This is a genomic window from Paenibacillus sp. B46(2026) (genome assembly GCF_056786355.1).
Map to the genome: position 1 here is coordinate 576,715 of NZ_CM165907.1, position 57,671 is coordinate 634,385.

At 47.5% G+C, this 57,671-nt stretch carries 51 protein-coding genes and 1 pseudogene (2 of these 52 only partly in view); 37 read left to right on the top strand and 15 right to left on the bottom strand.

The genetic code is table 11. The features are described from left to right. The 4 genes from AC1S8V_RS02735 to AC1S8V_RS02750 form a co-directional block, all read right to left on the bottom strand. On the bottom strand, window positions 1-360 hold the start of the coding sequence (locus tag AC1S8V_RS02735; protein ID WP_482072328.1) for a methyl-accepting chemotaxis protein. The gene continues 1,293 nt to the left of window position 1, outside the view; the window shows 360 of its 1,653 coding nt (coding positions 1-360); it begins with the start codon at window positions 358-360; its stop codon lies beyond the left edge, outside the window. 26 nt (window positions 361-386) lie between these two features. Continuing rightward, on the bottom strand, window positions 387-1,394 hold the full coding sequence (locus AC1S8V_RS02740) for a BMP family lipoprotein (protein WP_482072329.1): 1,008 nt from the start codon (window positions 1,392-1,394) through the stop codon (window positions 387-389). Between the two features lie 389 nt (window positions 1,395-1,783). Beyond that, window positions 1,784-3,394, bottom strand: coding sequence for a gamma-glutamyltransferase family protein (locus AC1S8V_RS02745; protein WP_482072330.1), 1,611 nt, complete (start codon window positions 3,392-3,394; stop codon window positions 1,784-1,786). 139 nt (window positions 3,395-3,533) lie between these two features. Then, entirely contained in the window at window positions 3,534-4,433 is a 900-nt protein-coding gene (locus AC1S8V_RS02750; RefSeq protein ID WP_482072331.1) for a glucose 1-dehydrogenase, read from the bottom strand. 155 nt (window positions 4,434-4,588) lie between these two features. Between AC1S8V_RS02750 and fosB the strand changes: the two genes are divergently transcribed. Together fosB and AC1S8V_RS02760 are read left to right on the top strand one after the other, a co-directional pair. Next, complete coding sequence (fosB, locus tag AC1S8V_RS02755; RefSeq protein ID WP_482072332.1) at window positions 4,589-5,008, top strand: metallothiol transferase FosB; 420 nt, start codon at window positions 4,589-4,591, stop codon at window positions 5,006-5,008. A 135-nt stretch (window positions 5,009-5,143) separates the two neighbouring features. Next, window positions 5,144-5,347 carry a hypothetical protein gene (locus AC1S8V_RS02760; RefSeq protein ID WP_482072333.1) on the top strand — a complete coding sequence of 68 codons (204 nt, stop codon included), beginning with the start codon at window positions 5,144-5,146 and terminating at the stop codon, window positions 5,345-5,347. Between the two features lie 125 nt (window positions 5,348-5,472). Here AC1S8V_RS02760 and AC1S8V_RS02765 read toward each other — a convergent pair whose 3' ends face one another. Next, on the bottom strand, window positions 5,473-6,723 hold the full coding sequence (locus AC1S8V_RS02765) for a helix-turn-helix domain-containing protein (protein WP_482072334.1): 1,251 nt from the start codon (window positions 6,721-6,723) through the stop codon (window positions 5,473-5,475). Window positions 6,724-6,907: 184 nt separating this feature from the next. Between AC1S8V_RS02765 and AC1S8V_RS02770 the strand changes: the two genes are divergently transcribed. From AC1S8V_RS02770 to AC1S8V_RS02850, 17 genes are all read left to right on the top strand, one after another. Continuing rightward, window positions 6,908-7,099, top strand: coding sequence for a hypothetical protein (locus AC1S8V_RS02770; protein WP_482072335.1), 192 nt, complete (start codon window positions 6,908-6,910; stop codon window positions 7,097-7,099). A 122-nt stretch (window positions 7,100-7,221) separates the two neighbouring features. Further along, window positions 7,222-8,232 carry a 3-oxoacyl-[acyl-carrier-protein] synthase III C-terminal domain-containing protein gene (locus AC1S8V_RS02775; protein WP_482072336.1) on the top strand — a complete coding sequence of 337 codons (1,011 nt, stop codon included), beginning with the start codon at window positions 7,222-7,224 and terminating at the stop codon, window positions 8,230-8,232. Next, complete coding sequence (locus AC1S8V_RS02780) at window positions 8,171-9,559, top strand: preATP grasp domain-containing protein (protein WP_482072337.1); 1,389 nt, start codon at window positions 8,171-8,173, stop codon at window positions 9,557-9,559. Before AC1S8V_RS02775 ends, AC1S8V_RS02780 begins: the two co-directional genes overlap by 62 nt. Further along, window positions 9,560-10,846, top strand: coding sequence for a diaminopimelate decarboxylase (lysA, locus tag AC1S8V_RS02785; RefSeq protein WP_482072338.1), 1,287 nt, complete (start codon window positions 9,560-9,562; stop codon window positions 10,844-10,846). An 18-nt stretch (window positions 10,847-10,864) separates the two neighbouring features. After that, window positions 10,865-11,125, top strand: coding sequence for an acyl carrier protein (locus AC1S8V_RS02790; protein ID WP_017690901.1), 261 nt, complete (start codon window positions 10,865-10,867; stop codon window positions 11,123-11,125). Beyond that, on the top strand, window positions 11,125-12,003 hold the full coding sequence (locus AC1S8V_RS02795) for a hypothetical protein (RefSeq protein ID WP_482072339.1): 879 nt from the start codon (window positions 11,125-11,127) through the stop codon (window positions 12,001-12,003). The genes AC1S8V_RS02790 and AC1S8V_RS02795 overlap by 1 nt, the downstream gene beginning before the upstream one ends. A 20-nt stretch (window positions 12,004-12,023) precedes the next feature. Continuing rightward, complete coding sequence (locus AC1S8V_RS02800) at window positions 12,024-12,980, top strand: 3-oxoacyl-[acyl-carrier-protein] synthase III C-terminal domain-containing protein (RefSeq protein WP_482072340.1); 957 nt, start codon at window positions 12,024-12,026, stop codon at window positions 12,978-12,980. Window positions 12,981-12,996: 16 nt separating this feature from the next. Next, on the top strand, window positions 12,997-13,719 hold the full coding sequence (locus tag AC1S8V_RS02805) for a hypothetical protein (protein ID WP_482072341.1): 723 nt from the start codon (window positions 12,997-12,999) through the stop codon (window positions 13,717-13,719). Then, window positions 13,719-14,876: an acyl-CoA dehydrogenase family protein gene (locus tag AC1S8V_RS02810; RefSeq protein ID WP_482072342.1), complete on the top strand. Its 1,158-nt coding sequence runs from the start codon at window positions 13,719-13,721 to the stop codon at window positions 14,874-14,876. Before AC1S8V_RS02805 ends, AC1S8V_RS02810 begins: the two co-directional genes overlap by 1 nt. Continuing rightward, window positions 14,869-15,837 (top strand): hypothetical protein, encoded by a 969-nt coding sequence (locus AC1S8V_RS02815; protein WP_482072343.1) that lies wholly within the window; start codon window positions 14,869-14,871, stop codon window positions 15,835-15,837. Before AC1S8V_RS02810 ends, AC1S8V_RS02815 begins: the two co-directional genes overlap by 8 nt. Before the next feature lie 18 nt (window positions 15,838-15,855). Next, the gene (locus AC1S8V_RS02820; protein WP_482072344.1) at window positions 15,856-17,241 is read left to right on the top strand and encodes an MATE family efflux transporter; all 1,386 of its coding nucleotides are present in this window, start codon (window positions 15,856-15,858) and stop codon (window positions 17,239-17,241) included. Between the two features lie 26 nt (window positions 17,242-17,267). Further along, a complete protein-coding gene (locus tag AC1S8V_RS02825) occupies window positions 17,268-18,449 on the top strand; it encodes an arginase family protein (RefSeq protein ID WP_482072345.1) in 1,182 nt (393 codons plus the stop codon). A gap of 3 nt (window positions 18,450-18,452) precedes the next feature. Beyond that, the gene (locus AC1S8V_RS02830) at window positions 18,453-19,430 is read left to right on the top strand and encodes a lysophospholipid acyltransferase family protein (protein ID WP_482072346.1); all 978 of its coding nucleotides are present in this window, start codon (window positions 18,453-18,455) and stop codon (window positions 19,428-19,430) included. A gap of 25 nt (window positions 19,431-19,455) precedes the next feature. Beyond that, the gene (locus AC1S8V_RS02835; protein ID WP_482072347.1) at window positions 19,456-20,763 is read left to right on the top strand and encodes a M16 family metallopeptidase; all 1,308 of its coding nucleotides are present in this window, start codon (window positions 19,456-19,458) and stop codon (window positions 20,761-20,763) included. After that, window positions 20,756-21,979 carry a M16 family metallopeptidase gene (locus tag AC1S8V_RS02840; protein ID WP_482072348.1) on the top strand — a complete coding sequence of 408 codons (1,224 nt, stop codon included), beginning with the start codon at window positions 20,756-20,758 and terminating at the stop codon, window positions 21,977-21,979. The genes AC1S8V_RS02835 and AC1S8V_RS02840 overlap by 8 nt, the downstream gene beginning before the upstream one ends. Window positions 21,980-22,013: 34 nt before the next feature. Continuing rightward, window positions 22,014-22,796, top strand: coding sequence for a 4'-phosphopantetheinyl transferase family protein (locus AC1S8V_RS02845; RefSeq protein ID WP_482072349.1), 783 nt, complete (start codon window positions 22,014-22,016; stop codon window positions 22,794-22,796). A 128-nt stretch (window positions 22,797-22,924) separates the two neighbouring features. Further along, a complete protein-coding gene (locus tag AC1S8V_RS02850) occupies window positions 22,925-24,736 on the top strand; it encodes a S9 family peptidase (protein WP_482072350.1) in 1,812 nt (603 codons plus the stop codon). A gap of 172 nt (window positions 24,737-24,908) precedes the next feature. On the opposite strand, the gene AC1S8V_RS02855 is transcribed toward AC1S8V_RS02850, so the two are convergent. From AC1S8V_RS02855 to AC1S8V_RS02875, 5 genes are all read right to left on the bottom strand, one after another. After that, window positions 24,909-25,943, bottom strand: a complete 1,035-nt coding sequence (locus AC1S8V_RS02855; protein WP_482072351.1) for a phosphotransferase family protein — start codon at window positions 25,941-25,943, stop codon at window positions 24,909-24,911. A 21-nt stretch (window positions 25,944-25,964) separates the two neighbouring features. Then, entirely contained in the window at window positions 25,965-26,264 is a 300-nt protein-coding gene (locus tag AC1S8V_RS02860) for an SMI1/KNR4 family protein (RefSeq protein ID WP_482072352.1), read from the bottom strand. 25 nt (window positions 26,265-26,289) lie between these two features. Continuing rightward, on the bottom strand, window positions 26,290-26,940 hold the full coding sequence (locus tag AC1S8V_RS02865) for an SMI1/KNR4 family protein (RefSeq protein ID WP_482072353.1): 651 nt from the start codon (window positions 26,938-26,940) through the stop codon (window positions 26,290-26,292). Window positions 26,941-27,122: 182 nt separating this feature from the next. Then, entirely contained in the window at window positions 27,123-28,154 is a 1,032-nt protein-coding gene (locus tag AC1S8V_RS02870; RefSeq protein ID WP_458125128.1) for a ribonucleotide-diphosphate reductase subunit beta, read from the bottom strand. A gap of 192 nt (window positions 28,155-28,346) precedes the next feature. Next, window positions 28,347-30,680, bottom strand: a complete 2,334-nt coding sequence (locus AC1S8V_RS02875) for a ribonucleoside-diphosphate reductase subunit alpha (RefSeq protein WP_482072354.1) — start codon at window positions 30,678-30,680, stop codon at window positions 28,347-28,349. Window positions 30,681-31,454: 774 nt separating this feature from the next. Between AC1S8V_RS02875 and AC1S8V_RS02880 the strand changes: the two genes are divergently transcribed. Further along, entirely contained in the window at window positions 31,455-31,781 is a 327-nt protein-coding gene (locus AC1S8V_RS02880) for an MTH1187 family thiamine-binding protein (protein ID WP_017690882.1), read from the top strand. A gap of 97 nt (window positions 31,782-31,878) precedes the next feature. Here the strand turns inward: AC1S8V_RS02880 and AC1S8V_RS02885 are convergent, their stop codons facing one another. Next, window positions 31,879-33,003 carry a hypothetical protein gene (locus AC1S8V_RS02885; protein WP_482072355.1) on the bottom strand — a complete coding sequence of 375 codons (1,125 nt, stop codon included), beginning with the start codon at window positions 33,001-33,003 and terminating at the stop codon, window positions 31,879-31,881. A 446-nt stretch (window positions 33,004-33,449) separates the two neighbouring features. Between AC1S8V_RS02885 and AC1S8V_RS02890 the strand changes: the two genes are divergently transcribed. The 4 genes from AC1S8V_RS02890 to AC1S8V_RS02905 all read left to right on the top strand — a co-directional run bounded on the left by AC1S8V_RS02890 (window position 33,450) and on the right by AC1S8V_RS02905 (window position 36,932). Next, a complete protein-coding gene (locus AC1S8V_RS02890; RefSeq protein ID WP_017690880.1) occupies window positions 33,450-33,554 on the top strand; it encodes a hypothetical protein in 105 nt (34 codons plus the stop codon). 43 nt (window positions 33,555-33,597) lie between these two features. Next, window positions 33,598-33,705 (top strand): sporulation protein YjcZ, encoded by a 108-nt coding sequence (locus AC1S8V_RS02895; protein ID WP_201028111.1) that lies wholly within the window; start codon window positions 33,598-33,600, stop codon window positions 33,703-33,705. Window positions 33,706-33,967: 262 nt separating this feature from the next. Further along, window positions 33,968-34,267, top strand: a complete 300-nt coding sequence (locus tag AC1S8V_RS02900; protein WP_482072356.1) for a hypothetical protein — start codon at window positions 33,968-33,970, stop codon at window positions 34,265-34,267. 1,153 nt (window positions 34,268-35,420) lie between these two features. Beyond that, complete coding sequence (locus AC1S8V_RS02905; RefSeq protein ID WP_482072357.1) at window positions 35,421-36,932, top strand: HD domain-containing phosphohydrolase; 1,512 nt, start codon at window positions 35,421-35,423, stop codon at window positions 36,930-36,932. 4 nt (window positions 36,933-36,936) lie between these two features. Here the strand turns inward: AC1S8V_RS02905 and AC1S8V_RS02910 are convergent, their stop codons facing one another. Continuing rightward, complete coding sequence (locus AC1S8V_RS02910; RefSeq protein ID WP_482072358.1) at window positions 36,937-37,590, bottom strand: phosphatase PAP2 family protein; 654 nt, start codon at window positions 37,588-37,590, stop codon at window positions 36,937-36,939. A 439-nt stretch (window positions 37,591-38,029) separates the two neighbouring features. Here AC1S8V_RS02910 and AC1S8V_RS02915 point away from each other — a divergent pair, with 439 nt between their 5' ends. The 4 genes and pseudogenes from AC1S8V_RS02915 to AC1S8V_RS02930 all read left to right on the top strand — a co-directional run bounded on the left by AC1S8V_RS02915 (window position 38,030) and on the right by AC1S8V_RS02930 (window position 42,058). Further along, window positions 38,030-39,445, top strand: coding sequence for a sensor histidine kinase (locus AC1S8V_RS02915; protein ID WP_482072359.1), 1,416 nt, complete (start codon window positions 38,030-38,032; stop codon window positions 39,443-39,445). Window positions 39,446-39,521: 76 nt separating this feature from the next. Continuing rightward, window positions 39,522-40,810 (top strand): annotated as a pseudogene (locus tag AC1S8V_RS02920) (MFS transporter). A gap of 45 nt (window positions 40,811-40,855) precedes the next feature. Then, window positions 40,856-41,536 (top strand): oxidoreductase, encoded by a 681-nt coding sequence (locus AC1S8V_RS02925; RefSeq protein ID WP_482072360.1) that lies wholly within the window; start codon window positions 40,856-40,858, stop codon window positions 41,534-41,536. Window positions 41,537-41,683: 147 nt separating this feature from the next. After that, complete coding sequence (locus tag AC1S8V_RS02930; RefSeq protein WP_017690870.1) at window positions 41,684-42,058, top strand: RidA family protein; 375 nt, start codon at window positions 41,684-41,686, stop codon at window positions 42,056-42,058. 105 nt (window positions 42,059-42,163) lie between these two features. Here AC1S8V_RS02930 and AC1S8V_RS02935 read toward each other — a convergent pair whose 3' ends face one another. Beyond that, window positions 42,164-42,922 carry a tryptophan-rich sensory protein gene (locus tag AC1S8V_RS02935; RefSeq protein WP_482072361.1) on the bottom strand — a complete coding sequence of 253 codons (759 nt, stop codon included), beginning with the start codon at window positions 42,920-42,922 and terminating at the stop codon, window positions 42,164-42,166. 188 nt (window positions 42,923-43,110) lie between these two features. Between AC1S8V_RS02935 and AC1S8V_RS02940 the strand changes: the two genes are divergently transcribed. After that, the gene (locus tag AC1S8V_RS02940) at window positions 43,111-44,076 is read left to right on the top strand and encodes an arsenic resistance protein (protein WP_482072362.1); all 966 of its coding nucleotides are present in this window, start codon (window positions 43,111-43,113) and stop codon (window positions 44,074-44,076) included. 89 nt (window positions 44,077-44,165) lie between these two features. Here AC1S8V_RS02940 and AC1S8V_RS02945 read toward each other — a convergent pair whose 3' ends face one another. Together AC1S8V_RS02945 and AC1S8V_RS02950 are read right to left on the bottom strand one after the other, a co-directional pair. Then, window positions 44,166-45,794, bottom strand: coding sequence for a response regulator (locus AC1S8V_RS02945; RefSeq protein WP_482072363.1), 1,629 nt, complete (start codon window positions 45,792-45,794; stop codon window positions 44,166-44,168). Between the two features lie 5 nt (window positions 45,795-45,799). Beyond that, window positions 45,800-47,629: a cache domain-containing sensor histidine kinase gene (locus AC1S8V_RS02950; RefSeq protein WP_482072364.1), complete on the bottom strand. Its 1,830-nt coding sequence runs from the start codon at window positions 47,627-47,629 to the stop codon at window positions 45,800-45,802. A gap of 143 nt (window positions 47,630-47,772) precedes the next feature. On the opposite strand from AC1S8V_RS02950, the gene AC1S8V_RS02955 reads away from it, so the two are divergent. From AC1S8V_RS02955 to AC1S8V_RS02990, 8 genes are all read left to right on the top strand, one after another. Next, on the top strand, window positions 47,773-48,654 hold the full coding sequence (locus AC1S8V_RS02955; protein ID WP_036607341.1) for a carbohydrate ABC transporter permease: 882 nt from the start codon (window positions 47,773-47,775) through the stop codon (window positions 48,652-48,654). Beyond that, window positions 48,654-49,490 (top strand): carbohydrate ABC transporter permease, encoded by an 837-nt coding sequence (locus AC1S8V_RS02960; protein WP_145325571.1) that lies wholly within the window; start codon window positions 48,654-48,656, stop codon window positions 49,488-49,490. Before AC1S8V_RS02955 ends, AC1S8V_RS02960 begins: the two co-directional genes overlap by 1 nt. Window positions 49,491-50,118: 628 nt before the next feature. Further along, on the top strand, window positions 50,119-51,417 hold the full coding sequence (locus AC1S8V_RS02965) for an ABC transporter substrate-binding protein (protein WP_482072365.1): 1,299 nt from the start codon (window positions 50,119-50,121) through the stop codon (window positions 51,415-51,417). A gap of 278 nt (window positions 51,418-51,695) precedes the next feature. Continuing rightward, window positions 51,696-51,821, top strand: a complete 126-nt coding sequence (locus tag AC1S8V_RS02970; protein WP_482072366.1) for a hypothetical protein — start codon at window positions 51,696-51,698, stop codon at window positions 51,819-51,821. A 418-nt stretch (window positions 51,822-52,239) separates the two neighbouring features. After that, window positions 52,240-53,712 (top strand): SUMF1/EgtB/PvdO family nonheme iron enzyme, encoded by a 1,473-nt coding sequence (locus AC1S8V_RS02975; RefSeq protein WP_482072367.1) that lies wholly within the window; start codon window positions 52,240-52,242, stop codon window positions 53,710-53,712. A 61-nt stretch (window positions 53,713-53,773) separates the two neighbouring features. Further along, window positions 53,774-55,027, top strand: coding sequence for an MFS transporter (locus tag AC1S8V_RS02980; protein WP_482072368.1), 1,254 nt, complete (start codon window positions 53,774-53,776; stop codon window positions 55,025-55,027). Between the two features lie 373 nt (window positions 55,028-55,400). Further along, complete coding sequence (locus AC1S8V_RS02985; protein WP_482074372.1) at window positions 55,401-55,967, top strand: TetR/AcrR family transcriptional regulator; 567 nt, start codon at window positions 55,401-55,403, stop codon at window positions 55,965-55,967. Window positions 55,968-56,060: 93 nt separating this feature from the next. Beyond that, on the top strand, window positions 56,061-57,671 hold the 5' portion of the coding sequence (locus tag AC1S8V_RS02990) for an alpha/beta fold hydrolase (protein ID WP_482072369.1). It continues 309 nt past the right edge of the window; only the first 1,611 of its 1,920 coding nucleotides appear in the window; its start codon is at window positions 56,061-56,063; the stop codon falls past the right edge of the window.

The following is a 57,671-nucleotide window of genomic DNA, read 5'->3' on the forward strand; positions in this document are numbered from 1 at the left end:
GGCTTCGGTGGCTCCCTGGTTCAGAGCTTGCAATTTCGTCTGGATGGACTGAATAAGTTGTAACTGCTGATCCGTTTCCAGCAAACCGTCCGTAAGCTCCTGAATCATCGTTTGACCTTCATCCAGCAAGCGGAGCACTGCGTCCTGGTTTCCTGCTGTCATGGAGAACGAATAGACATCCAGCGCCTGCTGGGTCTGAATCTGATTCGCATTTAGTTCACTTACCTTGAGCATGGCAGGTACCAGATTTTGATTTTTAGCATTCATGCCGAGCAATTCCATGATGATATAAGCTACCAGCGCAAGGCATAGAAGTAGTGAGATTAGAGCATTTAGTATCAGTTTTCCCTGTAGTTTCATGTGCGTACCTCCTCGTATCCGATGGGTTATTGATCAAGCTTAATTTTGATTTGACCGGAAGAGATCTGTGTTTTCAGATCTTCGAAGGTTTGCTGTTGTTCATCACTGAGCGTGATATTATGTAGATCAGTCAGACCCACGGCGTTCTCCGCCAGTCCTTCCACGATTTCCTTTTGAGGGAAGGTATGATTGTTTTGAATAAACGTGTTAACGGCATTATAGATGGATACATCCACATTTTTTAGCATGGACGTCAGAATGGATTTTTCCGCCAAAAAGAATTGATCGGTATCTACACCGATGGCGTATTTCCCTAATTTCTGAATCTCCGTCAGTGCGCCCACGCCTGTGAGACCGGCAGCTACGTAGATCACGTCAGCGCCCTTTTCCTGAATCATCTGTGCAGCGAGCTGTTCACCCAGATCGGCATTACCGAAGTCCCCTGCATAGACGACATCCACGGTTGCATTCGGCTTGACAGCGAGGACACCTTGCTCAAAACCCTGCTCGAAATTACGAAGGACTGGTATCTCCATGCCGCCAAGGAAACCGACATGATCCTCCGTTGAAGCCATAGCGGCAATAACGCCTGCCAGATAACTTCCTTCTTCCGCCCGGAAAGAAATGGAGGCGATGTTAGGCAGTTCCGACTGACTGTCAATCATGAGGAACTGCTGGTCAGGATATTTGGCTGCAACCTTCTCCATATCTGCTTGGACCGTATCACTCAGGCCGATAATCAGATCGAATTTGGATTCTGCAAACTCTTCAAATGCAGCTTCGGCAGTTAAATTCTCGCCCGGTTCACGATAGTCAAAGACAATGCTCTTCTCGTCTCTGGCCTGAACCAGTCCATCAAAAGCAGCATCATTAAAAGAACGGTCGCCCAGACCGACTTCCGTAAGCACGATTCCAACCTTTGTTCTTGTGTCTGTTGCCGTTGATGTATTATTGGCCGAACATGCCCCCAGCATCAGTACCGTCAGGATCATTATTATGGTGAGACCTGCGCGTCTGCTCTTGTTTGTTTTCATGTGTTGTACCTCATTTCTGTAGTCGCATTTTGCTGATTCGAATCATTCTTCAGGGGTGGGAAAATACACATAGATGGATGACATGTGTGGTGAGATTCCCCTTTATCTTTATCGGACACAGAGGTGCTGTGTTTTATGGTACATACTGAAAATTTACGAAAACCGTAATATATTTTATGAATTATACGAGGGTTTTACATTTATCTCGTAAAAGGGACGTTTAAATAACTAACTAAAGTCTGTTGTTTGCTGATGTTTAAAGTCGAAAAAACACAATAGAGATGATTCATCTCTACTGTGTCTCTGAATATACGAATACATATATGGATCCTATCAAGATACTCCTATCGCGATACAACTACCAATACCTACCAGAATGATACATGAGTTTACCAAGCCGCAATCGAGCCATCGGCTCGGGTTTCCGTGCCCCCGCATAATACGCCATTGTCCGGGTTGCGCCAGATGATCTGACCGCGTCCAAACTGGGATGGATCGAGCGCCACTTGAATATCATGTCCTTTGCGGGCGAGTGCCTGTGCAATGTGCTGCGGGAAACCAGGTTCCACGAGAATCGTTTTGCCCTTTGTCCACTGCCAGCGTGGAGAATCCAAGGCGGCCTGTGGGTTCAGCTGATAATCAATCGTATTCATGATCACCTGTACATGACCCTGTGGCTGCATGAAACCGCCCATGACACCGAATGGCCCGACCGCTTCACTGCCGCGAGTGAGGAACCCCGGAATGATGGTGTGATAGGTTCGTTTGCCCGGCTCCAGGGCGTTTGCATGACTCGGGTCTAGTGAAAAATTATGTCCACGATTTTGCAGGGCAATGCCAGTCCCTGGAACAACAAGTCCGGAGCCGAAGCCCATGTAATTGCTCTGGATAAAGGAAACCATGTTGCCTTCACCGTCCGCCGTAGCCAGATAGACCGTTCCACTAGCTCGTGGATCGCCTGCCTCAGGTGGACGTGCGGTATCACCAATGAGTTTGCGACGTTCTTCCGCGTATGCCTCGGACAGTAGTTCCTCCACCGTTACGCCCATTTTGCGTTCTTCGGTAATATATTTTTCCCCATCGGCAAATGCCAGCTTCATGGCTTCGAGCTGCTGATGATACGCCTGAACAGATTCTTTCTCGTCAAAATCATAACCCTTCAGCAGATTAAGCGCCGCGAGAGCAATCAGCCCTTGTCCATTCGGCGGAATCTCCCACACATCGTATCCACGATAGGAGACGGAGATAGGATCGACCCACTCCGGCTGAAAAGTCTTCAGATCTTCGCGAGTCAGATAACCACCGTGTTCTGCCATAAAAGAATGAATGCGCTCTGCCAGTTCCCCTTCGTAAAAGTCTCGCGCTTCGCTCTCGCCAATCTGGCGCAAAGTCGCCGCGTGATCCGGCGAGCGCCACACCTCTCCAGCTGTGGGAACACGCCCGCCTGGAGCAAATGTCTCAAACCACGCACGCCCTGCCTCCGCATCACCCTGGCGTGCATAGATCTCGGCTGCCCTTGCCCAGTGGCGGGCCAGCCCAGGCGCAAGCGGATAACCTTCCTCCGCATAGCGGATGGCCGGTTCCAGCGCTTCCGCCAGCGAGAGCCGCCCGAAACGGCGGCTCAGCTCAGCCCACCCCGCCGGTGCACCAGGCACCGTCACCGGAACAACCCCAAGCTTCGGCATCTCCGTATGGCCTGCCGCTTGAAGCGCCTCAATGGATATGCCCTGAGGCGCAGGGCCGCTGGCATTCAGGCCATGCAGTTTGCCCTCGGTCCAGACGAGGGCAAAAGCATCGCCCCCAATGCCATTGGACGTTGGCTCCAGCACGGTGAGTGCTGCCGCAGTTGCAATGGCGGCATCAATGGCGTTGCCGCCTTTTTTCAATACATCCAGACCGGCTTGTGCAGCCAGTGGCTGTGAAGTGGCGACCATGCCTTGTTTCGCATACACAGGCACGCGGTAAGAGGGATACGGTTGGTAGAGTGGATCGAAATTCATCAGGTTGTTCAGCTCCTTGTCACAAGATGTCAGGTTCCGGCTTGACCGGTTCAATTACTCTTAACCCTCTTCGCAACCGGACAACCGATATCCTGCCACACCTGCCAAATCAAACCTGACATCAGTTAACAATATAAGCCTAAGTCGTTACCATATCGCCGCCATTTACATGAATGCATTCACCTGTGACGTAGGAAGAATCGCGGGAGGCGAGATAGACGTAGGCTGCCGCCAGTTCGTAAGGCTGACCAGCCCGACCCATGGGCGTATCTGTTCCGAATACCTGTACATCCTCAGCGGAGAAACTGGAAGGAATGAGTGGTGTCCAGATGGGTCCCGGGGCGACGGAATTCACGCGGATTCCCTGTGCAGCGAGCGACTGGGCGAGTACACGAGTCAGCGACACGACAGCTCCTTTGGTGGAAGAGTAGTCGATCAGTTGGGTGTTTCCTTTATATGCTGTAATGGAAGCCGTATTGATGATGGAGGCACCTCTGCACAGATGGGGGAGAGCGGCCTGGATCAAAAAGAAATAGGCGAACACATTCGTTTGAAAGGTGTGATACAGCTGTTCTTCTGTAATATCAACGATACTTGGCTGCACATACTGTACGCCATGGTTATTGACCAGAATATCGATCTTCCCGTAGGTTTCCATGGTCGTGCGAATGACAGCCTCACAGTTTTTCTTTAAGCGGAGATCAATTTCGATTAACAGACAGCGCTGCCCCAATTCTTCGATCCGCTCGCGAGTCCTTTCGGCATCTGTCCGTTCATATAGATAAGCAATGACGATATCCGCACCTTCCTTGGCAAAAGCGATGGCGGCCGCTCGGCCGATGCCACTGTCACCCCCCGTAATAATGGCAACTTTGCCTTCGAGTTTGCAGCTACCGATATAGGCAGGATCTTCACTGATCGGTTCAGGCACCATCAGGGTTTCCAGACCGGGTTGCTGGTTCTGATGCTGGGGTGGGAATGCCAGCTTTTGCTCCTTGCACACCGTTTTTTCACCATAAAAAGGATAGACAGGATTCATGTGCTTTACATCCTCCTCGAACGTTCATTGATACGGATAAACTATGCATTCGCCCAAAAGAAGGTGCGGGAGGAAGCAGCAGAGCGGTTGTTTTTTGCACAGAATATACCATAATAAGGATAGATCCTTAAATCGATGGAGGTGTCAGGAGCCACATGAATATTCAGGGAATTAATCATTTGTGCTTTTCCGTATCGAACTTGGAGCGGGCCATTACCTTTTATGAGCAGGCTCTCGGTGCCCGAATTCAGGTGAAAGGACGCAAACTGGCTTATTTTGAGCTTGCCGGTCTGTGGATCGCCCTGAATCAGGAGGATGTTATTCGTAACTATACGGAACGGACTTATACCCATATTGCATTTACCGTTACAGAAGAGGAGTTCGACGCGTCTGTGCAGCAGCTACGAGCAGCGGGGGCGGACATTCTTCCCGGAAGGCCAAGAGATCCGCGGGATGCAGCATCTGTATATTTCACCGATCCGGATGGACATCTATTCGAACTGCACACAGGTACGATGAAGCAAAGGCTGGATTATTATCGCGAAGATAAAGCTCCTATGACCTTTTATCCTTGAGATAAATGTGCAAATGGAGGTAAATGGGAATTAACGTATTTAAAGTCATTGCAATTATCCGTAAAATACGTCTTAGGTTGCCAGGAATTGATAGTGGGGTCTGCTTCCCAATCACAAACATGAGGAGAGATGAGCATGGAGAGTAAAGGAACCAAATTCGGTACAACGGCAAGTAAACTCTGCATGGTTACCATCATGCTTCTGCCTTTTATTACAGGGCAGCTTCAAGTTTCGGGGGCAAATGCAGGATCGGCTAAAGCTATTGGCCAGCACGGACAAGGATATGCCATATCGGCGGAAACGCTGCTTGATCTGAATGATCCTGTACCCGTTCGATAAAAGAGCCGAAGACGATCCTGTGCATGTCATCGTGGATTCCCGCAATGGGGGTCCCTGTTACAGAGACCCTGATCTACACATGTCACCCCACTTTTTCCAGTTGTTAGGTGAAGAAGGCATTCGCTTTATTTGATAAATGACTTATAATCTTCGTAGTTCATTTTACGTTCCTGAAGGCTTAGCAGTAGGAGTTGATAGCTGATGTCAGCCTCGCGGTTTGCATAGATGCGTTTAAGCAGATCGTAACTCATCCTTAGAAAATAATAGCCTTCATTGCTGTTGTTTTTCTCATGAAATACAATACCAAGCAAGCGATACAGTTTGGCACGAAGCATCCCTTCATCTTGCTGATCAAGCAGTTGGAGGGCTTCTTTGATGATGGCCTCTGCCTGTTCTGGCTCGCGCTGCTCCAGATAAACTTTACTCATTTCCTCCAATATGGAAGCCTTCTTGTGGGGAAGATTGCGTTTGTCGTAAATACGGACGCATTCATCCAGCAAAGGGAGGGCTTCTTTTTTTTGCCCCATATGAAGCTGGATCACGGCGAGGTTGTGAAGCGCCAGAACGTAGGATTCGCTGCTCGCCTGCTTATATGCCTGTACGGATCTCTTGGTCCAGTCATAACTTAACAGCATGTGTCCGTCCTGTTCGGACATATAGTAGGCTTTGCCTAAACCCAGCGTAATCTCGCCATACAGTTCCGGTTGTCCCGCCATCTGGGCTTCCTTCTCTGCTTTGAGATAGTAATTCAGCCCCTCAGTCACATTTCCGAGCCGTAAATGGGTTGTGCCAAGAAAGGTCAGCGAACGGATGTGTTCTTCCTGTAGATGCTTGAGTCTGCTGCTGTAAATATACGCCTGTTCATAATGTTTCCGGGCAGCATGAAAAAGCTCTGCATGAAAAGCCGCTCTCCCCATTTCCAGATAATATTCAACAATACGTTCCCTGTCACCCGTTCGGATGACTGTAAATGCTGCGTTTTCCCCTTCATCCAGTGCTTGGCGATAATCCCCCAGTCTGTTGTAACTTCGCAAAATGAGCAAGTAGGCTTCTGACTGATCCGATGTATCCTCCGTCAGTGTCAGCACTTTATGGGATATGCGGATGCAGGCAGAATCATTCTGTTCGGCATAATAGGCTTTGGCCTTGTCCAGCACAGCCTCCCCAATATCCGTATCTGTCGATGCACTTCCTCCCAGAAAAAACTCCATGGGTGTATTAAGCCTTCTGGCAATGATTTTTAACATACGCTGAGAGGGAACGGCCCTGCCTTTTTCAATAAGGCTGATGTAAGAACGCGTCATATCCTCACCTGCCAGTTGCTTCTGAGACAGTCCAAGCTGCTCCCGGATTTGCCGGATTTTAGGTCCGAGCATGATCGTTCACCGTCCCTTGAATATAGTTTTATTGGAATGGATATGTGATTGGTATGCTGGGTTCATCGCGAGTGCAAAAGCAGGGGTAAGGAAAGTGAGAGGTTCATTTACCTCCATTTACAGTTTAAATCCAATTTGGGAGATTATAGAATCAGAGTATCTAAGATGAAAGGAGGAGATATGAATGGTCATTAAAGCGACTCCCATTACACTGGAGCAACTGAAACGCAAAGAACTTGAAGCAGCACAATTGGAAACGAGTGGACTGGGCGAGGCACGTGAAGTCAGTGCACGCGCGGCTTCCGCTCGCGCAGTTGAAGCCCGTGCTGTAGCGGCTCGTGCTGTTGAAGCTCGTGCAGCGGCAGCTCGTGCCTGATTTATCCTACTTACTTATCGTACTACGCTAGATTCATAGATGGGAGCTTCTGCGGAAGCTCTTTATCTCCCTATTTTCAGTGTGAGATTCGTACGTTAGTGATAACGAGGTGTCTGAAGCCGATGCATATCAAGCAAATATGGTCTTACATTCCGGAGAACATTGTGCCGATCAGGGAACTGAACGAGGTGCTGGGACTTAATAATGCTCAGACAAAGGTACTGGAAAAAATCCACGGTTTGAAACAGGTTCGGCAAGACAGGGATGGAGATCTGGCTTCGTTGCTTGGGCGCGTATTAACCCAGGTGGTAAATACGCCTGAGATCGCTCCCAACTCGATTAAGTATATCATTTATTGCCACACAATTCAGGAAAATTTCCCCTTTCCTATGAAAATTTTGCAAGCCCTGAAACGGGCTTACGGGTTGCAGCATGCCATCGCGTTTTCGCTTACGCAGCAGAATTGTGCATCGGGCTTGATCGCCCTGAATGTTGCCGAGACATTGCTGCCTTCATTGGAAGCGGATGATCATATTTTAATTTTGACAGGTGAAAAAACATTTAGTCCCGTTGTGCAATTGATCCCCAATACCACCGTAATGGGAGAGGCATCAGCCGCCGTGCTGTTGGGCAACAAAGGCAACGGAAGTCGTGTCGTTGGACTCACGAGTGTTACACTGGGCCAATTTTGTAATGTACTAACGGGCACCCCGCAGATTCTCAGGGAATTTCAGGAGATCTATACTCCACGGTTATGTGAAGCCATTGTTGCAGGCGTGGAGCAAGCGGGGCTAACGTTGCAGGATATTCGATACATCGTCCCACACAATGTGAATCTATCCTCGTGGAAGAAGGTGGCGATCCGTTTATCCTATCCCCTTGAACGCATATATACATCCAACGTGCAGGAGATCGGTCATTGCTTCTGTTCGGACCCGTATATTAATCTCCAAGCCATTCTGGAGCAGAATCTGTTGCAACCAGAGGAATATTATCTGCTTGTTACGGTCGGACTTGGGGTTACATTCAGCGTAGCAGTCATGCAATATGCAGGAATAGGAGGGGATTGCCGTGACCACCGTATTGACGGATTTTTCGAGCAAGCTCAAGTGGGCGTTAACGGGCCAGCATGATGTTACTTTTGTCTATCTGAACAATTTTGAAGTGGAGGAGTATTGGAGTGAATCGGGCATTCTCAAGCTGCCCTCATTAAGCATAGGCTCGGCTACGGATGTCGTTAATCGGATGGAGGAACTGGGTGTGTTCCTCGCCGGAGAGAACGATATCATCCTGCTCAAGGGTCCGCCGAATCAACAATTCATGGCAGATGCACAGGCTCTTGGGTTCGGTCGCTCCCGCTGCATAACGGTGGAGCACAATGATCCGGCGATGAATATAACCGCTAATCTTCTGAATTGTCCAAGAACTATGGACAAGCTGCGAGAGCTGTCACAAGCTGCTGGAACGAATGCTTATCTGGTTCCCTTTGGTACCTCGGATCAGGAAGAGGAATTCTCACGACGGACTGGAATTCCGCTGGCTGTTCCATCCTCAGATATCTTCCGCAAGGTGAATGACAAGGGGTATTCCCGCCGTCTCAACGCGGAGTTGGACATTCGCCAGATTCCCGGTGTTGAGTGCACGTCTTTAGATGAACTGGTGTCCGGTTTCGATCAGTTAAAGTCTGTGCTAGAGCAGGGTGGACGCCTTGTGCTGAAGGATTCCATGGGGGTATCGGGTAAAGGAATTACCGTCATTGCCGATGAAGCCAGGTTCCACAAATGCATGAGTATGCTGGAGAAACAGGCGAGCAAAAAAGGAATTCGTCTGATCAATTACGTGCTTGAGCAATGGATTGATAAAATCTGTGACCTGAATTACCAGATTCTCATTGATCGATCAGGCGGAGTAGAGTTTCTTGGCGTAAAGGAATCGTTGGTAGAACAAGGCGTGCATCAGGGGCATCTCATGCCTTCACGGCTCAACGATGTTCAACTTGAGGCCATTCGCGATGTGGCCATGCGGATTGGAGCAGCCCTTTACCGGGATGGATATTATGGAATTGCTGGCATGGACGCCATTCTGGACGAGGACGGTACCATCTGGCCCAATCTTGAGATTAATGCCAGGTTTAATATGTCTACCTACCAGACCAACATTCAACATCAATGGCTGCCTGAAGATCAATGTGGATTGGCAAAAAAATATACGCTCCGACTCAATCATCTGCTGGAATACGGGGTGCTTCGTTCCAGACTGGGTGAGTTGATCTTCGAACCGGAACGCGGCGAAGGATTATTAATCAATAATTTTGCCACAGTCAATGCGGCATTCAGAAGTAAGGGGACCTTGTTCTCCGGACGGCTGTATGGCGTGATTATTGCGTCCTCCCCTGAACGGCTGGGAGAGATCGACGAAGCGATAGAAGCCGTCCTATCTTCCATTAACGAGGTGATGTGAGTGTCTACGGAATATCAGATTCAGCAGTTGCCTGTTTCGGACATTGCCGAGAGATTCGGGACCCCACTGTATGTATATGACGGGGATGTGCTGCAACAGGTGTATCAGGAGCTCCGGGGATTGCTTACGCCTGATGTGGAGCTGTTCTATTCATTGAAGGCCAATCCGAATATTTCGATTGTACACATGCTGCGGGAGATGGGAGCGCAGGCAGAGGTGTGTTCCCTGGCAGAATTGCATACGGCTGTACAGGCTGGAGTAGCACCCGAAAGCATTATATTCCTGGGACCGGGAAAAAGCGATGACGAGATTACGGCATGCATACGTCTGGGCATATACGCGATTGTGTGTGAATCTTTTCAGGAGCTGGAGCGCATCGAGATCATCGCTGCGAGTGAGGGGCGAGTTGTGCCGGTGGCGCTGCGAGTGAATCCTTCTTTTTCTGTTAAAGGCTCCAGGCTGACTATGGGTGGCAAACCGCGTCAGTTTGGTATGGATGAGCAAAGTGTACTTCAGGGGAAAGAGCAGTTCGAGAGCTTTTCCCATGTGGAGATTATGGGACTTCACGTGTACATGGGAACCCGCATGTTGGATGTAGAGCCGATTGTTCAGAATACCCGTCATATTCTGGAACTGGCTGATCGAATCGAGAATGAACTGGGTATCAAGCTACGTATGGTCGATGTAGGTGGGGGATTGGGTGTGCCCTACCATGAAGGTGAGCAGTTCCTACCCATAGCCACACTGACAGAACAGTTGAATCCAATGTTCGAATCGTTTCGGCGTAGTCATGCCAATACCCGACTGTTCATGGAGCTTGGACGATATCTGGTAGGCACCTGCGGTATGCTGGTTAGTCGTGCTTTGTACGTCAAACAATCGTATGGAGAGCAATTCGTCGTAACCGATGGTGGAACGAATTGCCATATGGCGGCGGTTGGCACAGGCTCCTACGTGAAGCGCAACTTTCCGATTGCTTCCCTGACGCGTTATGGGGAGTCTCCTGTGGCTGAATACAATATCACGGGTCCCTTATGTACGCCCAACGATGTTGTTGGGAAGCGGGTATTGCTTCCTTCTGTTGAACGGGGAGATCTGATCGGTGTTTTTCATTCGGGAGCCTACGGACCAACGGCTTCTCCCACACACTTTTTGAGCCACGGAAGTCCTGCGGAGGTTCTGATTGTCGATGGGGAGGCTCACTTAATCCGTGAGCGGGATACTCCGCAGGATCTGCTGTCCAAGCAACGATTGATTCAAGTGTCCCACAAGGTAATAACCAATTGATGAGGAGAGATGATGATCATGACGACTGCAGTATTGCTTGAAGAGATCAAGGGTGCCCTTGCTGAAGTGTTGAATACCGAAGCCAGGCAGGATATCCAATTAAGCACATCTTTATTTGACGAACTCTATCTGGATTCGACTTCGGTTCTGGAGCTGCTGATGACGCTGGAAGACCGGATTGAAGGTCTGGAGATTGACCCGGATGATCTGGAGCCCGATGTATTCGATACGGTAGGTTCCTTAGCTGCTTATATTGAGAAGCAGCTCATTGCGGCCTGATGGCTTCGCCTGTTGCCATACGGCAGATGGGAGTCAGGTTATTCTCGGAGAAGAAGCCTCCGTTCGATCATCCGGAAATGCTGCGATTTCATCAGGACATGCTCGCAGGTACTCCGATCAAGTACGACGTTCAACTTTTGCAGGGACGTAACAACAATGCCTATCACGAGATGAGTGTGGAACTGCTGGAGGAAACGGGACTTGATCGGGTCATGCAGGATGTGGATGTGCTGTTGCTGGCTTACAATTTTCCGAATATCCGCCCGGATATATCGATTGTGAATTATTTGATGGATCGTTATCAGGCTCGCTTTATCAGTTTTGCTGTAAATGATCTTGGTTTTGGTGCTCCTTTTGCGGCGCTTCACATGCTTCAGCATTATCTGGGCAGAGAAGGTTACATGAAAGGCATGCTGCTGGTCATGGACCAGACGGCTCTCCCTTATGAAACGATGGAACTTGATTCACCACCTGGGCCGGACACAGCTGCAGCAATATATCTTGATCGGGTGACAGGCGTAGGACCTTCCCTGCTTGGTGTAGAGATGCGACATGCCGAGAATTCCATAGCCGATACTGCGGAGATGGTATTGGATCGATTATGTATCGGTGCATCGATTCACCGGAACCAGATTAATCTGCTCATCCATCCTGATCTGGAGCAGCTGTGCAATCAGGCTGCCTGGTACAGCGAATGTGGATCGAAGAGCTATTATGATCCATCGCGCTGGAGTGCAGCGCCATTCTTTGCATTACAGGAGTTGCTGGAGGAGAAGGATGGGGGCGAGTACATATGTCTTATGCATCTGGAGCAGACGGATTCGTTTATTCACGCTCTGCTGATTCGGACTTGTGAATGGAGTATGAATGGACACTAATTTCAGAAGGAGGGAGAACATTGGGGTTCGGTATTGTGGATATTGGCGTCTATTTGCCTGAACAGATTCAACAGCCGGAAGAGGTGCTGGCTGCGCTCGAGCTGGGGAAAGGCGAGCTTCAGTTTTTGCGCAAGTACCACCACCTGGAAGGCGTGCCTGTAACGGAATCGGGCCAAATGCTTGACGATACGATTGCACAGGCTGTGGAACGGCTCCAGATCAGACAGTCTCTTTCGGGAATCGACCTTGTTCTCTATGTCCATTCCTTCCAGGTGCAGACACCGAGCGATTACAGGCTTGTGCAGCGTGTCCTCCGGCGCTTCGGGCTGGAACATGTACCGTTCTATGGTATATCCCAAATGAACTGTGCATCGTCGATAGCTGCTCTTCAATGGCTTGAACGAATCTCGCGAACGCAGTCTCACATCCGGAATGTGCTGCTGATCTGTGCGGATCAATTCAATTTTTTGCCTCCCGAATGGCGCTATCTGCGCAAATCGGCCATTCTGGGTGATTCCGCCGTAGCTGTTCTATTGAGCCAAGAGAGCTATCAGCATGTGGTTCAGGCTGCGCATGTGCTGCGAGACACGCGGTTCCACACCGGATATCATGCAACCACCGATGAGATCTCGGCATTTAACCGATTGTACGTGGACCACATCATTCAAGGGATGGAAGAGCTGCTGTCAACACAAGGCCTGAGTTTCGAGGAAGTGGATCATATTTTTCCCCATAATGTGAACTGGACCACGTGGAAGGAATTCTCGCGACGTACGGGAGTTGGACTTGATCGGATATATCTGGATAACATTCAGCGAATCGGACATACCTTCTCCACTGACCCGTTTATTAACCTGAATTCGGGACTGGAGAAGGATTGGGTGTGCAAGAAGGGGCACTCCATCATGGTCAGTATCGGGCTCGGCAGTTTTTTTGGCTTTGCATTGGTGGAGCATGGAGATTGCGAAGAAGAATGAACAGGAGGAGTGGCAAATGCACGTTATTGAATTCCAGGGCGCAGATGCGAAGCCCGTTGGATCAAAGGCAGCAGGTAACCCGGTTGCTCCGATTTCGGAAATGTTCGAGGCCAAAACCTTGCTGGTGAGCAATCGTCCAGTGCTTTTGGCAACAGGTTCATATGTGCTTGCGACTGCTCATCTCATGGAACAAGATCCTTTAGTTTGGCATGAAGAATCAGCCGAACTGTATCGTTGGAACCAACTTGATGCCGTACATGTGCAGGATCGGATGTTAGAGCCCTCCGGACTACTGTTATACCGGATACAGCCAAATGAGGGCGAGAAGGTTGAGATCTCAGGCGAGAAAGTAACCTCGAATGAGCTGAGAACACGCCTGCTTGAGTTCCGCGCAGAGCTGTGCAAGGCTGGCCTGGAGCAGGTTCGCCGGCATTTGTCGGTGCGAATATCGGGTGGGCAATCCACGTTTCAGCACCAGCTCGTGAAGGGCATGGTCGCTGACATCCTGACAACGCTCTACATGGCGGAAACATTGCCTGAAGACCGTTTCCTGTCAACGAATCCAGGGATTCCATCCGTTCGTGTTCATGCATGGATACATCAGGAATTGGACGAGGCCTTCAGGCAGATTCAACGTCTTGGCGGCGGTTTCGGATTTTTGAGACAGGGCGTATCTGCGTACACATATGCCGGTCAACTGGTGAAAAACATGCTGTTGCCGGCTAAGGAGGAATATTGATGATTACTCCATCAACGATTGCGATTTTCGAGCATGAGATGAAACAGTATGCTGCGGAGCTTCGTCAGATCGGCCTGACGATTGACAGGGAGCCAGACCGGCTCACCGAATTCTTGCACACATCTGCCCTGCAGGCCATCAATCATATGATGATTCCCCCGGAGTATGGCGGTCAGCCGATTGTAACCATAGGTCAGGATCGATATTATGGACTCTCTTCTCTGGAAAGAGTCATTACGATCGAGCAGTTGTCCGCAGGAGATGCGGGCGTTTTTCTGGGAGGACCTGGTCCTTCCATGTCTAGCATTGTCATGATTGACTTGGGCGATGAGGAACAGAAGGAGCGCTTTTATAGCCACTTTCTGAAAGGTGCGGCTTGGGCTGTTTTTGCCTTGTCAGAGCCGGAGAAGGGTTCAGATGCAACCGAGATCAGCACGCGGATCACGCGTCATCCGGATGGGGGAATGGAGCTAACCGGACATAAATTCTACATAGGGAACGGACACCGGGCGAGTATTGGACTGGTATTCGCCCAAACCAATCGCACACCTCTGGGCATTCAGGTCGCGATAGTGGATCCTTCCCTGCCGGGCTTCACAGCAACTCCACTGGACACGATGGGTCTTCGCGGTCTGCAACTCAGCCATCTGCAATTCGAGGCTCTCCCATTGGAGGAAAAAGATATTCTCGGTCGTCATCTAAGCCCGACCAAGCGTGGACTGTGGGGAGCACTGCGTACATTCCACCGGATGCGCCCTAGCGTGGCGGCACTGGCGCTGGGTGTTGCACAGGCTGCGTATGATTATGTTGTGGAGCAAAGAACGACTTTTACAGAACGCGAGAGGACAGAACTGGAGCGACTGGAGATGCGTCTGCATGCACTGCGCAGCATGATTCGTAACGCGGCAGCAGAGATCGACCATGATGCGAATAAGGGATATCTGGCTTCCCTTAGTAAAATTCGGGCTGCGTCAGTTGCGGAGGAAGCGACGGAATGGGCATTGGAAATGATGGGGCCAGGTTCCTTGCTGGAGCATCCTCTGCTGAACAAATGGTATCGCGATGCAAGGGCCTTTGAGTTCATGGAAGGCACAACCTCCATTCAGAAGGTTAACGTTTTTCAGGCTTATGCCAACGGGAAGATGCAGAATGTCTGATTCAGTTCACGGTGATATTGGCCCGCCCATCTATGTAGATCATATTTGCTGGCTTACTGCGGAGGATCATCTGTACACGCTGGATTGGCCGACACCGGATGATTATGTTTACGTCTCCCCGCACATATACATGGAGGATCACTACTATGGTCGCGTGGGAGCGCTGACCCGCTCCCTTATGGCAGATGGGACACGGGTGACAGCCGGTGATCTTGCGCTTATGGTGCTGGAGCGGTTGTGTACAAATCCGCATTGGGATTGGTTGATCCTTGCCCAGACCTGTCCCGAACGTCATGCGTTGAATGCTCCGCTTGCCCGAATGCTTGAAATGGCTCCGTGCCGGGTTGATCATCCACTTGGTCTTACCCATATGGGTGCACTTGCAGGCACGGAGGCTGTACAAGTCGCTCTTTGGAGCATGCTTCCCAACGAACAAACTGCGATTGTGCTGGTGGAACAGCGAATTCTCCATGACGATGGACAGGTTGGTTATGGTCTCCCATCCGAACCTAAGGGTGACCTGGGCGATATGGCTGTGGCGCTTGAGGCAGGTCTGGGTCAAGGGGCGTTGCAGGTACATTATGCGGGAAAGAGGATCATCAGATCGGATGAAGCCACGGCTTTTGCATCCGAGGCACTCGGCATGATCCACGAATGGATGGATGGTCATGCAGCCGAGCACGTCATTCTTCAGTCTAGACTGGGATTACGTCTTAATGGCAGTTCTGTTTTGCATATTTCCTCTTCCAAAACCATCTGTGTACCACATACCGACTATCAGAGCGGGGATGTATGGATACAGCTGGCAGATAAGCTAGAGCGAGGCATCATCAGGCCAGATGATCGGGTGATGCTGGTCTCATGGGATGACGATCGGATGATATCCGCTTGTTGCGTGCATGTGATACGTCTGCCAGTGCTCAGCAGGCTAGCAATGAATCAAGAAATCAAGACTTCATGAATTGTGGAGGTGAACCCCATGCAGGGGATCGATTATACGGCCGGCTCGATCCATCGTTTGTTATTCCGTACGGCCGTTCCGATGCTGCTTGCTTCTTTGGTTAACGTGATTACACAACTGGCGAATGTATTTTTCCTGGGTCATACGAGTCAAAGTGTACTTTATGTGCTCTCATTGTATATTCCTGTCTCCTTTGTCATGATTGCCATCATCGAAGCGATGCAGTTGTCTGTTCAGGTCGCGGTGGCACGCAGTCGTGCCGGGGGCTCCCGTGTAGTTACTCAACTATTCGCGCACATGATGGGCAGTGCAATGCTGCTTGCCATTTTGACCGGGGGAATTGTGATGTTACTTACCCCTGTGCTCTCATGGTTTTACCGTGTGCCTGCCGACATTGGGCCTATGTTTACACTGTACGTAGGGGGCATGATGGCAGTAAGCATCCCGGCCGTTTTGGCGGCAGTGAGCAGTGCAGCACTTCGTGGACTGGGCCGGGCACAGGCTGCTTCGTGGAACGCGGGTGGGATGGCGATCCTGAACATTGCTCTCGTGTACACCTTTGTGTCGGTCTTTGGATTGGATTTGAAGGGCATCATCTACGCCAACCTGATCACTTCCATCTTGTCGTTGGCTATCTCTTTGCTAATTCTGTTCATCCGCCGGGAAATGATCTTTGAACGTTTTGCTTTTGCACAAAAACATCTGATTGCCCTTAGGCATGTCGGTATTCCTGTGTTCATCTCGTACTGCATGATTTTTCTGAGTACATTTTTTTTTAATAAAATTGTCAGCCACTTTGGCGAAGGGGCGGTTGCCGGGTTTGGCGTCGGTTATCGAATTCAGACGATGGCAATCCTGCCGGGTATCGTGATTGGATCGGCCATCGGTATTATCATCAATCATAATTTACAATCACCACACCGGCCAAGGGCCTACGCAAGCTATCGCCAGGGTCTGCTGCAATCTTTTGCTCTGTATGCAATCATTGCTGTTGCCGTCTGGATCTGGCGAGATCCGCTTATCGCATTCCTGATCGAAGACGCGGCAACCCGAGTCGAGGCAGCGCGGTATCTGTCCATCGTGGCTCTTTCCTATATAGGTATGGGTCCCATGATGACAACCTTGCTAACCATGGAACAGAGCGGGCGTGGATACCAGGCCATACTCCTGAATGCGGTGTACTTTCTGATTATTATCGCACTTGGATGGGGATTAACTCGGATCTTTAATGAGGTCACTTACTTCTATGCAGTGATCGCTGGCATGAATGTTGTCGGCTTGTCGTTTTTTCTGCCTTTCATGCGAATGCTGAAGCGGGAATATGTGGAACCTTCTGCGGATAAGGACACCAGTACAGATGGTGAAGCGACATTACCGAATAAGAGCTATTCCACACAGACTTGAATTTACTACGTACAGGAGGCTTTTGCATGAAAACATCAGAACCTGCGTATCTGGTACGTCGCATTGCAGATGCGTGGATCGCTGCCGACGAAACGTTCAGCCAGTTTTATGAGCTGGAACCTGCGAAAGAACTGGAACCACAACTCCCCCCGGATTTGCCGGGGGTTGAACCCGCGGAAGCGCCTTTTTTTTTGTATGAGCCTCTCATTGGGCATAGGGCTCCTCAACTGGGTATTTTGGGTATTCCGTATTCCGGTGGGACAAGCATGTTAAATTCCTCCGTTGCCGGACTCGCGCATGCATTACGGGTAGAATCATGGAAAAAGGTTATATATCCATCGTTGCAAGAGTACGGGAATTCGAGCTTGTACGATATCGGAAGCGGGAGACGATTGCTTGAGAGCGTAGCCATGCAGGATTGGGGTACTTGCCTTATGAATGAAGCGGAGGTGAATACCGCTATCCCCTATAAAAAAGGGCTTGCTGCCGCATTGGATCATGCGCTGGATCAACAGGCGCTACTATGCTGCATTGGCGGAGACCATTCCATTACACATACAGTGCTTCACATGATGGCAAAGGACCCGGGCAGTCGAAGGATGCTGGTCCAGTTCGATGCTCATCATGATTGCGGCGTTGATGCCATTCATCAGGAGAATCCCAGTCACTCCAATTTTGTAAGACATCTGCTAGAGGACGGTACGGTTGCTGCTATTGTACAGATTGGCCTGCGTGGTCTTCGCTCAGCAGACCAGATGTACAGCCATCCTGGCTTGATTCAGATATCGGCAGAGCATATGACACCCGAGAGGGTGAGTTATGTTCTGAACGAGGTAAGGCAGAAGTACGATATCAACTCGGCTTATTTAACTTTTGACCTGGATTCCCTTGATCCGGGAAGCTTCCCCTTTGTTGATTTTCCGATTGCTGCAGGGCCGACGTGGCAGAACATTCGAGACTGCGTTATTGCAGCACTGGAAGTACCGATAGCTTATCAAGGGATGGACATGGTAGAAGGACAGGGTGTGCAATCGGATCGACACATACCCGGACAATATGAGCTGGCGCTTCGGATGCTGGCCTATATGATGGATGGCATCGACCGAAATCGTAGGCAGTTTGAATCGTCTTTCAGTTTTAGTGCAGCCAGAGAAGGGATGCTGTCGAGAGCGGGAGCATCGATGAATGAGGGCTTAAAGGAGGAGTGAGCATTGGAGAATTTCCATACATTGTATATGTTATATCGGGAACAGGTCAGAGAGGAGCTGTATAGGGAAAAGACAGGCGGAATTCAACTGGGATTTTTCTATGCGCTAATGAATATTGTTAAGGAGCTTTCGCCTCTTCAACTGGAAACATCACCGGAGTCGATCTGGATGGATTATCTGGCTTTTTTGCGGACCGTTGAAGAACTCAAAAAAAGCCCGTACTCCTTTATGGAATGGGATGAAGTCGAGGGGCTTGAACATCTGCAAGCGACATTGCAGGAAGGTGGGGCTTTGTTGACCTGGCATTACGGATTTGTCAGGCATAATATGATCACCATCGGACAGGAGATTCGCGCAGGTCACATGAAGTCCGGATTACCCTTCTATCTGGTGGCTGAGCAAGACACTGTAGAGCAGGAACAGAAGCTGTCATCCTGGAACACTCTTCGGCAGTTTGCAGGTGCTGATCTGCTTAATGCCGAGGATGAGATGATTGGCATACGATTATATTCCCATTTGCGGAAGGGAGGTTCATTCAACCTTTTCGTAGATGGACAGACCGGGTTCAATGCGGATAATCGCGCAGTGGAGCTTCCTTTCCTGAGTTCACGCATCCGGACGAGAAGCGGTATTTTTCGAATTTTGGCCAAGACACGTAAGCCTGTATGCCTTTATTTCATGACGTTGACTGAAGATTTTCGTTCCAAAATTGTCTTTTTGCCGCCTTTCATATTAGAAGGAGATATTCAGGAGTCAGCTGGACGTGTATATGAGCCATTTCGCAATCAGCTGCTGAAGCAACCTGCATTATGGAGATTCTGGGACCGCCACCATCAGCAGGTGATTCACTGGAAAGAGGATGAGACATTGCTTCATTCACCTGAAGGCGAAAGTCGGGTGGACTGGTTCTCCAAGCCGCTGGAGGGATTCGGTCAGCTTGGACTGAACACCGCGAGTGGTTTGATCTACAATTTGGGTTAACCGTCAGATAAGGGGGGAGGAAAGGATGCAGTCCTTCATTACGGAGCAGTACAATCGTCTATCAGTCCATGTGATGCCAACTCCCCAATATGCCAACCGTTATCTCCATCTGGGTATCGTTAACGAACAAGGCAGAATCCCATCAGCAGTGTTTGCTGTCATTATACGGCTGCTGTTCAGGCAGGACTCGATCGGCAAAAGAGAGTTACAGCAGCAACTATGGTCATTGTATGCCGATGAGCTAAGATGCGAATTGGAGCAGAAGGGGGAGATTCAGCTTGCCTCCATCCGGTTACGTATCCCCGCAGGGATGCTGCCCGGGACCGAGGCACGGACGCTAGATGCGCTGAAGCTGCTTGCAGACATGTTGTTCGAACCGAGCCTTCAGGCTGAATTTGATTTTGGCGAAGCGCAGATCCAGGAGGAACTTGCCTGGGCAGAACATCATGCTGGTTATGATGTTTCCGATTGGGATAAGGTGGTGCGCGGGCGTAGTCTGGAATGGCTCGGGTATGCAGGACGAAGCAGGGATGCTGACTTGGAGCAACTGCAACGTTGCGTGCGTGATGGTGAACTGAGGCAGTGGTACCGGGAGGTGCTTTGCAGCCCACTCCATATTCATGTGATCGGTGATTTCCTGTCGGATGTGATGATAGCTCAGGTCATGGAAACATTTTCGCCTTCGATTTTCACGGCTGAGGGAGGAGCAACTCCATCTGTGATCAGGCATGATCAGCCTGCTGAGCGCCGGGATGAAGGCGAGATGATGCTTGAGCTGATGGATGTTCAGCAATGCAAGATTAATGTGGCTTTGACTACCGGGGTGACCTATGGGTCATCGGACTATCCTGCCCTGTTTCTTTTTCATTCGCTGTTTGGTGCTACGCCTGCTTCCAGGCTACAATCCCAGCTTCGTGAACGGAAGCAATGGGTGTATCAGATCTACAGTACGCTGGATGATTATCGTGGTACGCTTCATGTGACAACGGGAACGAGCAGTGACTATGTGACAGAGGTTCTTGAAGCGATAGACGCTGAATGGCTAAGGATATGCAGCGGAGACATTCAGGAAGTGGAGCTGAATAGAGCCGTTCAGAATGTGATGCATTATGTGCAAGTGGGTTATGATCTGCCTGAGCAGGTGGTCACCCTTCATATCGATCGGTTGCTCAACCGGGTCCAGATGACCACACCGCAATTCCTGGAAGCCATATCCCGCGTTACTGTGGAACAAGTGGCTGAGGTGGCCTCTGGCATGAAAAAGGCTGTCACCTGGATTTTATATCCTGAGAGTGAATATTCCGCACCAGTACAGGAGGTGACTCATGAATAGTATTTTGAATATTGCTCCTGTCCGCAGGCGCTTGTCCAACGGTCTGTCGGTTCATATTTTCCCCGAGCCTCATTTCCATCATTCTTTTGTTTCGTGGTCCGTGTCCTATGGTTCAATCCATGATGGGGACCTGCCTGGCAGAGCCCATTTCCTTGAGCATATGATGTTCTATAATCCGGATCAACAGCCCGTCAAGCCGCTATTTCATATGCTGGGAGCTTCCACGTCTGCGTTGACGCGTTACGATGTAACGACATACCAGTTGGCCTGTACAGGCCATTTGAAACCAAGTCTGGAGCTGTTCACTGGCATGCTGGCTGCTCCCTTTTTCACCCCAATGCATATGGAACAGGAACGAGCCGCCATTCATCAGGAGCTGTCCATGTATGCTGACCGACCCTCCTGGCGAGCCTTGCAACAATTGACTCAGATGATGTATGGCAGCAATCACCCCATTACGATGGATGTTGCAGGCACACCGGATAGTCTGTACCGAATGACAACAGATGAGCTGAATCATGCCTACAACACTCGTTATGCCACAGGGGAAATGGCAGTAGCGGTAGCCGGTCCAGTTGATGTGGAGGGTATTGCTGATATACTGGAACAATTCCCTGTAATGGGACCACTGAATGCTTCCTATCTACCACAAGTTACAATGCATTATGTGGGGGAGGATTCCGATATGCAATATCGGGAGATTGAATCGGGATTGTCTGTGCCACTTGTAAGGTATGGATTCCCTGCCGCAGATGGAATGCAGTTAGAAGATCAAATCGCTTGCATGATCGGCATTGAAGCTTTACTGGGTGAAACTTCCGATTTTTATGCCAATTGCATAGAGTCAGGTCTGTTTCATAAGGGTGCAGAATGGGGCCATTATTATCGCAAGGAATTTGCCTTTTCGAACGCTTGTGGTTATTCAGCAGATCCTGTTTCTTTATATAACCGGGTTGAGGAAACGTGTGAGCATATTCAGAACGGAACGTTATCCCTATCCAACTTGAATTATGCACGGATGAAGTGGTTAAGCAAGTACTATGAAGACATGGATTCGTTAAAACAAAGATGTATGCATGTATCGGAATATGATGTGATCGGATTGGATTATATGCAACTCGGCAAGTATGCACTTGAATTGACCGAAGAAGAGGTTATAAGTAGTCTCAGAACTATTGCAACGTCTGCTCGTCTGCGGATGGTTGTTATACGATAGCATGCATGTAATCCCGCATAGGGAGGAGGGCCTTATGGATTCCAGAACCGGAACAATCAGCAGTCTTCTAGCAATGAGGGGACAAGGGAATGATACGTTCACGCCATTTTCAGGAGAACCGGAGGTACACATTTGGACACAGACGTTGCCCATAAGAGAGGATCAACTGCAGACAGCAACTGCCATGGACTCCGGTGCACTGACTTTAGAAGAACATGAACGTATAGTCAGAATTGGCACAACCTCACAGCTAAAGGCTCATTGCTGGAAAATTTCAAGGCTTTTCCTGAGGAGAGTGCTGACAAAGTACACGCAGCTTCAGGCACGGGATATTCTATTTGAATACGGTACCGCCGGAAAGCCTTATCTTGTGGGAGGTCCACAATTCAGTCTTTCACACACGAAGGGGGTGTGCGTACTGGCGGTTACACCCAGTAATAACGAGCTTGGCGTAGATGTGGAATGGATACGTCCGTTATTGCGAGAGCAAGCCATCATCCAGCGATTTCTGACGAAAGAGGAACGGGACGATCTGCTGGCAGCCATGTGTTCCGGAGAGGATCGTTCTTTCCTGCTGTGGAAAGTCCTCACGGGCAAGGAAGCCTGGATCAAGGCTTCTGGTCAATCATTGTGTGGACAGTGGAGAAATTTAAATACGACACAAGCAATACGAAATCATAATCATTTGCTGGAATGGGCTGGACAGAATTATGTGCTGCAGTCTCTGGAAATGGGCGAAGGCTACTCTGCATCATTATGCATGGCAGGCACGAAGAGACCACTCATACGCTGGATGACTGTGGCAGATCATATATAAGCGGAGGAGAAATTGAATTAAATCTTACATATCTATTGTCTTACCATTGGAGTTACCTATAGTATGGACAAAGGGTACCTTAATTTACCAATGTTAAATTCGTTGGTTCAATTCCAAGGAGGTTTGTCATGATTCAGTTCCCTAAACCGGATGTCGAGCAATACTTTCAGACGTACCGAATTTCGCATTTTGCCGTATCGGCCGACGAGAAACGTTTGTTCATGGACAGCAACCTGAACGGTCAGCCGAATATTTGGGCGATGGATTTGCCCGGAGGGTACCCGTATCCTTTGACGTACTTGAATCAGAGCAGTCAATTTATCAAAGCAGACCCGCAAGGACGCCATCTTCTTACGGCGTTTGATCGGGATGGTGATGAGAACTATCATCTGTATGCACTTCCACCCGAGGGTGGCGTTCCACTGCCTGTTGTTCCGGCGGAGCCTAATGATCGCTGTTATTACGCCCACTTGTCTGAAGATGGAAAGCGTTTGTATTATGTAACCAGTGCAGGTAACCCGAACTATCTCAATTCACGCCGGATCGATCTGGAGACAGGGGAAGATGAACTGTTATACCGTGGAGAAGAGGTTACGAGCAGTCTTGTTGCTGTAAGTCCTGACGAGAAGAGTTATGTCATTTTAAAAATGTACTCAAATACGTATCAGACGGCGCATCTGTATCGTAACAATGAAGAAATGGTGATTCTGCCAGCTTCAGAACGTCATAGTCAGGTTTCCGATCTGATTTTTGCAGATGATAATCGTCTTCTGTTCATTACCAATGATGACTCCGCATACGCCTATGTGGCTGAGTACCGTATCGATACCCGCGAATTCCGTTTATTGTGCAGAATCGAAGGGGAAGATGTGGAGATTATCCGCTGGCACCAGACTTCCGAGACTTTATATTTCTGGACACTTACAGGGCCAGAGAATCGCATGTATGCATTATACAAAAATGCGGATCAGCCTCGGCGCGTAGACATGCCGCTGGATACGGTCGAGCAGGTGACCGTTACCAAGGCTGGCAATGTGTATGTCTTGGGTCGTGGAGCGATTCAGCCGCATAACATTTATCGCAAAATGGCAGGTGTTGAGTCTTGGGAGCCGCTGACCGCCAATCGGGTAACCGGACTTGACCCAAGTGATCTCGTGTACCCTGACGTTATTCGGTATAACGCCTACGACGGACTGGAGATCGAAGCTCTCTTGTTTAAAGCAAAGCCAGAGCAGGCCAATGGCTACACCGTATTTTGGCCGCATGGTGGGCCGCAAGCATCCGAAGCGAAGTTTTTTCGGCCGATGTTCCAGATGATGCTTGCTCAGGGCTATCATATTTTTGCACCGAACTTCCGGGGCAGTACTGGATATGGTGCGGAATTCGTCAAGATGGTTGAGCGGGATTGGGGCGAAGGCCCAAGGCTGGACTGTGTTGCCGGGATCAACTGGTTGTTTGATCAGGGAATTACCTCGCCAGAGCGGTTGTTTGTGGTAGGTGGAAGTTATGGGGGATATATGACCCTGTTATTGGCAGGTCGCCATCCGGAGCTGTTCCGGGCTGCGGTCGATATTTTTGGGCCAAGTAACCTGTTCACATTCCTGGAATCCGTACCGGAAGACTGGAAGCCGATGATGGATAACTGGCTGGGTGATCCGGTCCGTGACCGCGAACGTTTAACGAAGGATTCACCGATCACATATCTCGATCAGATGGTGAACCCGATGTTGGTTATTCAGGGTGCCAATGACCCAAGGGTAGTGAAGGCTGAGTCCGATCAGATTGTGGCCGCGCTCCAGTCGAAGGGACTTGATGTGGAATACATCGTTCTGGATGATGAGGGCCATGGCTTCTCCAGAAAGACAAACGAGATTCTCGTGTACCGCCGGATGCTGGAGTTTTTGCAGAAACATCAGGAGTCACCGGCCCTACAAGCTTAAGTTGAGAGATTCCATCGTTGACTGAAATATAGTGATATGACGAAAACCGCCAGAGATCATCCTTGATCTTTGGCGGTTATAAGCGTGCGCCCGGATGTTGGGCGACATATATGGAACGATACATACGTTAGTTTGGAAGGCCGCTATCCATTGAGCGACCTGTCCAAATCTACTAATCCAGCAATGCGAGAATCGAATCGATGGATTGCTCCGCCCACTGTGCAAAAGATAGTTCTTCTGCCCACGTCACTTGTCCTGTCGCTTTGGCTTCACCCCACCACAAGATACGTTGATAGAGCAGATGCACACTCAGACGTGAACGGAATTGTTGGCACTTTTCCACATCCGTCGTGCAGACCAGATCCCGGTAGCAGCGAAGGAACTGTTGGGCGAGTTCTGGTTGACCCTCACGAACATACCTGGTGGACATTTTGGTCAAGTCGGCTGTGCCATCTCCGAAATAGGAGGTTGTGAAATCAAACAGTCCACTAATCTGCCACCCTGAAGAACGGTCGTCCAGATTTTGAATCAGAATATTCTCAACCTTGAAGTCTCCCATGACAAAACACGGAACAGCTTTGGACCGAAATGCCGGTTCAGCCTTCTTGAATTGCTCGTCCACCCACTGAACATCTTCATCCGTAATCACCGAGTACTGTTCAGCATCATGTAACCAGTGACGAATGGTTCCGTACAACCAGTCCAGATAATCGCCTGCAAAGGAAACAATCTGCTGCGCTACAGGGTCATATTCCCCGGCATCAGGCACCTTCCAGCGGTGCAGTTCAGCCAGAGTATGGGCAAACATACAGGCGATCTCTTCCTGATCTTGCTGTGACAGTGAAGCATGGAATGCTGGATCATACAGGTGATTCCCGGGCAGGCGTGGCATTATGGCATAACTCCAGCCTAGCAGATGGGTATCTTCATGTAATAAATATGGATCAGGGACAGGAATGGACGTATGTTTCGCCAGTTGTTCTACAAAGAACTTTTCTTCCTGTAACTGTCCTGCGTATAAAGGATTGCCTTTCAGAATATACTCTCCACGGGAAGAGCGAATGAGCAGTGTCTGACCCATAACACCTTTATCTGTTCGTCGATAATCTTCAAGGGTTCCCAGGTCAAGCTCATTCAGCGCATCCTGCAATGAAACTGCGGCCACTTCGCCAAGTTGATTGGAACCAAAATATATACGGGTTGTCATATGGCCGGACCCTCCTGGATGTTAGTCCTCATTCTCTTCGTCAGACAGGTCATACGCATCCTCATCGACCAAACCTCGGATGAAAGCTTCAAAATTCGGCGCAAGATATGTAATTTCATAATCATTTTCCTGATCCACATGAACTACACAGGGTTCACCTTCAGGGCCACAGAAACGATAATCCAGCATAACGACATCATGACCAGCGGATGGACAATCACAGATCACAATCCCCAGGTCGGGGTATCCCCAATCTTCGATCATGAACCGACTTCCCAGCTCACCAGCGAGTGCGTATATTTTATCGTGTCCGATTCCCATAAGGCTTGAAATGGCAATGTGATCCTCAGCCCAGGAAGTCGCTTCTTTGGTGGGAAATACAGGTGAGCGCAGGTATACCGCCGTTCTGCGTATTCATCAGTTGAATATAGGAAGCGGGCAGCTTGTAACCTAGTTCTTGCTCAATAGACACAATTTCTTCTTCGTCAAAAGGTTCTGATACATGATTTTCCTGCGCATAATCGCTCTGTATCCAGAACGTTGCGGGAGCATAAGTCCCTGAAGCGGCTCTTAGATGGTTCTGTGTACCGCTCTGCTCCAATGCTGCAATATTCTCTTCATGGCGTTGACGATCCAGCCGCATCTTCTCCGCTCTGGGACGAATCTGGCGAAGGAAATCAAGCGTAGATTCATCATGGGGTAGAAGTTCGTCAGCTCTCTCAAAAGCGAGTAGTGCCTGTTCATAGCTCGCTATGTGACAGTATGCATAACCCAAGCGATATTGCCAGAGCGGGTCGCTTACCCCTTGCTCCTGGACAGACAACAAATGTTGAATGGCTTCGCGGTAGCGTGCGTCATTGTTATAGGCTCTGGCAAGTTGACCAATCAGACCATAATCCCGCTCAGATTCAGGGATACGTTCAATACGTTCAATAATGAGACTGAATTGGTCCTGCTCATGCCATAAGTTAAGTTGTTCCAGCAGTTCTTTTTCCATGAATAGGCCTCACTTCCGTAGGAGGGGTGTGAATCTCTTTCAAAACTATCTTACAAGGTTAAGAGACAAAAAAACACTCCCGCATGCAGATAGCCATGAAGGCATTCTATCAAAGGGAGTGCTTTAATTTGTGTTTATTTATACCGGATATACTCAAATAGTAGATACTCGATCAGAAGATTTTACAAATCGTCAAATCCGTTATCGTCGCCGACTTTACCGTAGTTACGGGATTTGGCTTCAAAGAAGTCTGTTTTGGTTGCATTTAGTGCTTCATCGGAGAATGGTTTAATCCAAGGCATGCAGTTTACATCCACACCTTCATACGCTTTTTCCATACCCATCAGACGCAGACGTTTGTTGGCGATGTACTTGATATAGTCTTCCAACTCGTTCAGGTCAATGCCGCGTACGTTGCTGAGCGTGTAATGTGCCCAGTTAGTTTCGAGCTCAACAGCACGATGGATTGTTTTGTATACGTAGTCCATGTTCTCAGGTGTGTTCAGTTCAGGGAAGTCTACCAGCAGCTGTTTGTACACTTCAGCGAAGAAGTAACAGTGTTGGTTTTCATCGCGCTGGATATAAGAGATCATCTGGCTGGTTGCCATCATTTTCTGGTCACGGGCCAGATTGTAGAAGAACGCAAACGTACTATAAAAGAAGATGCCTTCGAGTACCAGATCGGCTACCATAGCTTGGAAGAACGTCTGTGGAGATGGCTCGTCCCGGAAAGTTTGGTAGATGTCTGCGATGAAACGGTTACGGTCAAGCAGAACTGGATCATGTTTCCAGTATTCAAAAATTTCCTTTTGCTCCCGATCAGATACGATCGAAGACAGGACGTAGGAGTACGATTGGTTATGAACGACTTCCTGTTGTCCGATAATGGCCGAGATCGCTTCGAGTGAAGAATCGGTAAAGTAACGTTTTACGTCACCGACAAACATCGTCTGCATGGAATCAAGTACCGCGAGCAGAGAGATGTTGACTTTAAACGTACGTTGTTCTTCCTCGTCCAATTGGGCAAACTGGGAAGCATCTTTGGACATTGGAATTTCGTCTGCAATCCAGTGGTTGAGCAGTAGTACTTTGTACAATTTGTACATATGAGGCATGCGAATGTCGTTCCAGTTCAGGATACCGGAGCATTCACCTTCAATAATACGGGTCGATTGGTTAGGGGCTTCGGTGTTGAAAATTTTCTGTACTTGCATAGTCCGTTCACTCCTTGAAATTTCATAATGTTCTGCCGACAGAACTTTGGGAAATTATCTATATCAACATCTTGCGATGCTGTGATCGTGTTTTAGGCAAAAAAGAACCAGGGCAACGCCATTTTGCAATCAAAACAGGATGCCCTGGTGGTCATCGTGAATCTAGTCAATCTTCTCTATGACGGATAAAACTTAGCTTGCGCAAGAATCGCATTCTTCAATGGTTAATGCCCGGCTACGAACGTAATACGTCGATTTCATGCCGGCTCTCCAGGCGTGCAAGTGCAGTTCCAGGAATTCCGTTGCTTTGATATCCGGACGAACATACAGGTTGAAGCTCTGTCCCTGATCGACGTGGCGCTGACGGGCAGCAGCCATATTGATGGAAGCATGTTGATCGACCATGAATGCCGTTTTGTAATACCAGATCGTTTTTTCGGACAGATCAGGTGCCGGATTGGCAATCTTGTATGTTGTTTTCTCTTCATAAGACAACAGTTCATAGAGCGGATCAATGCTGGCTGTTGAACCTGCAATGATGGATGTGGAACCGTTAGGCGCAATGGCGAACAACCAGGCATTACGTACACCGTTTTGTCGTACTTCAGCTTGCAGTTCTTTCCATTGTTCGGTTGTCACGAACTCGCCTACGCGCTCACCTGACGTGTACTCGCGTTGGTCGAAGTAGTGGCCACTTTCCCAATCTGAACCTTTGAATTTAGGATAATGTCCTTTTTCTTTGGACAACTCCATGCTGGCTTTCACAAGCAGGTAGTTGATTTTTTCATACAAATTATCGTTATACGTTACCGCTTCATCGGACTCCCAGCGAATGCCTTCAAGGGCAAGCAAGTGGTGAAGTCCGAATGTTCCCAGACCGACTGCACGATATTGGCTGTTGGTATATTGGGCTTGCAGTACTTCGATGTTGTTAATGTCGATAACGTTGTCCAGCATACGTACCTGAATCGGTACCAGACGCTCCAACACATTATGAGGCACGGCACGTGCCAAGTGAATGGAGTTCAGGTTGCAGACAACGAAGTCGCCAGGTACTTTGGAAATCACGATACGAGTCTGTCCATCTTTGGTTACGAGTTCTTCCTTTTCTACCACAGTGGCAGATTGGTTCTGCATGATCTCGGTACAAAGGTTGGAAGAGTAGACCATACCGTGTGCACGGTTCGGATTCGCACGGTTGACGGTATCGCGGTAGAACATGTACGGCGTACCTGTTTCCAGCTGGGATTTCATCACACGTTTCATAATATCAATCGCCTGAACGGTGATACGGGACAATAGCGGGTGGTTGACCGCTTCTTCGTATTTATCACGGAACGCACCTGCACCAAAGGACTCATCGTAGAAATCTTCCAGTCCGAGTGGACGACCGTTCTCGTCTTTCCAGCCCATCACTTTCTTCGTTTCGTGTGGGCAGAACAAGCTCCATTCGCCGCGGCTGGATACCCGCTCCATGAACAAGTCAGGCAGACAGATCCCGTGGAATACGTCATGTGCACGCATCCGCTCGTCACCGTTGTTCAGCTTCAGATCGAGGAAGGCCAGAATGTCTTTGTGGAAGACATCCAGATATACGGCAATGGCACCTTTACGTGTACCAAGCTGGTCTACGCTGACCGCTGTATTGTTTAGTTGGCGAATCCAAGGGATTACACCAGAACTTGTGTTTTTGTGTCCACGGATATCCGATCCACGTGCTCTGACTTTACCGAGGTACACGCCGATGCCGCCGCCCATTTTGCTCAGACGAGCTACATCTGTATTGGAATCGAAGATACCTTCAAGTGAATCGTCCACGGTATCAATGAAGCAGCTTGAGAGTTGTCCAGCCACTTTTTTGCCCGCATTGGACATCGTAGGTGTAGCTGCTGTCATATACATGTTGCTCATCGCCCAGTAAGCTTCCTTAACGAGATCCATACGTTTCTCAGCAGGCTCCTGATGCATCAGGTACATCGCGATAACCATGTAACGCTCTTGAGGCAACTCCATCACTTTTCCGTCAAAATCGTGAGCAAGGTAACGTTCTGCCAGTGTGAGCAAGCCGATGTAATCGAAGAGCAGATCGTTGCGATAGTCAATGCACTCAGCAAGTTCGTCGATCTGTTCTTTGGTGTAACATTCCAGCAATTCTTCACGGTAGATGCCTTTTTTCACGAGATCTACAAGAAGAGGGTGGAATGCGCCATAAGGCTCGTCCGGGTAAGACTTGTATCTGCGGTTGGTAGCCGCTTTTTTGTACAGGGAAGTGAGCAGGGAGCGTGCCGCTGCAAATTTCCAGTTAGGCTCCTCTTTGGTTACCAGTTCCAGTGCGCTCATCATAAAAGCGTTGCTGATTTCGTCTCCGGTAACTTCATCACGGCGGAGCTTGCTGTTTACCCCGCGTACCAGACGTTCCTTGTCGAGCATGTCCAGTCCTTCCAGAATACGGTCGGCATATACCGAGATACGCATATCATCAAAGGCAAGCTGGCGGTTGTTCGGCTTGGTCACAACTTGTGGCATGAATATTCCTCGCTTTCGCATGTTTAAGAGATAAATTGGAGAAATTCTTTATATAAAGAATTGAGTGTCTTCTTACGGTGAGAAAAAGAAATAGGTTACGTTTTGCGGACTGAAACGGCGGTGACAAGTTCATGTCTTAAATCGCTCAACTTGAGGTGCACAAAGCAGCACAATGCAGAACATGCTCATATAAAAAGCATTCTCCCGCCTCGCGGCTGAAAATGCCCATGGATGCTCTAGCTTCCTTACTGTCTTAGAGGTTCAGGATATCGACAGAAAAGAGTGCTTATGTAAGCTTTTGTCTATATGCAGATGTGCCTGTAGTTTGAGGATACCGGATGCAGTCCAAACAGCCCCGTTAACCTCCGTGTCAACTCTGTTTCGAGAAAGCGATTTACACCTACAGGGACGTGCCTTTGGAGGTGATTTCATCCTGTTTTTCGCGAGATTGCAGAAGGTGACTATTAGAAGCGGAGAAATCTAGTGTTACTACATTTTGTAGCTGTCAACATACTGTAACCCAACATATTGTGTTTGTAAAGTGGGCAGAACCAGTAAAACGTAATTCCGAGTATACCATTTAAGCCGGGAATCCGCAAAGGAAAAGGACTGGAAGATTTGAAGATTTATCAAAAAAAATTTTTGACCAATTTGAATGACGTCTTCACGTCAGTTTGAATTGTAACGCATTCAACTGGTAGAATAAAAACAGTCAAAAATCGACTAAAATCAGCGGCAGCGGTTGTTCACGGGGCCCAGAGGAGGCGGAGCAAAATGGCAATAGCAGAAGTGACTGTAATCCCAATCGGAACGGGTACAACCAGTCTAAGCAGTTATGTGGCGGACATGCAAAAGGTATTGGAACATCAACGGGGCATTACATATCAGTTAACTTCCATGAGCACCATTATTGAGGGACCGCTTAACGAGATCTTTACAGCAATTGCGGCTCTGCATGAAGCGCCGTTTTTGTCAGGAGCTCAGCGTGTTTCCACATCCGTCAAGATTGACGACCGTCGTGATAAACCGGATGCCTCAAGTATACAGAAGTTACAATCGGTTCAGGATAAACTGACGTCACTTCAGGCAAGACCCAATTAATTTTCCTAATGTAAATACTCTACATCCCTAAATCGAATGTCAAAAAGACCAGTCTTTTAAAGAGCTGGCCTTTTTGTATACTCATTTAACATTTTAATTAATCTGCAACTACCAACGAGGCGCCAATCAACGTGGCGTTGGTGTAACCGCCACCGACATTTTCAAAAGAGAAGTTGGCAATTGGTGCACCGGTAACAGTAGCGTAATCACCATCAAGCAGATCTCCGGTCGTTGCAGGATATATCGCTATTATATCGTTCCCGTTCTCATCCATCACATGAACAACCGAGAAGGTCGATCCGAGAGAGCTATCTTCTTCAACGGAGATGACCTCCCCATTGATTTGAACGAATGTATCATAATAGTTGGCCACATTTTTATTCAGATGACGGGTCGTTACATTGGTGTCAACGAGATCCTTTGCCTTTTTGCGGAGTTCTGCCGTGCTGGCAGGGAATACATCGCTATGATTGCCAAAGAAATCATATGAAGCCTGTTCCATATAGGCTGTATCTTCCGTAATGTACGGAGTTAACTCATTAAAGAAATCGGCAGCTGATGCTGTAGCAGATGAATTTCCAGTCGTTGCAGTTTGCGCGGTTTGCTCCAGAGGAGCAGTAATGCTTAGAGAATCCAAGATATCTTTGATCTCGTCCTGATTATATGTATCTTTGGCATAGGTTAATGTCATGCTATAGAGTTCTGTATTGGTTGGAATCAGATATTGGACAAGGACAACATCTGTACCCGATGTGTGTTTATAGGACCCTTCCAAGACACCAGCGCTATATTCTTTATAAGGCTTGTTCGTGTAGCTGGTTTTTTTATAATCGGAAATGCCGATACTTGAACCGTTTTTTGTGTAATAATCAACCACATTATTAGCGTATTCTTCAGGATTGATTGAACCGGTTGAGCTGGCCTCAATCGTCAGATTAATATTATCAGCAAATGTGGCTGATGAAGATTGGTCTGAAAAAGCAGCTTTAATGGAGGGAACATTCATTTGACTTGTATCTACGCTTTTCCAGGATTCAGGATATGCAAAAGAAAATCCTTCTCCACTATATGTAGTGTATTTCGTAGTTTTTGCTTCTGTTGAGACAGTTTCAGTGGCCTTGGTTGCTTCGGACGTTTGGCTATTGGCTGTTGTGTTTGTTTCTGAATTACCACAAGCACTAAGCAATGCCGCTAATGCCAAAATCGTAATAAGTTTCTTCATTATGTCTAATTTCTCCTAATGTGCTTCCCATCGGTTGGGATTTTTTCTAAGGTCATCATTTCGTTTGGGATAATCAAGTTTAGGTGGTGGGCATAGTAACTCCTTTCTACTTTATTAGTAAAATAATAACATAAATAAAGATTTCAGTATTCATAATTACTAAAAAGGTAATTTATCTGTATTTAACAAGTTAAAATCTAATAATATACCGTATTGGTATCCATTTTGAACGATAGTACATACATTTGATGGATATAACCGTGAGATTTAAGTGTGACTTAAACGTATTTGAACATAACATTCCGACTTAAGAACTAACCCTTTATGTAGGTGCAATTAGCGAATAGTCGGTGGACAAAAAAACAGCCCATTTTCGACCTGAGCCCGGTCCCATATGGGATTGGTGCATATAGTGAACTGTACCTCAAATCAAAGGAGGGGTTTACATGAGTGGAGTAGTAGGTGGATACGGCGGCGCATGGACATCGACTGGCGCGATCTTGGTTCTCTTTATCTTGTTGGTCATCATCTCTAAAGCATTCTTGATCTAATAAACCGCTTGGACCCTAATATATTGGTAAAGGAGGGTTCTGCATGAGCAAAGTAGTTGAAGGCGTAGGATACGGCGGCTGGACATCGACTGGAGCAATCCTGGTTCTGTTCATTCTTCTCGTAATCATCACTAAATCTTTCTGGGTATAATATGGCGAGCTCTGCCGGGCAACCGGTAGGGTTTTTTTTGGTGTGGACAAGTATGGTTGAGAGGCATGGATGAGATCGCTTGCGGTTGAACGGAAAAATTAGCGAAATTTAAGAAATGGAAGGACGGAGTATATGACGAAAAGGGGAAAGCTTACCCAATGGCTAAACGCCCATTTTGTCAAAATGAGGGCCATAGCCCGGTCCAGAGGTAGGCTGAATACATAGCTTAGGGGTGTAGGCAAATGTTAAGGAGGAATGAACAATGAGCGAAGTAAAACCAAACTCACCGAACGGACAGGGGCATGTATACGGACATATGGGGGGACATGGGCACATGTATGGATATCAATACACAGGTCACGAGATGCACGGATATGGCTGCGGCACAATGCCAATGGGCTACGGTTACGGACACAAGCCTAATCAGGCTCCAATGATGCACGGTTATCACCATGGTTGTGGAGTATCCTATGGTCATGGCGGGGGAAGCTGGGGTTCCATGGGTACGATCCTCGTACTGTTCATCCTGCTGGTGATTATTTCCAAAACAATGTTCATCTAATTACCTTGTGTGCAAGACGGCTATGCCGATTGTGGATCGTTACAATGGAGCTGGTCCCAAAAGCTCTAAACCCTGAGATTGATGATGGGGCGTAACGTTCATATAATCAGCAGGGGACAGCGTAGGAATTCATCCTGCGGTGTCCCTTTTTTAATTTTTTGTAGGTGATGGAAGGGTATGTAGACATGGATAAACACCCGGAACCCAATTCCGGGTGCTTTGTGTATGTTTTCAATCTTCTCAAGAATAAGTGATATCCAAAACAACAAAAGCCCTACCTCTCTTTTGTCCTTGCGGCTCCGATGACCGCGCCAGTGTGAATGGGAACATCTTGTGAAACTCTGTACTACCGGGTTATTGTGATTCAGGTTCTTCAATCTTCATAGGTTGCTTGTACTTAATTCGCTGCGGTCGCAGCATGAAGAAAATATTCCGGGGTTTAAAGAAGACAGAAATCATATGAGGTTGTTTAATACAACTTTTATACTATACCACAGGCTGTAATTTTTTGCAATAAAAAGGAAAGCGTAAGCAGAAAAACATGTTTACGGGCTTTCTTTCAGTCGAAAGTTGAGTGGCTGGTTTGAAAATATACAGAAACTTTTTCAAAGTATTTCTGACTAGAGGTAATCTTCTTCAAACGTTTCTGCGTAGGGCACTCACTTGGTAGTGCAAGCTGAGAACCTGCCAAATCTGGAAGGCAATGAAGCGTTCCAGGTCTGGTTGATCAAGGGGATACACCTCAGAATGCCGGAACTTTCCTTAGTCGGGATGGCATGGGAGCGGTATACTATACATTGGATTCGGCCAACGACTATGATACGGTTGCGATCACGCTTGAGCCGGATTCCATGGGAGATGAGCCGCGCGGTACGATAATTCTGGCTGCCAAGATCAAAGGATAACTATAGGGTGTATCACATAAGGCTGCTCCTTCGTGGAGCGGCCTTTTTGGTTTTTTCAGAGTACCACCAAATTACTGCGGAACGGGGCGGTTTTTTTAACGATTCGAGAGGTGGAGCTTCAGTATCTGATCAGGGGATTTTATTAATTTTTTTAGTCGGAGTAACCGATAAACCAATAGAAGGCAATACCCTTGATCTCCCCGTGTCTCAAGGGAGAACGGGTTGCACATAGAGAGTGAGGGGTTCAGTTGGAAGTATACCGTTCATTTATCTTTCGCCTGATACGCAATTATCTGATCGGTTCAATGGTAGCTGTTTTTGTTGTCGGTACAGTGGCTATGGTATCTACCTTACAGATACCCAATATTCAATTTGTCCGACTCATCGTCATTGTGTTGATATCACTCTTGTTCATGCTGGTCGCAGAATTGATTACGCTGTGGGTACAGCTCGGCCCCATAAGGCAATTTTTTGCTTCAGAGCATCATGAAAAAGATGACTTGAATCGCATGTATGAGAGTATTCATCGTTTTCCGGGACAGACCATATATCGGATTATGGGTCCGCACATGCTTGGTTTTTCACTTCCGGCAGCTGGACTAACCATATGGATGATATCCACAGGGTGGCTTGAGTTCCCTTACGGGTATATTGTGGTGGCAGCCGCGTGCGCCTTTCTGATTGCCATCATGCATGCGCTGATTGAGTATTACCTAACGGTGCGGGCGATCAGACCCCTGTTACTTGAGATTCGCCATCGAGGCAAAGCCCAATATGGGATGGAACCTTCACTGGGAGGGCGCATCCTGGTATCGATTCAGCGTAAATTTCAGCTAAGTACGGCACTGATCGGCTTATTTCCTCTATTTTTATTTTTCTTGGCTACATATATTCGGCTTCAGTATATGGACAAAGAATTTGCGAAAGAGTACATTCTGTGGGGGATTCTCATCGTAGTTCTGGGCGCGGGGTTTGCGCTGGTGGGAAGCTGGCTGTTGATTCGTGATGTTCGTGATCCAGTTACTGAACTGACGCATGAAATGAACCGCATTCAGGGGGGAGATCTTGGCAGAAGAGCTCCGGATCTGTATGCGGATGAATTTTCTGCACTGATCTCGGGTTTCAATATGATGATTAATCGGCTTGAGATGAGACAGGAACGTAATCGGCAGCTACTGCAAAGTTATTTTTCTACGCTGGCGGCTGCATTGGATGCCCGAGATAAATACACGGCAGGGCATTCCATGCGTGTAGCAGAGTATTCGCTGATGATCGGCAAGTTGAGCGGAATGAATGAAGAACAGGCGGATTTATTGTACAAATCAGCCTTGCTCCATGATATTGGGAAAATTGGCATACCTGATGAGGTGTTGTTGAAGGATGGGAAGTTAAGCGATGAAGAATTCGCGATCATTCGTACACATCCCGTGCAGGGGGAAAGTATTTTGTTACAAATAGAACCCATTGATGCCATGGCGGACTTCCTGCCAGGAGTAAGATCTCACCATGAGAGATATGATGGCAAAGGATACCCGGATGGGATGGCTGGCGATGATATTCCGCTTTTTGGCCGCATCATTGCGGTAGCGGATGCCTTTGATGCCATGACGTCTGATCGACCATACCGGAACGGGATGAGTCACGAGAAAGCGCTAACGATTTTGGAAGAAGGAAAAGGGACCCAATGGGACCCCTATTTTGCAGGCTTATTTATTGATGAATGGAGACGACAACAGCATCTGCAGAAACCGTCGAAGTGAGGGATCAGCTGATTCCCTCGGTCCACTTCGATTCTTTTCTGCGTCTCCGATAAAGAGCCAGTCCTGTTACAATGGTAAGAACACATTCGCCAAGTATGACCGCACCCAGCGCGTCATAGATCACATGTTGTTTGATCATTAGCGTGGATAATATAATGGTTGCTGCACCGGCAACTACCAAGATCTTGATGGGTTTGCGGATGCTTGGAACCGAGAGAACAGCACGCATCACGAGATATGAGTGCAGGGAATGAATACTTGGAAAACAATTATAAGGACGATCCTGGCTGTAGAGCCAACCAAGAACAGATGCCCCCACCCCTGTACCTGTTAATTCCGGACGTGGTACCATGGTCTGAAAGTTGAAGTAGATCAGATAACAGATCCAGACACAGATATTCATGGATAACAAGACGCGGTAGTACGTCAGTCGATCCTTAGCACACAGGTAAGCGAGCACACCGAATACAAACGGGTACCAGCCCAAATATGGAATGGACATGGCAGGCACGTAGGGGATGATTCGATCAAGCGAGGAATCAAGTATAACGAACCCGCGTTCCGGACTATTAAGAATATCATAGAACAGCCCCATAACGGCCAAGGACAGCATCAGACTCAATGACAGCCAATAGGATTTATTTTTTAACAATTGCACAACATTTTTTCTCCTTTCATTCATGCTCCAGAGGAGCATGACCCCAGCAAATAACTATATAAGTTGCACTATACATTCATTTACACGAGAACGGAGAGGACAGAAATAACCTGAAGAAGCGGAGCGTTCGCCTTTATCCACGGATTTTCCCTTTCAGAAAAGGGAATCGAAAAAATCTGGGGATAACAGCGATCAGAAGGTTGTTCTGTCATCGGAGTGGCAAGTGTAATTATTCTTTAGTTCAATCTATATAGTAGTTTAAATTTAAACAACAATATATTCTACTACGTCCAGCACACAAATTGAATCCTGATTTGTGTATTTTTGTGTATTTTTTTGACGAAGAAGGAATGCCGAAGTTTCAATGGGCATGATATGATAAAAACACATACGGACGAAGATAATTTAGCCAGTAAAGTCGGACAACAGGAGTGAGTGAATGCAATTTTCAAAAATGTTCGTATTGAATATGGGAATGCTTATAACGATAGCCTATCTTGCTAGTGTGTTCTATAAATATATCGTAATACGTAGCTCATCTCGAGTGAAACAGATCAGTTCAGTGCTTGTCCTTATTTTTGCAGGCTGGATCAGTACGGTTTTTGGCTTTCAACTCACCGATGAAGTGGTCTTTGATCTTCGTTATGTCCCTTTAATTGTTGCTGTTCTGACGTATAGACAACCCTATAGCGTGATCCTCGTGGGTGTTGGAATTGGGTTGTCAAGGCTGACTTTTGGCATCACGGATGCTACATTGGCGGCAGTGCTCAACATGTCATTGCTGGGCGTGATCTGTGCAGGTCTAAATATATGGATGAGACGCAGCAACTATAGGCTAATTATTAAAGGAATACTTGTTACAGTTATCGTCAATGTGGTCAATAGTGTAAACATTGCTATCGTCGGTGTGATCCCGGCTACATATTTCTTTTCGCATATTATGCCTTATACACTTCCTACAGGCATTGTATTAAGTCTTATTTTTGCATTTATTCTACGTGATTTTCAGAATGAACAGAATCGAATATTGTTGATACAGAGCACAAACCGATTATTATCTGTGCAAAAGGAAGAATTGCAGAAAGCCCAGATTGTGTTGGAGGATCGAGCGAAGCAATTGATGATTGCCTCACAGTACAAATCAGAATTTCTCGCCAATATGTCACATGAGTTGCGTACACCACTGAATAGCGTCATTAACTTTGCCCAGATGATCAGTGAGAACGCGGATACGATGGATCAGGAGGATATTGTACGTTTCGCCACCATGATCGACCACTCCGGGCAGGAACTGCTTACGCTCATTAACGATATTCTGGATCTGTCCAAAGTGGAAGCAGGTCGGCTGGATATTGTACTCGAGGATATCAGTGTGGCACAACTTACAGAAGATGCCATGAACCACTTTCAGCTCGTTGCTGAGAAAAAGGGAATTCAGTTGGTTCTGGACAAAAAACAAGGACTACCCGAGACGCTCTGGTCTGATCCCCAGCGGCTTCAGCAGATTTTGCGGAATTTGATGTCCAATGCCGTCAAGTTTACTCACCGGGGAAAGGTCACGCTGACCGTAAGCACCAAACAGATCCAAAATGCAGGCATTCAGAGTCGATGGCTCGTATTCTCCATTCAGGATACAGGCATTGGTATTCCCGAGGACAAGCATCATTCCATATTTGAAGCCTTTCAGCAGGCTGACGGGTCGATTAGTCGAAAATTTGGGGGTACCGGACTTGGCCTGTCGATCAGTCGGGATTTAGCGAGATTACTGGGGGGTTCGATTGAACTTGAGAGTACTGAAGGTAAAGGAAGCACCTTCCATCTCTATCTTCCGTTGGACCGTGAAAAAATGAGTTGACAACCTTCGCGCCGTGAGTAGAATTTGGGATGACAACTAGCATCGACCGGCTTTTGAGACCCGGTCTAAGGAGTGTATCCCCATACAGAAGACGGTCAACGTTAACCCTCCCCCGTTAGCCAGCAAACCACGGCGCAAGGGTTCGACACAACGCACTAACTTATCGATTGCAACATGGGAGGGTGTACCGGCAATTATTTTACAGACATTGCTGGGGGGCCCGTTCTTAACCGGGTTTCTGCTGTACCTTGGGGCCGGGTCGAGACATATTGGCTTTGTGCTCGCGATTACCACATTCGTGAACATTGCCCAGATCGGAGCAGCTTACTGGATGCAGCGCATTCGCAGCCGTAAACGCATGCTGCTGCTGTTTGTGGGCACACATCGTATCTTGTGGAGTGCAACGGGACTGATTCCGTTCATTTTCCCCAAAGAGTGGTGGGTAAGCGTATATATTGGTGTATATACGATTGCTTTTATATCGAATACCATCGGCGGCATGATCTGGACTTCACTCATTGGCGACATCGTACCTGCCAAGGTGAGAGGGCGTTATTTTGGAATTCGAAATACGATTCTGAATGCACTTGGAAGCATATGCTTATTCGCAGGCGGCATTGTTTTGGACCGTTACCCCGGAGAAATGGGTTTTCTAATCCTGTTTATTCCTGTATGGATCTGTGCCATTGCTAACACAGTCATCTATTTCTTCTATCCGGACGTGCCCTTTGAACGTTCTACCGAAAAGGTTTTCTGGCGTATGTTTATCAAGCCGTTCCAGGATCGTTCTTTCCTGAAAGCAACGCGTTCCTGGCTGTTTGGTTATTGATCCAGACCTTGATTGTTCCGCTCTATTCCTATGTGATGCTGGATCTGCTGAACATCAATTATCAGACCGTATCTCTGATCACGGTAGTCCAGACGCTGGTCATGATGGCCGGGTTCTATGTCTGGGGCAATCTGAATGCCAGATTCAGTAACAAAACCCTGTTGTTTTGGACATTGCCCGTCATCGCACTTTCCTGTCTATCGTGGGGGTTAATGTCATTCATGCCCGTGTTGATCGCGCTCTTTCTATCTCATATCTTCCTTGGAATCGGTGTGGGGGGATTTAATCAGCTGGCATTTAACTTTACGATCGGAGACACACCCAAAAGTGAAAGACCGATGTTTGTCGCCGTCTATTCGGCGCTGACGGGAGTAACCTCTTTTCTTGGGCCACTGATGGGTGGCTGGTTGTATGAAAAGATGGAAACCTGGTCCGATGCGCTGGCCTGGATCTCTGCCTACGGATTTCAGGTGGGGGTTGGTGTAGTGATGCTGATCCTTACATTTACCCTTGGACGTCGTGTACTGTTAAAATAGAAACGATATGCGTGAATATAAAGATGGCGAAGTGGAGGGATGTATATGAATCGTCTCGAACGGAAAGCCATGGTGATTGGAGCCACAGGGCTTGTAGGCGAATTGCTGGTTCATAACCTGCTGAATCACCCGGCATACAGCCTGGTTCGCATACTGGTTAGACGTCCACTTGAGCTGCAGCATCCCAAATTGGAACAGCATGAGGTGGACTGGGAGCAGTTGGAAAGCCAAGACCACTTATTCGACGGGATTGATGACCTGTACTGTTGTTTGGGTACAACGATTAAAAAAGCAGGCAGTCAGGAGAACTTTCGCCAGGTGGATTATCATTATCCGGTTCGTGCAGCTACACTTGCGAAGCAGCATGAAGTATCACAGATGCTTGTGATCTCCTCCATGGGAGCAAGCGCAGGTTCCCGTGTCTTTTACAGTCGGACCAAGGGGGAAATGGAGGATGCGCTGTCCGATATTGGTTTTCAGTCATTGCATATCTTCCGCCCTTCCTTAATCCTGGGATATCGAAACGAGAAGCGGTTCGGTGAACAGATGGCTGCTCATGCCATGAAGTTTCTGGATCGCTGGATGAAAGGCAGAGCGGACAAATACCGGGCGGTCCACGCTTCAACCATTGCACAGGCCATGACGAATATTGCGCTGGTGCAAGCCAAGGGAAACCATGTTTACCCGAATGAAGTCATTCATGTCCTTGGTGCGGACGGGGGTTAAGAACCTTTGAACTAGTTGTTTGCTTCATGTGGCTAGGGAGGAGCGTTTCTCGCTTGAGGTAGATCATGGTATAATAGGCAACAAAATTGAGTTCGAACCCTGACTCCTTGTGGCAGCAGGATAACGAACATGAAGGAGAACTTGTCCATGAAAAAACCAATCTCTACCGATCAGGCGCCAGGCGCCATTGGTCCATACAGTCAAGCCGTTGATGCAGGCGATTTCATCTATACTTCCGGACAGCTCGGCCTGAATCCCCAAACGGGAGAATTCGGTGCAGATGTACAGGAGCAGACACGTCTGTCTTTGAGCAATGTGAAAGCTATTCTTGAAGCAGCAGGCACAAGTATGGATAAAATCGTGAAAACGACGGTGTTCCTGAAGGATATGAACGACTTCGTTCCAGTGAATGAAGTGTATAGCACGTTCTTTGAACAGCCGTATCCTGCGCGCAGTGCAGTGGAAGTTGCTCGTTTGCCAAAAGATGCACTGGTGGAGATTGAGGTTATTGCCCTGAAATAGGACAGCCTTCATTCGCTCCGGTATACATAAACAGCCGATTTCGGGTCGAGGACCAGAATCGGCTGTTTGCGCTACGTTTTTGCATTATGGTAGAAGGGGAGTCGCTTAATCGCGATCCTGATTGCGGGCGAAGAACAGCCATACCGCGTAGATGGCCAGTACGATCGCAATGATGATTGCCGTATAATATACGGAAGTGACATCCTTTTGTTTAAGTGCAATGGCGATATACGCCCATGTGAATACAAGTGGATATACACTGTCCCGATAACGGAAGCTAACGAGTACAGCCAGCACCATACCCACAATCAGCATAATGATCGTCCAGGTCGGTTCGCTGAGACCAAAACCATCCCAGCCAATTTTATATAACAGCACAGCTGCATTGACGATCGTTGCCACGCTAATCCATCCGAGATAGATGCTGAAGGGCAGCTTCACAAGCCAGATCTCAGCAGTGGTTGGCACAGTAATGGTACGTGTTTTTACATACAGCATGATCAGGGACAACAGAAGCAGTAAAATAATCAGTAAAGCGAAACCGGTCTGCAAGTTTTGAAAAGCAAAAATCCAGGCTACGTTAAAGGCACAGCTTGCCAGGAACCAATACCCGAGACGAGTAATCGAATCCCTTTTCCAGGAAACGGGCACGAACTGATAGATCACGAATCCTGCAAGCAGCAGGTAGATGAGACCCCATATAGAGAAGGCATAGCCAGAAGGAGTAAGCAGCACAGGGTACATATCCGATACTTCCTTGTTGGTCTTGCCTCCGATCGGCAGAGCGTTGGAAAGGTAGTTCACGATAATTACAGCGATAAAACCAATGGTGTTTAACCACTTGTACGGATTGTTACGTGACATTGTGTTTCCTCCTTGGACTAACGAAATGAATGAACCACGGGTCAGTCTACAATGAATATACCCAGTTCTTGCACACTCTAATAACACCCGCAAAAAATTCACATGTTGCACTCTGTCCCAATGTACGCGTAATGAAGCAGGAATATGTCCATGCCCGCGATGTCCAACCAGAGGAGGGGAAGAAAAGAATGTTTTCAAGAGAAATGATGGAGAAACAACAGACTTGGTTCTATGTTATTGCGTTGTTCGCAGGAGCAGCAATAGGACTGGGCAATCCTGAATGGGGAAATGCTTTGCACTACACCGTGTCTCCCATACTTGCTGTACTGTTATATAGCATGTTCGTACAGATTCCCTTTTTACAGTTAAAAGAGTCCTGGTCCAATCTGCGATTTATGGGCGCGTTACTGGTGGCTAACTTTATCGTTGTACCTGTAGTCGTATGGTTGCTTACACTGGTCTTTCCGCAATCACCAGGCGTTCTGATCGGAGTCTATCTGGTACTGTTAACACCCTGTATTGATTACGTCATTGTGTTCACACAACTCGGCAGGGGCAATGAGAAACTGATGCTCGCCGCAACACCCCTTTTATTTGTTATACAAATGATCCTGTTACCGTTTTATTTATGGCTATTGATGGGTACCGAGGTGGCGCAGATCATGCAGGTAGGGCCGTTTGTAGAGGCTTTTCTGTTCCTGATCCTTATTCCACTGCTGCTCGCTGTTGTTACACAAGTTTTCTCCAAAGGTAAAGTGAGCGGGGAGCGGGTCATGAATGCGACGTCATGGCTCCCGGTTCCGATGATGGCACTCGCGCTGATCGTGGTTGTCGCTTCCCAGATTGGCAAAGTCTACAATGATATGGCGATCATCGTGAACGTGATCCCGATCTACGTTGCTTTTCTGATCATTATGCCCTGGTTATCTCGGATCATTGCTAATGGGTTTCGATTGAATCCAGGTGCAGGGCGGGCGTTGATTTTCAGTTCAGCCACACGTAATTCGCTGGTTGTTCTGCCGCTAGCGCTGGCACTCCCACCACAATGGGCAACCATTGCTGCGGCAGTCATCGTTACACAGACGATAGTGGAGCTTGCAGGGGAGCTAATCTACATTCGACTTGTACCTGCGGTAATTTTGCGGGATCGGTGAGCGTACCAAGGGCGTATCTATGTTATTTTTCTTGTTCCAAAAAAAAGTGAAAAAGGACTCCGTTAGGGGTCCTTTTTGAGTTGAAGCTCTTACGTTCCAGCCTGCAATAATGTTTTGCGGTATTCCGCTGGTGTGATGCCCTCCATTTTTTTGAACACTTTGCTGAAATACTTTTCATCCTGGAATCCAACCATCTCTGAGATTTTGGCGACTCGCAGGGAAGGGTTTTGCAGTAACAGCTTGGCGTTGTTGATCCGCAGTTTAGCCAGATATTCCGACCAGTTCAGACCAAATTGCTGTTTGAATTTGCGGGAAATATACTCCCGGCTCAGATAGAAACGCGCGGCAATCTGCTGTAAGGACAGGTCCTCTTGATAATGGGCATCCATATAACGTGCAATCTCACTCATGGGATCGGGATTGGCGTGGTGATGAGCGGTGAGCGCCTTTCCTGCGGCAAGCAGTCGCTGTTCCAATAATGAACGAAGCAGGGGGAAGGATAACAGTCCTTCAGAGTCCAAAGGTAACTCGGCAAAAGGAATAGACTGTTCCTCCGTCACTTCTTCCTCTTTGAATGACGAACCTGCCGTATCATCAAGCCATCGGCTCAGCATCCATTCCAGCTCATCGATCCATTGCTGGATCTGCTCAGCACTGACAACCTCAAGATCAGTAATCGGGTCAAGCCACTCGGCGACCGCAGCAGCTACACTGGAAGCCCGGCAACTCATGGCTGCCATACGCAGGGGTTCTTCATGGGCGGTTAAACGCCTGATTTTATTCCCATTCAATGATTCCACTGAAGCATGGATTCGCTGTTTAATTTGCACAGCATTGCGCCGCCACAACCTTGAACTTGCTTCGAGATAGGCCGCTGAGATTCCGCCAGGGTAGGACTCACAGATGGAGATGCCAAAATGAAGCCGGCGCTGAATCGTCTGCTCCAATCCATGATTGACCTTGTCCAGAATATGTTCCAATGATGCGGGTGGGCCCCAATGCAGCAGAACAATCTCGTCCGGTTGATCCAACTGACGAAACATTACGCCTTCGTCCGGTGTGGATAACATTTCGGCACAGATATTGAGTACCGAGAACACAAGCAGGTCCGGTTGACTGCGGTATTTTGCCAGACAATCTGCATCCAGATGGGACAGGCTGGTGACAGCGACACTACAGACAGGGATTAGACAGGGGAGATTTAACTCATCCTGCAATCGCTGCATGTGTGATGGGCTGCTGCCTCTTCCGACGGCAAGTTCGGTGAGCAGACGATCCTGGTAGTGTGGGCGCATTCGATTAACGACAATGGATTGCCTGGTGGATTGTATCCGAATGGCGTCTTCCTCTTCCCAAGCTGTAACGGCCTTTAATAGAGATGCATTCAGCTCATCTGCTTCCACAGGTTTCAGCAGGTAGTCCATTCCACCATGCCTGATTGCATGCCTCACGAGTTCAAAATCATCATATCCACTAATGACCAGCACCTTGCTGTGTGGGGCATGAACCGATATCCATTCAAGTAATGCCATACCGTCCTTGCCCGGCATACGCATGTCACTGAGAATGATTTGAGGCTGATGTGCCATGATGGAGGCGATGGCTTCATCCCCGTCTGCCGCTTCAAGTAACGTATCAATACCAAAGTCTTCCCAATGACCAAGCAACCTTATGGCATCGCGGACATGTTTTTCATCATCTACAAGCAGTGCCTTCATGTTGTTCACTCTCCCGCGTATAGTTTAACCGTGATCTTCACACCATTTGGTTCCTGATTACTGATCTCAAGCCTGGCTGAGTGACCGGGATGTGAGTTCAATTGAAGTCTGCGCATCACATTTCGTAGACCGATGGACTCGGACTCATCGGATTCCTGCGTGACTAAGCCGGTTGTTGTATGATTTTGGTGCATCCATCCCCGAATCTCCAGTAATTTATCTTCGGGGATAGAGGGTCCGTTATTATTCAGTTCTATTTCAATCCAATGATCATCGATCCGTCGGCTGGATAGGGATATGTGACCTTTGCCAGGCTGAATATCTGCTCCATGTTTGAAATAGTTCTCAATTAAAGGTTGTAACGTCATTCTTGGCATTTCGACAGACAGGGTATCTTCGGCAAAATCCAAATCCACCTCAAGGCGGTCACCAAACCGCTCCTGCTGAAGTTCCAGATATAACCGGGCATGCTCTGCTTCTTCGCGTAAGGTCACGCAGGTCTGATCCCGCATGCTGTAGCGCAGCATTTTGGACAGGGAAGAGAGTAGTGTATACGCCCGTTGTCCTTGCTGTTGAAGGGCAAGTGTACCTATGGATTGCAGTGTATTATACAGAAAATGCGGATGAATCTGCGCTTGCAACGCTTTGAGTTGATTCGTCTTATTGGCGATCTCGAGTCGATATTCCCGCAAAATAAGATTATTTACCGTATCCATCATATCTCGGAAATGACGAGCGAGCACCCCGAATTCATCTCGGCTGGATAGATGGATATCCACATGCAGACGCCCGGCTTGGATCTGGTTCATATACCGCATAAGTTGCTTGAGCGGACCGGTGATTCGGATGGAGATGAACAAGGTTGCAACAATGACCAATACAAGTGCTGCAATGGCAATCATCGCGTTATTCCACGTGAGTGTGGTGGCTCTGGCATATAACGTCTCATTCGGGATCTGTTTGACGATGGTCCAGTCAGCGTACGTGCTGCCAAGCTGCTGGTATACATACATGGAACGATCCTGTTCAAAATGCCCTGCGACATTCTGGGCAGTACCTGTGCTAGATCGCGCGATATTCAGTTCACTAGCCGTTTCCTCGCGTAGTGCATCCGTATGATTGACCTCGGAACGTCCTTGGTAAATGATCTGATTCTGACCATCCACCACATAGATCTGTTCCTTAGCCGGATCATACAGCCTGCCACAGATTGCTGCAATGGTATTCATATTCAGATCAATGGCGAGTACACCCAGACGCTCGGTGGACGGAATATCCTTGATCACCCGATGCAGGGTAATGACTGTTCTGGCAGGGTCATCGGCGGAGGCAGCCTTGAATCCGTAAGTGTGACTCATATGAGCCGATTCCACCCAGATATCCGGGCTGTCACCGCCCATTTTCCCATGAAGTGAGTCGGAATAAGCTTGTTTGCGTTCCTCCCGCTTCGGAAAGGGATTTGTAATTAAGGTGGATTGATTGGCGGCAAAAGAGTGCAAATACAGCTGGAATACATCCGGCACAGCCGCGCGTATCGTCTGCAAAGTGGTGTACACCTCGGCTACCGCACGATAATCACCGGGAATCTTCGCCAGGTTACGCAGAAAGTTCGGGTCGTTATACACAGCAAGCGACGCTCTGGCCACATTATCCACATAGTTATTGAGGTTAGTGGATGCTTGGTAGATCAGGCGTTTGTTCTCTTCAACAGCCTGTTCCCGCAGGGCCGTTTTGGTCTGAATAAACGTCATGCTGATCGATGCGAGCAGTGGAAGGGTGGTAGCAATCAGCATAAAAGCAATCAATTTAGTGCGTATACTGTAGTATCTGGACATCGGAACACCCCTTCTGGTTGCAGGTTAAGAAAGGACAATATTTTACCCCCAACTGTTCACAAGGGTCGGTGTTTCCCTCGGTGATAATGGGGTTTAATAGAAAAAGAGACCAATTTCATCCATCTATAGAAGGGGAGAACGATATGAAGCATCGCAAATCTTCACAGCTGTTACAGCAGCTCGTGTTCGTGGGTCCCTCCATCGTGTTTTTTATTCTCATCATCGTGGTCCCTTTCCTGCTTGGCATGGTGTATTCCTTCACGGACTGGAACGGGGTATCCGAGAACATTAATTGGGTAGGGTTTGATAACTTCGTGCATGTTTTCGCGAATGATCCCAAGTTCCAAACGGCGTTTTGGTTTACGGTGCGCTTCACCGTGGTTGGTGTAGTACTGACCAATGTGATTGGCTTTTTCCTGGCGTATTTCCTGACCAAACCGCTCAAGACGAGAAACATTCTGCGTACGATCTTTTTTATGCCTAACGTGATCGGTGGGTTGTTGCTCGGCTTTATCTGGCAGTTCATATTTGTGAAAGGGTTTTCAGCAGTAGGCGATGTGACCGGCTGGTCCTTCTTCAACCTTCCTTGGCTGGGAGACGAACCGACCGCCTTCTGGGGTATTGTTATTGTATTTGTCTGGCAGACCGCAGGATATCTGATGGTCATCTACATCTCATCTCTGACAAATGTATCCCCTGATCTGCTGGAAGCTGCCGAGATTGATGGCGCAAGTCGCTGGCAGGTACTGCGGAGCATCATTCTTCCGCTCATTATGCCAGGTGTAACGATCTGTCTGTTCCTGGCGATCTCCTGGTCGTTCAAAATGTTCGATCTCAATCTGTCACTGACCAAAGGTGGACCGTTCGGATCGACAGAGTCGGTTGCACTTAATATTTACAATGAAGCCTTTGTGAATAACAGATATGGCATCGGAACCGCCAAAGCGCTCGTGTTCTTCGTAATCGTTGCCATTATCACCATGATTCAGGTACGTCTGACGAAGAGCAAGGAGGTAGAAGCCTAATGGAGACGACGAAAAATTACCGCTTCAGTACCATTGTAACCGAGATTGTCATGGTACTCATTGGACTTTTATTCCTGGTTCCGTTTTACTTCCTGTTTGTGAATTCAGTCAAAACCTTCGGTGATCTGCTCACCAATTCGGCTGCATGGCCAGAAGTATTCCAGTGGGGCAACTATGCGAACGCCTGGGAGAAAATTAACTTCCCGTCCGCGCTAATGAACTCGCTTATCGTTACGGTGGTCAGCAATCTGTTGCTTGTGCTGATCAGTTCCATGGCCGCGTACCGAATGGTTCGCAGCAATACCCGGTTCAACCGGATTTTGTTCGGCATGTTCATTGCCGCCATGGTGATTCCGTTCCAGTCTATCATGATTCCACTCGTTACTGTAACCAGTAATCTCGGACTGATCGATAGCCTTGGTGGACTCATCATCTGTTATCTGGGTTTTGGGGCACCGATGTCGGTCTTTCTGTTCCACGGATTCGTGAAATCCGTCCCACTGGAGATTGAGGAGGCAGCCCGGGTGGATGGAAGCTCGGTCTACGGGGTGTTCTTCCGGATTGTATTTCCACTCATGAAGCCGATGTATGTAACCGTCATTATTCTGAACACACTCTGGATCTGGAATGATTATCTGCTCCCATCCCTGATCCTGCAAAGCTCTAACCTGCGTACGATCCCAATTGCGACCTTTGCACTCTTTGGTCAATATACGAAGCAATGGGATCTGGCCTTGCCAGCACTTGTACTTGGCATCATGCCGATCATTATCTTCTTCCTGCTGATGCAGAAGTATATCATTCAGGGGATTACCGCCGGATCAGTTAAAGGGTGAGTGCGAGGGCAGGGTCGCTGTGGCGGAGTGCGAGGCAAGGTCGCTGGCGGTCTCAAGTTGCGCTTTCGGTCGCTGTTGCTCCTCGGTGGCCTGAATGGATTGGATCAAAGAAGCCACCGAGTATCAAAGGCGAGCGCTCTGCTCCTACATCGCATCCTGATCCCTTTGCTCCCACCTCGCATGGAGGTGTGCAGAGGGAGTCATGCCCGTATAGCTTGGGCATGACTCATGGGGAAAAGAGCAGTAAAGAGAAATGACCAAGAATGAAATGATTTAAAGACCAGGTTCGATAAGGCAGAAGGTGGGTGTGTAAGGGCAAGGTTGCTGCGGTCTCGAGTTGCGCTTTCGGTCGCTGTTGCTCCTCGGTGGCCTGAATGTATTAGGGCAAGGAAGCTACCGAGCATCAAAGGCGAACGCTCCGCTCCTACATCGCATCCTGATCCCTTTGCACACCTCGCAGGGAGGTGTGCAAAGGGAGCCATGCCTGCATAGCTTGGGCATGGCTCCTAAAGGTAAGATTAATAAAGGGAAAATGCCATAAAGGAAGGTTATTCTGTCATTGGAGTGCCAGTGTAAATATTCATTGGTGGAACTGTTATACTTAAACTACTATAGGGAGAGTGTATGTATGAAAAGAATGACGAAGTTGACGTTGCTTATGCTGATTGCTTTTTCGGTAATGCTCGCGGGTTGTGGCAATGGAGACAAGAGTGGCAGTCCGGTCAACACGGATGCTCAAGGTGGCGGCGAGGCTGCTGCCGGGGACAAAACCATTAAAATCTTCCAATTCAAAGTCGAAATTGCGGAAGCGCTCAATCGTCTCAAAGCGGAATATGAATCCTCCCATCCAGGCGTCAAACTGGACATTCAAACCGTGGGTGGCGGCAGTGACTACGGTGCTGCACTGAAAGCCAAGTTTGCCGCAGGCGAACAACCGGATATTTTCAACGTAGGTGGTTATCGTGAACTGGATACATGGCTTGAATATCTGGAAGATCTGTCTGGAGAATCATGGGCCAAGGATGCGCTCGAAGTAGCCAAAGAGCCAATGACCAAAGACGGCAAGCTCTACGGACAGCCACTCGCGCTGGAGGGTTATGGTTTCATTTATAACAAAGACCTCTTCCAAAAAGCAGGCATCACTGAAATCCCAACCACACTGGAACAATTGGATCAAGCGGCACAGAAACTTCAGGCCGCAGGCATTACGCCTTTCTCGAACGGATATCAGGAGTGGTGGGTGCTGGGTAACCATAACGTAAACGTGGCATTTGCAAATCAGGCAGATCCGGTGAAATTCATCCAGGGGCTCAACGAAAGCACGGAGAAAATTCCTGGCAACCAGGTGTTCACCGACTGGATTAACTTGCTCGACTTAACGTTGAAATACAGCAACAAGAATCCGCTGACAACCGACTACAATACACAAGTTACGCTGTTTGCGAGTGGAGAAGCAGCGATGATGCAGCAAGGAAACTGGACTCAAGTACAGATCGATGGAATCGATCCTGATCTGAATCTGGGTATCCTGCCAATGCCAATTAACAATGAACCGAATGACAAATTGTTTGTCGGCGTACCGAACTACTGGGTTGTGAATAAGAATTCCCAAGTGAAACCGGAAGCGAAAGAGCTTCTGGAGTGGCTCGTAACCTCGGATATTGGGAAACAATACATGACGAAAGAATTCAAGTTCATCCCGGCGTTCAGTTCTATCACGGCATCTGAAGAGGATCTGGGTGACCTCGCCACAGAGATTATGAAGTATAGCCAGGAGAACAAAACACTTAGTTGGAACTTCAACCGTTTCCCTGAAGGTGTTCCACAGGAGTACGGTAGCACCATTCAAGCTTACGTTGCAGGCAAATCGGATAAAGCCGGATTGCTTGATGCATTGCAACAGAACTGGGATAGTCTGAAAAAATAACAGATCCCATTCATTTAATGAATGTGTGAATAAGAAAAAACAAGTAAAAGGTGGCTCCAGATTAATCGGAGTCACCTTTTCAATGGGAAAATTTCCAGTTGGAAAGTGCGAAATGAATGAATAGATCGACTAATACAGAAGGTGGAGGTGTTTGTATAATGTCTACAACCTGTTTTTAGTATACAATATGTCAACAAATAGACAAAAATCAAATATTTGTATAGATTGATAGCCCTATCTAATATCCATATTGTAGAAAAATATAGCAGAACAGGGGTATGCTGCTGGGGATACTGGGTGTTACAGTGACAGTAATCCTGTTTGTTGCCATCCGACTGGAGAACAGATTGCCGCTTCAAGGCACCGAATCGATCATTGCCGGGGACAGTGAAACTTCGATTTGAAGCAGGGAAACAACCAGTAATGGTTGGGAAATGAAGTGTACGGAGGGTCAGCGGGGTACGTTCTGGTTGGCCTTTTTTAATATGTTAACCGGACAATCCGTTACTTGTATAAATAAGTATTATATGTAATTACATAATAAAAATTTCCTTTATAATATAATTATTGAAAAAAATAGGATTTTAATTAAAATAAATTTACAGTTAAAAGGAAGGTGGTGGAAAGTATGAAAAAAAATTGGAGAAATTCCTTGAAAAAAGCAGTAGTTGTTCAAACAAATGAGAAATGGTAATTATTTTTTTAAATGACGATTAATGTCCTCGGACATTAATCGTCATTTTATTAATAACTATTTGAATTATGAGGGAAAATACCATATTAATGGAATTTGTAATTCACAGAAGAAAGAGGGATGCGGACATGGACTATCTCATTCAAGATGATCTTAAAGTGAGATATCAAAGTGATATAGAGTTACTAACTGAAATCGAGGAACAGTTGGATCCTGACAATGCTGATTCTCTTTCTCCGCAGGAGTTAAGAGAACTTATGGATCATAGTTTAACTAAATTACAAAAAGTTGAACATCCAGTCGCTGCGGAATATATTTTTGGAATGACACTGGGCCATCCGAACTCTTTTGTACGCAGTAAACTTATTGATTTTGTGAAGGCATGGCTACCTTATCATTCTGCAGTGGAAACAATGATAAGGCTGATTACAGATCCTGATGATCTGGTTTCTTTTAAGGCAATCGAAATTAGTGGTTCCGAACGAATTCAGCCTGCTGCAGGGAAATTATTGAATATTATCGGAAGTTTAAGCAAATCTATTGAAAATCCCGGAAAGCCTGTTGGCTTCGGAGCAAATATTGTCATAAAATCACTCTATGAACTTTTTGGTACGGAGGATGTAAACGAGATTAAACTCATTGAAGATTATTATAACAAGCATGGTTTAGTATTCAATGCTGATGATTTTGAAGAAGACATTCCCCAAGAAATTATAGAGAATTTTGAGAGGAATGAAGAGAAAGGAATGATCCTTGTACCTGGGGGATTTTTTGAGTTTGGAATTAATCCAGACGATATACCAGATCGGACCTTTGATTGGTCGGACGCTTCTCCGAAACAAAAGGTTTGGTTGCCTCCATTTTTTATTGATAAATATCCGGTTACTAATGAACAGTATGATCTGTTTGTCAATGATGTCAAAGAAAATGGACATATATTTTGTCATACTTTTGAGCCTTTAGAAAAAGAACATAAAAGGAATACATATTATGACCAGCGGTTTTATGATTTGTCTCTTCCTGTAACGGGAATCGATTTTTATGATGCGTATGCATACGCTCGTTGGGCGGGTAAAGAACTGCCTACAGAATTCCAGTGGGAAAAAGCTGCAAAAGGAGAAAAAGGAGTTATATTCCCTTGGGGAAATACGTTTAAATCGGATGCTTGTAATTCAGCGTACACTTTATTAGAAGTGGGGGAAATTTATGATTTAACACAGTGGAGAAGAGGGTTGTGGAAGGCCCATGAAGAAGAATCGACTCCATTGGTAAGACATGCAACCAACTACGAGCAATTCGCGAGTCCGTATGGAGTTGTTGGAATGACAGGGGATCATTGGGAGTGGACCCGAAGTGAACTTATGACGAAACGTGCTTTTTTCCCCGCCTTTGAGGAAAAAGAAAAAAGATTTCAATCGATGGCTGTGCTAAAGGGTGGGTCTTTTACATCGCTACCAGGACTAATGTTCTCAGCATTTCGGGGAAAGGATATCCCTTTTTGCAGGCATAACGAAATGGGCATTAGATGTGTGAAAAATATCCCTCTTCAGCTTATCAGGAAAGCAATAAAGCAGCCAATCAGAAACACTGCTATGTATTGACTGGATCTGAAGTGCTCTTTTCACAGGATTCGACAAAACAACGGTAAGGAGTAAATCAATTTTGAGATGGTTAATGAGTCCTCACATCAAATTAATGAAATCTAACAGAAATATAATGTGGGCCTTCATTGGGATGCTGATTTCAAGAATGGGTGACGGAGTGTACTCAGTAGCACTCATTGCTGCAGCTTATGGAGCCACAAAGTCAGGTGGAGGAACAGGAATTGTTCTTGCATCATTCGCTGTTGCAAACTTTATATTTGGTACATTGTCAGGCGTAGTATCTGACAGAGCCAATCGTAAAAATGTATTAATATGGTCTTCACTTGCTTGTGGTTGTATTGTAGCCATCATGGCTATTCTAGCCTATACAGGCTCGTTGAATCTCGCCTCATTATCCATTCTGTCTTTTTTATTAGGCTCAGCTACTCAATTTTTCGAGCCTACAGTTAATGCGTTAATACCCAAACTTGTAAAAAAAGATGAACTGACTACTGCAAATGCAACAATAGGTATGACCGACAGTATCGGATATCTGGTTGGTCCCGCAGTTGGCGGACTTTTACTGACTGTATTAAGCCTGGAGGTTGTGTTATTAATTAATGCGCTCTCGTTTTTCATTGCTATGTTTACAGGGATGTTTTTGAATCCTGAAAGAGACAGTGCCAATCCAAAAAGGACTAAAGGTTTTTTTGGAGAGATTACAGCAGGTTTTGAATTTGTAGCTAGAGACAAGTATATCCTGAAGCTGTTTTTGGCGGGTTCTATAGCGGCTCTGGCATATTCTCCTTTTTTCGTCATTCTGCCTGTATTCTTGGATAAAGAATTAACCCTGCCATTACAAGAACAATCGGTATTGATCGGTTTTATTTATTCTGCTTTGGCATTAGGGCAATTTGTTGGTTATTGGGTCATTTCTTATCTTAAAATGGCGACTCATCTAAACCTTGTTCTAGGTTATCTCTTGCAAGCTGTGGGTTTCGGAGCGCTTGCTATATTTGACCAACAGTTTCTTATTATCTTTTTTGTATTTATCGCGGGCATATCATTCGGCATTGGTGGTTCTGCGTTTCATTCGAAGATGCAAACCCATACACCGAATCACTTGTTGGGAAGAGTATATGGTGTGAATTATACACTTAAAGGTGTAATTACACCTGTTGGAAGAAGTGTATCGGGGTTTATTAGCGACGGTATTGGAAGTAGAATGATTTTCGTACTGATGAGTGTAATGTTTATTTTGTCAGCTTCCCTAACCTTCACTATGAAATCCAAAGATCAGAAAGCTCAAGGAGGTATCTCTCAATCTTCTTGAGGAAGTGATAGAGATAAAAGAAACGTTGCAGCCAGCGCGTGTCGTGATTCAACGACGCGTGCTTTTTGGGCGTGTTATCAATCCAATGTTATTAATCGCTGTGGTTGGCCTTTTTGTTGAATCTGCCGGAAGATATGTGGATAACTCGAAACGGGTTAATGATCTCATGACATATTTAACACAGAGTTAATACTATATGTGGATATCCTGTGTGTATAATGCTCTAAATGTGGACAAGTGAGTGGGATTTAAGCAAGAGAGTAGCTTTTGTTAACAGAATAACTTGTTTTTATTTAATTAGTACTATATAGTTCTAATTATGATAAATCAAAAATCGAACACGGGATCTGCCAAATCCAAGAGTTCCAATCCGGTGAACCGGACCAAAGCAGTTGAAGTGGCTGCACAATTATTTCTGCGTCAGGGGTACAGCTACGTCAGCATGGATGAGGTTGTACGAGTGAGTGGGGTATCCAAGTCCAATATTTATTATCATTTTAAAAACAAGGAGGAATTGCTTCAGGCCGTGGTGCAATACTGGATTGCCCAGTATGAATCGGAGTTGTACTTGCTGCTCAGTCAGCGTGAGCGAGGGGTGGAAGAACGTATCTACTCATTTATGGCTTTGCTGTCGGCAGGCATTGAGGGCCGGAATTATGAAGGGAGCTGTCCTTTTGTTACGCTATATATGCAGACACCAGAGAGTGCACCCCAAGTGAAGGAGAGCATATCCAGATTCTTTCGTGAGCTTAGACCTATGGTAGAGAAGCTGTTTCAGCAAGGTTTGGATCGCGGTGAATTTCGTCAGGGAATCGAGCCAGGACCGGCCGCTTTGTTGTTTATTGCAGCCTTGGAAGGTTCACTTATCCTCGCGGGAACTGCGCGTGATGTAGGCATTATAGAACAATCGGCACGTACTTTTTGTCAGATGCTTCGTTAATCGAAGCTCTTTTTTTGAATATAACTAGTACTATATAGTACTAAAAGGGGCCGTAACAGAATGAATGTACATACAACAAAAATAAATCAGGTAATGAGCAAGTCTGATAATTCAGACACAACCATTTTCATGACAGGTAGTACAGGTTTTATCGGCAAAGAAACGGTCAAACAACTCACGCAGGGAGACGCACAATTGCTCTTGCTGGTTCGTTCGGAACAGCGAGCCAGAACTGTGCTGAAGGCTTATGGAGTGAAGGATTTCGACCGAATTACATTTATTACGGGTGATTTATCCCATTCGGGTCTTGGAATGACGACAGCGGATCGGGAGTGTGCTCTTGAAGCAAATGTAATCATGCATGCGGGTGGAACCATGGACGTTACCTTGGACCGAAAAGTAGCAGAGCAGATATTTATGAACGGGGCCAGAGAAGTGGCACAGCTAGCACAGGAAATTCACCGTACTCATGGATTGAGACACTTTATCCACGTTGTTGGTTATATGAGTCCTTATGGAGAGCGGAATGAACAGGGGAATTATCTACAGGTTGAGCATGTGGATAACAATGAAAGTGCATATGAAGAGATGAAGTTTCATGCCGATCTGCATATTCGCGAGCATGCAGAAATGCATCACTATCCCTTATCCGTTGTAAATCCGAGTACAGTGGTTGGACCACGTCCCACCGGTGAAACCGAGCAAACAGGAGGAATTGGGCTGCTCATCCAGGCGATTCAGAAAGGACTTATGCCAGTAGTGCCAGGAGGTTCATCCTATTGGTTACCGCTTGTGGAGAATGACATTGTTGCACAGACGCTTGTTTTTCTATCCAGGGAAACCGCTCCAGTTGGAGGTACCTATCCACTATTGGCGCGGAAGGAAGACAGCCCCAATATGAAGGAACTGCTGCAACTTCTGGCGCAGCAACTGGACGTACCCAAGCCCAAAGGGGCTATGCCATTACCATGGATTCAATGGATCATGAAATCTGGGGGCACACGCATCAGTGGTGTTCCAGCGGAGTCGGTTGCTTTTATTACCAACAGGTCATTCCCGGTTGAAGAGACGGAGGCACTGTTCACACGCATGGGGCAATCCTGGCCGGACATCCGGGAACAGCTTCCGCTGGTTACAGCCGATCTGGACTATCGTCTTCGTTATACGCCGTTACCTGAGGGTTTTCCGACAGATTATATTCGGTCACGGAGCGGAAATATGGCTATGCTTGGTTGGGAGGGTGAGGGAGAGCCTTGGATTATTGTACATGGTTTGCTTCAATCTGCGGATGAGATGTTACCTTTGGGACAACAGCTTAGGGAACGGACCGGGAACCCGGTATGGCTAATCGATCTCGCTGGATTCGGACGGTCTCCCGTGCATCAGGTGGATGAAGCATTTGAGGGTCAGGTGGATGCATTGCTTCAGGCGCTCGGTGAGTTTAAAGGTCCGGTGAAGCTGGTTGGTCATTCGATCGGTTCTGCTATTGCAGCTGCGGCACAGATGCGCAGCGGGCGGACAGACATTCGGTTGGGGTTCCTTCAGCCAGTGGCTAACAATTCGAATCCAAATGTGCTGAGATGGATTTCCCGTTTGCCAAGAGGGGTGATGCGCTCCCTGCTGCGTGGCAGATCGGAGAAAAGTTGGAATCAAATATTCAGTTCATTTAGCGGCGTAGGCGACAGCAGTGTTATGGCCGATACC

Bases quoted from the DNA above. Each gene is read 5' to 3' on its own strand.
- AC1S8V_RS02740 (WP_482072329.1), bottom strand. From the start codon at position 1,394: ATGAAAACAAACAAGAGCAGACGCGCAGGTCTCACCATAATAATGATC.
- AC1S8V_RS02745 (WP_482072330.1), bottom strand. From the start codon at position 3,394: ATGAATTTCGATCCACTCTACCAACCGTATCCCTCTTACCGCGTGCCT.
- AC1S8V_RS02750 (WP_482072331.1), bottom strand. From the start codon at position 4,433: ATGAATCCTGTCTATCCTTTTTATGGTGAAAAAACGGTGTGCAAGGAG.
- fosB (WP_482072332.1), top strand. From the start codon at position 4,589: ATGAATATTCAGGGAATTAATCATTTGTGCTTTTCCGTATCGAACTTG.
- AC1S8V_RS02760 (WP_482072333.1), top strand. From the start codon at position 5,144: ATGGAGAGTAAAGGAACCAAATTCGGTACAACGGCAAGTAAACTCTGC.
- AC1S8V_RS02765 (WP_482072334.1), bottom strand. From the start codon at position 6,723: ATGCTCGGACCTAAAATCCGGCAAATCCGGGAGCAGCTTGGACTGTCT.
- AC1S8V_RS02770 (WP_482072335.1), top strand. From the start codon at position 6,908: ATGGTCATTAAAGCGACTCCCATTACACTGGAGCAACTGAAACGCAAA.
- AC1S8V_RS02775 (WP_482072336.1), top strand. From the start codon at position 7,222: ATGCATATCAAGCAAATATGGTCTTACATTCCGGAGAACATTGTGCCG.
- AC1S8V_RS02790 (WP_017690901.1), top strand. From the start codon at position 10,865: ATGACGACTGCAGTATTGCTTGAAGAGATCAAGGGTGCCCTTGCTGAA.
- AC1S8V_RS02795 (WP_482072339.1), top strand. From the start codon at position 11,125: ATGGCTTCGCCTGTTGCCATACGGCAGATGGGAGTCAGGTTATTCTCG.
- AC1S8V_RS02805 (WP_482072341.1), top strand. From the start codon at position 12,997: ATGCACGTTATTGAATTCCAGGGCGCAGATGCGAAGCCCGTTGGATCA.
- AC1S8V_RS02810 (WP_482072342.1), top strand. From the start codon at position 13,719: ATGATTACTCCATCAACGATTGCGATTTTCGAGCATGAGATGAAACAG.
- AC1S8V_RS02815 (WP_482072343.1), top strand. From the start codon at position 14,869: ATGTCTGATTCAGTTCACGGTGATATTGGCCCGCCCATCTATGTAGAT.
- AC1S8V_RS02820 (WP_482072344.1), top strand. From the start codon at position 15,856: ATGCAGGGGATCGATTATACGGCCGGCTCGATCCATCGTTTGTTATTC.
- AC1S8V_RS02825 (WP_482072345.1), top strand. From the start codon at position 17,268: ATGAAAACATCAGAACCTGCGTATCTGGTACGTCGCATTGCAGATGCG.
- AC1S8V_RS02835 (WP_482072347.1), top strand. From the start codon at position 19,456: ATGCAGTCCTTCATTACGGAGCAGTACAATCGTCTATCAGTCCATGTG.
- AC1S8V_RS02840 (WP_482072348.1), top strand. From the start codon at position 20,756: ATGAATAGTATTTTGAATATTGCTCCTGTCCGCAGGCGCTTGTCCAAC.
- AC1S8V_RS02845 (WP_482072349.1), top strand. From the start codon at position 22,014: ATGGATTCCAGAACCGGAACAATCAGCAGTCTTCTAGCAATGAGGGGA.
- AC1S8V_RS02850 (WP_482072350.1), top strand. From the start codon at position 22,925: ATGATTCAGTTCCCTAAACCGGATGTCGAGCAATACTTTCAGACGTAC.
- AC1S8V_RS02855 (WP_482072351.1), bottom strand. From the start codon at position 25,943: ATGACAACCCGTATATATTTTGGTTCCAATCAACTTGGCGAAGTGGCC.
- AC1S8V_RS02860 (WP_482072352.1), bottom strand. From the start codon at position 26,264: ATGGGAATCGGACACGATAAAATATACGCACTCGCTGGTGAGCTGGGA.
- AC1S8V_RS02865 (WP_482072353.1), bottom strand. From the start codon at position 26,940: ATGGAAAAAGAACTGCTGGAACAACTTAACTTATGGCATGAGCAGGAC.
- AC1S8V_RS02870 (WP_458125128.1), bottom strand. From the start codon at position 28,154: ATGCAAGTACAGAAAATTTTCAACACCGAAGCCCCTAACCAATCGACC.
- AC1S8V_RS02875 (WP_482072354.1), bottom strand. From the start codon at position 30,680: ATGCCACAAGTTGTGACCAAGCCGAACAACCGCCAGCTTGCCTTTGAT.
- AC1S8V_RS02880 (WP_017690882.1), top strand. From the start codon at position 31,455: ATGGCAATAGCAGAAGTGACTGTAATCCCAATCGGAACGGGTACAACC.
- AC1S8V_RS02885 (WP_482072355.1), bottom strand. From the start codon at position 33,003: ATGAAGAAACTTATTACGATTTTGGCATTAGCGGCATTGCTTAGTGCT.
- AC1S8V_RS02890 (WP_017690880.1), top strand. From the start codon at position 33,450: ATGAGTGGAGTAGTAGGTGGATACGGCGGCGCATGGACATCGACTGGC.
- AC1S8V_RS02895 (WP_201028111.1), top strand. From the start codon at position 33,598: ATGAGCAAAGTAGTTGAAGGCGTAGGATACGGCGGCTGGACATCGACT.
- AC1S8V_RS02900 (WP_482072356.1), top strand. From the start codon at position 33,968: ATGAGCGAAGTAAAACCAAACTCACCGAACGGACAGGGGCATGTATAC.
- AC1S8V_RS02915 (WP_482072359.1), top strand. From the start codon at position 38,030: ATGCAATTTTCAAAAATGTTCGTATTGAATATGGGAATGCTTATAACG.
- AC1S8V_RS02925 (WP_482072360.1), top strand. From the start codon at position 40,856: ATGAATCGTCTCGAACGGAAAGCCATGGTGATTGGAGCCACAGGGCTT.
- AC1S8V_RS02930 (WP_017690870.1), top strand. From the start codon at position 41,684: ATGAAAAAACCAATCTCTACCGATCAGGCGCCAGGCGCCATTGGTCCA.
- AC1S8V_RS02935 (WP_482072361.1), bottom strand. From the start codon at position 42,922: ATGTCACGTAACAATCCGTACAAGTGGTTAAACACCATTGGTTTTATC.
- AC1S8V_RS02940 (WP_482072362.1), top strand. From the start codon at position 43,111: ATGTTTTCAAGAGAAATGATGGAGAAACAACAGACTTGGTTCTATGTT.
- AC1S8V_RS02945 (WP_482072363.1), bottom strand. From the start codon at position 45,794: ATGAAGGCACTGCTTGTAGATGATGAAAAACATGTCCGCGATGCCATA.
- AC1S8V_RS02950 (WP_482072364.1), bottom strand. From the start codon at position 47,629: ATGTCCAGATACTACAGTATACGCACTAAATTGATTGCTTTTATGCTG.
- AC1S8V_RS02955 (WP_036607341.1), top strand. From the start codon at position 47,773: ATGAAGCATCGCAAATCTTCACAGCTGTTACAGCAGCTCGTGTTCGTG.
- AC1S8V_RS02960 (WP_145325571.1), top strand. From the start codon at position 48,654: ATGGAGACGACGAAAAATTACCGCTTCAGTACCATTGTAACCGAGATT.
- AC1S8V_RS02965 (WP_482072365.1), top strand. From the start codon at position 50,119: ATGAAAAGAATGACGAAGTTGACGTTGCTTATGCTGATTGCTTTTTCG.
- AC1S8V_RS02970 (WP_482072366.1), top strand. From the start codon at position 51,696: ATGCTGCTGGGGATACTGGGTGTTACAGTGACAGTAATCCTGTTTGTT.
- AC1S8V_RS02975 (WP_482072367.1), top strand. From the start codon at position 52,240: ATGGACTATCTCATTCAAGATGATCTTAAAGTGAGATATCAAAGTGAT.